The organism is Polaribacter sp. HaHaR_3_91 (genome assembly GCF_019278525.1).
GTDB lineage: Bacteria > Bacteroidota > Bacteroidia > Flavobacteriales > Flavobacteriaceae > Polaribacter.
In genome coordinates this window covers 3,266,374-3,324,044 of the sequence record NZ_CP058986.1, presented here as the reverse complement: position 1 = coordinate 3,324,044, position 57,671 = coordinate 3,266,374, and the positions used below count along the sequence as shown (strand labels likewise).

Here is a 57,671-nt window from a genome sequence, read left to right as displayed (position 1 = left end):
CAACATTAATTCCTGTTTTGTTATTGGCTAAATTAGATAATGTCTATGTGATCTTATTGATTATCACTACCGTTTGGATGGGGTTAATTGGTTTTTTAGACGATTATATAAAAGTTTTCAAAAAAGATAAAGGCGGTTTAAGCGGTAAGTTTAAGGTTTTAGGTCAGGTTGGTTTAGGTATTATTGTAGGTTCTATGTTGTATTTTAATGATGGAGTTACTATAAAAGAACAATTACCAAAAGAGCAGCAAATAATAAATAAAGATGGGAGAAAAATTGTTTTTGGAGAAGCGCATAAATCTACTAAAACTACGGTTCCATTTTTTAAAGATAATGAATTAGAGTATTCTAAAGCCTTCAGTTTTTTAGGTGATGGATACGAGAAGTATGGATGGATTGTTTTCATCTTTGTAACTGTTTTTATTGTAACAGGAATTTCAAATGGAGCAAATTTAACAGATGGAATTGATGGTTTAGCAACTGGCTCATCGGCAATAATAGTGTTAACCTTAGCGGTGTTTGCATGGGTTTCTGGTAATATCATTTTTGCAGATTACTTAGATGTTATGTACATACCAGATTCGGGTGAAATGACTGTTTTTATATTGGCGTTTGCAGGAGCATTAATTGGTTTTCTGTGGTACAATACTTATCCTGCTCAGGTTTTTATGGGTGATACGGGAAGTTTAACAATTGGTGGAATTATAGCGGTTATTGCAATTGCTATTCGTAAAGAGTTATTGTTGCCAATTTTAGCAGGAATATTTGTGATAGAAAACCTTTCGGTAATTATGCAGGTTTCTTGGTTTAAGTATACCAAAAAGAAATTTGGCGAAGGTAGAAGAATTTTTAAGATGGCGCCTTTACACCATCATTATCAAAAATCAAACTATCACGAAAGTAAAATTGTAGTCCGTTTTTGGATTATTGGAATCTTATTAGCAGTATTTACAATTGTTACTTTAAAATTAAGATAAATGAAAAGGCTTGTAATTCTTGGTGGAGGAGAAAGTGGTGTTGGTACAGCGCTTTTAGGAAAACAAAAAGGGTACGAAGTCTTTGTTTCGGATAAAAACGGAATATCAAAAAAGTATAAAGAAGTTCTTTTAAATAACAAGATCGATTTTGAGGAAAATCAACATACAGAAAGCAAAATTTTAAATGCTGATGTAGTGATGAAAAGTCCTGGAATTCCAGATACGGTTGCTTTAATTCTGCGGTTAAAAGAAAATTCAATTCCTGTTGTTTCAGAAATTGAATTTGCAGCGCAGTTTACAGCCGCAACTATTGTAGGAATTACAGGTTCTAATGGAAAAACAACCACAACGTTATTACTGCATCATATTTTAAAAAAAGCAGGATTTAATGTAGGTGTTGCAGGCAATATTGGTGACAGTTTTGCGCAACAAGTTGCGGAAGAATCTTATGAAAACTATGTGTTAGAGTTAAGTAGTTTTCAGTTAGATGGAATAGAGAGTTTTAATAGTCATATTGCAATTTTAACAAACATTACACCAGATCATTTAGATAGGTACGAATACGATTTTAATAAATATATAGATTCAAAGTTTAGAATCACAAAGAATCAGACAGCAGCCGATTATTTAATTTATGATGCAGATGATGAAGCCATCAATAATTGGTTAAAAGAACATAAAACAAGCGCAAAATTAGTTCCGTTTTCGCTTGTAAAAGAATTAGAGTATGGAGCGTATATCAAAGACAACAATATTATTATCAATATAAATAAAGACAAAATTAACATGCCGTTATCAACTTTATCAGTAAAAGGAAAACATAATACAAAAAATGCTATGGCAGCTACTATGGCGGCTCAATTATTAAAAGCTAGAAAGCAAGTTATAATAGAGAGTTTAGAAGATTTTGAAGGAGCAGAGCATCGCTTAGAAAATGTGGCAAAAGTTAGAGGTGTAGAATATATAAATGATTCTAAGGCTACTAACGTAAACGCAACGTATTATGCGTTAGAATGTATGGACAAAAGCACTATCTGGATAGTTGGTGGTGTAGATAAAGGGAATGATTATAATGATTTGTTGCCTTTGGTAAGAGAAAAAGTAAAAGCAATTGTTTGTTTAGGTGTTGATAACGATAAAATTAAAAATACTTTTGGAAACGTAGTAGATATTATAGTAGAAACTGCAGGAGCAGAAGAAGCTGTAAAAGTATCTCACAAATTAGCAGAAAGTGGAGAAGCTGTTTTATTGTCGCCATCATGTGCAAGTTTCGATTTGTTTGAAAACTATGAAGATAGAGGTCGTCAATTTAAGAAAGCAGTAAGAAGTTTGTAAAAATTGTTTAATCGTGTAATTGTTTATGCGTTTAATTATAAAATAAAGTTTAATATTTTAAAAATCTAAGTACTATTTAATGAAAACCATTTTTCAATATATAAAAGGAGATAAAACCATTTGGGCAATTGTTGCTATTTTGGCAATATTCTCATTTATGCCAGTTTATAGCGCAAGCACAAACTTGGAGTATGTTGTTGGTTCTGGTTCTTCTTTTGGGTACTTGATAAAGCATATTGTACTGTTAATAATGGGATTTGCCATTATTTATGGGGTTCATAAAGTGCCTTATAGGTTTTTCTCTGGTGGCTCAGTTATCATGCTTCCTGTAATTGTCTTTTTATTGATTTATACGCTATCTCAGGGTACAACAATAGGAGGGGCAAATGCAAGTAGATGGATTAGTATTGGAGGAATTGGTTTCCAGACCTCTACTTTGGCAGGTTTAGTGCTAATGGTTTATGTAGCAAGGTATTTGTCTAGAAATAAGGACAACACAATTGGTTTTAAAGAGAGCTTGTGGCAATTATGGTTGCCAGTTGCTGCTGTTTTACTCTTAATTTTACCGGCAAACTTTTCTACAACAGCAATTATTTTTACTATGATTTTAATTGTAACTTTTATTGGTGGATATCCGGTTAAGTACTTAGGATTTATAATAGGAGCAGGAATTGGCTTGTTGTTAATTTTTATTTTGGCTGCCAAAGCCTTTCCAGATTTAATGCCAAATAGAGTACAAACTTGGGAAAACAGAATCGCTAGTTTTTCTGATGATGAAGGGAAAGAACAGTATCAAGTAGAGAAAGCAAAAATAGCAATTGCAATGGGTGAAACTTTTGGTGTTGGTCCTGGTAAAAGTGTACAAAAAAACTTTTTACCTCAGTCTACATCAGATTTTATTTTTGCAATAATTGTAGAAGAATATGGTTTAGTTGGTGGATTTTTAATAGTCTCTATCTATTTTATTCTTTTGTTTAGAATTTTTGTAGTCATTAGAAAAACAACCACAATTTTTGGAACTTTGTTGGTGGTGGGAGTTGGACTTCCTATTATTTTTCAAGCATCCATAAATATGGCGGTTGCAACCAATTTATTCCCAGTAACGGGGCAAACTTTACCGCTAATTAGTAGTGGAGGTACTTCTATCTGGATGACCTGTTTTGCATTGGGAATGATTTTAAGTGTAAGTGCGTCGACAGATGAGACAGAAGAAGATATTTTAGATGATAACCCTTTAAACATACTTCATGAAACACTCGATTAATATATTAATCTCTGGAGGAGGTACAGGTGGACATATATATCCTGCAATAGCTATTGCAAATGAATTAAAGCTGCGTTATCCGAATGCAAAATTTTTGTTTGTAGGTGCAAAGGATAAAATGGAAATGGAAAAAGTTCCGCAAGCGGGATATGAAATAAAAGGATTGTGGATTTCTGGAATACAAAGAAGGTTAACTATAGACAATTTGTCTTTTCCTTTTAAGTTGATCAGTAGTTTATGGAATGCATCTAAAATTATTAGAAAATTTAAGCCAGATGTGGCAATTGGTACTGGTGGTTTTGCAAGTGGGCCAACTTTAATAATGGCCAATAGAAAAGGAATTCCTACGTTAATACAAGAGCAGAATTCGTTTCCTGGAATAACCAATAAATTATTAAGTAAAAAAGCGCATAAAATTTGTGTTGCTTATGACAACTTAGAACGTTTTTTTCCAGCAGATAAAATTGTAAAAACAGGAAACCCTGTTCGTCAAGATTTACTATCTATTCATTCTAAAACGGATGAAGGAAAAGTGTTTTTTAAATTAGAAAAAGATAAGAAAACTATTTTAGTTTTAGGAGGTAGTTTAGGAGCAAGAAAAATTAACCAATTGGTAGAAGCTAATCTAGAATTCTTTAAAAAACAGAGCGTTCAGGTTATTTGGCAATGTGGTAAATTATATTTTGAAGAATATAAAAAATACAACGAAATAGAATGTGTTCAGGTACATCAGTTTTTAAATAGAATGGATTTTGCTTATGCAGCATCTGATATTATTATTTCTAGAGCAGGAGCAAGTTCGGTTTCCGAATTGTGTATTGTAGGTAAACCGGTACTGTTTATACCTTCACCAAATGTGTCGGAAGATCATCAAACAAAAAACGCAAAGTCAATTGCAGATAAGCATGGTGCAATTTTGTTAAAGGAAAGTGAATTGGAAACATTTCCAATCGTTTTTGAAACGTTATTAAAAGATAAAGGGAAACAAAGTAATTTGTCAGAAAATATAAAGGAATTAGCACTTCCAGGAGCAACCACAGATATTGTTAATGAAGTAGAAAAATTATTAAAAAAGTGAATTTAAATACCATACATAACGTCTATTTTGTCGGAATTGGAGGCATAGGAATGAGTGCAATTGCTCGTTACTTTGCATCTAATGGGAAAAGTGTGGCTGGTTATGATAAAATTGCAACTCAAATTACTTTAGGTTTAGAAGATTTGGGTGCTGAAATTCACTTTAAAGATTCTGTAAAAAACATTCCTATTTCATTTTTAGATACCGAAAAAACGTTGGTAGTGTATACTCCTGCAATTTCTAAAAATCATGCTGAACTAAGTTACTTCTTAAAGAATGGTTTTACGGTTTTAAAAAGAGCTGAAATTTTAGGGAAAATAACAGAGACAACTTTCTGTTTAGCGGTTGCGGGGACACATGGTAAAACTACTACTTCTGCAATTTTAGGTCATATTATGAATGAAGTAAATGCAACTTCCTTTTTAGGAGGAATTGCAGAAAACTATAATTCTAACCTAATTTTAGGAGATGATAAAGTGAGTGTTGTAGAAGCAGATGAGTTTGATAGGTCTTTCTTAAAGTTGAGTCCTAATATTGCATGTATAACCTCTATGGATGCAGATCATTTAGATATTTATGGAGACTCAGAAGCTTTAAACGAATCGTTTATTGAGTTTGCAAACAAAGTAGAAAACACTTTAATTGTAGCAAAAGGTTTGCCTTTAGAGGGGTTAACATATGCTATTAATGAGGAAGCAGATTATGTAGCATTTAACTTAAAAATAGAAAGCGGTACATATATTTTTGATGTGAAAACACCATCATCAGAAATAAAAAATATTGAATTCCATTTACCAGGTCAGCATAATGTTATGAATACATTAGCAGCAATAGCGATGGCAGATGTTTATGGAGTTTCGTTAGAAGTAATTAAAGAACGTTTATCGAATTTTAAAGGAGTAAAAAGAAGATTTTCATATAAAATTAAAACAAATGATTTTGTTTTGATCGATGATTATGCACATCATCCAACGGCGATAAATGCAGTAGAAAGTTCTGTTAGAGAAATGTATCCTAACGAAAAAGTATTGGTTGTTTTTCAGCCACATTTATTTTCTAGAACAAAAGATTTTATTGAAGATTTTGCTGCTGCGCTATCAAAATTCGATGAGGTTTTATTGCTAGATGTTTATCCTGCAAGAGAAGAACCAATTGCCGGAGTAGATTCTGAATGGTTATTAAATAAAGTTGTCTGTAAGAATAAAAAATTAACTAAAAAAAATAATTTAGAAAAAGATATTAAAAATTCATCAGCAAAAGTGGTTGTAATGTTAGGTGCGGGTGATATTGGTATAATGGTTGATCAGGTAAGTAATGAACTTTTAAAAGCAATAGGAAATGAAGTTTAAGAAGTTTTTTAAATACATAGCATTCCTTTTGTTAATAGGAGGTTTGGCCTTTTTATCTAGTTTTTCTAAAAAAAGAAATTCGAATAAAAAAGTATCGGAAGTTATCATAGAATTTGAGGCTGGAGACAATCAATTTTTGACACATTCTATGGTTAATAAATTGTTAATACAAAATGATACAACTGTGAAAAACCAAGCGAAATCTGTGATAAATTTATACAGTTTGGAAAAAACGGTTTCAGAAAACCCTTATGTTGAAAATGCAGCAGTATTTTTAACCATATCGGGGACCCTAAAAACGATCATAAAACAACGTTCACCTGTTGCTAGAATTATAAATAAAAAAGATTCTTATTATGTTGATAAACAAGGTGTAAAAACACCTTTGTCTCATAATTTTTCAGCAAGAGTAATGCTCGTTTCTGGCGTTAAAAAAGATGAAGAAGTTAAAGAATTATTACCATTAATATCCTTTATTTTAGAGGATGATTTTTTGCATAAAGAAGTGGTGGGAATAGAGAAATTCGACGATGGTGAGTATCAATTTTCTGTTAGAAGTGGAAATTATAAAATTGATTTTGGAAAATTATCCGAAATCGATGTGAAATTTAAGAAGTTAAAAGCGTTTTATAATAAGACATTTGAAGATAAAACGATTGAAGAGTATAAAACGATTAATTTAAAATATCACAACCAAGTTGTGTGCGCAAAATAAATCAAAATGGAGAACAATAAAATAGCAATTGGTTTAGATATTGGTACAACCAAAATCGCAGCAATGATTGGTCGCAAGAATGAATATGGCAAGATTGAAGTTATAGGAATTGGTAAAGCCAAAAGTTTAGGTGTAAAACGTGGTGTTGTAAGTAATATTACGCAAACCATACAGTCTATTCAGCAAGCAGTAGAAGAGGCAGAAAGTGTTTCTGGTTTAAAGATTCACGAAGTTGTTGTGGGAATTGCTGGGCAACATATTCGTAGTTTACACCATAGTGATTATATTACAAGAAATAATGCTGATGAGGTAATAGATGACAACGATATTGAAGATTTAATAAATCAGGTTCATAAATTAGTAATGTTACCAGGAGAAGAGATTATTCATGTATTGCCACAAGAATATAAAGTAGATTCTCAAGCAGATATTAAAGAACCAATAGGTATGTATGGTGGTCGTTTAGAAGCGAATTTCCATGTAGTTGTAGGGCAAGTATCTTCTATTAGAAATATTGGGCGTTGTGTTAAAAGTGCAGGTTTAGGTTTAAGTGAAATTACCTTAGAACCTTTAGCATCTGCAAATGCAGTATTAAGTCAGGAAGAAAAAGAAGCAGGAGTTGCATTGATTGATATTGGTGGTGGAACAACTGATTTAGCTATTTTTAAAGACGGAATTATTAGACATACAGCAGTAATCCCTTTTGGAGGAAATGTAATTACAGAAGATATTAAAGAGGGCTGTTCTATTATAGAAAAGCAAGCAGAATTATTGAAAATAAAGTTTGGTTCTGCATGGCCTGGAGAAAATAAAGAAACAGAAATAGTTTCTATACCTGGTTTAAGAGGTAGAGAACCTAAAGAAATTACTTTAAAGAATTTATCAAGAATTATACATGCAAGAGTTCAGGAAATTATTGAGCATGTGTATTTAGAGATAAAAAATTACGGACATGAAACTGCAAAAGGGAAACTAATTGGAGGTATTGTGTTAACAGGTGGTGGTGCACAATTAAAGCACTTACGCCAGTTGGTAGAGTATATAACAGGCATGGATGCAAGAATTGGATATCCTAATGAACATTTGGCAGGAGAATCTGATGAACTTTTATCTAGTCCAGCTTTTGCTACAACCGTTGGTTTATTGATGGAAGGTTTAGAAAAACAAAAACCTGTTGTAGAAGAAGAGCAAGAAGTAATTGAGGAGGAGGTTATAGAACCAGTTGTTGATGAATATAAAGAACAACCTATAGAAGAAAGACCACCTGTAGTTGAAGTAGAAAAAGAACGAAAACCTAAAAAGAAATCGTTTTTTGAAAAGTTTACAGAAAGTTTAAAAGATTTTTTGGACAACGCAGAATAAAGATTGAGATTAAGAAAAGAGAACAAAAATCAAAAAAATAATAATAAACAATATATCGGTTATTATGAGCGCAGAATTCGATAACATTTCATTTGACATGCCTAAGACACAATCTAACACAATTAAGGTAATTGGAGTTGGTGGAGGCGGTAGCAACGCAGTAAACCACATGTTTACACAACAAATTAAAGGAGTAGACTTTGTAATCTGTAATACAGATGCACAGGCTTTAGAAAACAGTCCTGTTCCTAATAAAATTCAATTAGGAGTAAGTTTAACTTCTGGTTTAGGTGCAGGTGCAAATCCAGAAGTGGGAGCACAAGCAGCTAAAGAAAGTATGCAAGAAATTCAGCAAATGCTGAATACCCAAACCAAAATGGTATTTATTACGGCTGGTATGGGTGGTGGTACTGGTACAGGAGCAGCTCCTATTATTGCAAAAATTGCAAAAGATATGGATGTGCTTACTGTTGGTATTGTTACGATGCCTTTTGCCTTTGAAGGTAGAAGACGTGCTAAACAAGCTCAGTTAGGAATTGATCAATTGCGCCAAAATGTTGATTCTCTAATTGTCATAAATAATAATAAACTTCGTGAAGTTTATGGAAACCTTGGTTTTAAAGCTGGTTTCTCTAAAGCAGATGAGGTTTTATCTACAGCTTCTCGTGGAATTGCAGAGGTAATTACGCATCACTATAAACAAAATATAGATTTACATGATGCTAAAACTGTGCTTTCTAATAGTGGAACTGCAATTATGGGTTCTGCAAAAGAAGAAGGTCAAACTAGAGCTAAAACTGCTATTATTAAAGCATTAGATTCTCCTTTATTAAACGATAATAAAATTACAGGAGCAAAGAATGTATTGTTGTTAATTGTATCTGGTACTAATGAAGTTACCTTAGATGAAATTGGTGAAATAAACGATTACATACAAGATGAAGCGGGGTATGATGCCAATATTATTATGGGTATTGGTGAAGATGAAGAGTTGGGTGATGCTATTGCTGTAACTATTGTAGCTACAGGTTTTGCTGCAGATCAACAAAGTACAATCACAAATACGGAGGTAAAAAAAATTGTTCACACCTTAGAGGATGAACAAAAAGCGACGTATGATTTTAGCGAAAAAACAATCACTAAAGCGCCTTCTTTAAACGAGCCGTTAACGAATGCTGTAGAGGAAAAAGTTGTTCATACTTTAGAAGAGGAAGTAGTAACACCAAAATCTAACTTGGTTAAAACGACCAATGAGATTGTAAATATGGCAGTTGATTATGATGAGGTAGAAGTAGAAGTTGCCGCTGAGGATGATTTTGTTATTACAGATGTAACTCCAGTTCAGGAAGTACAAGCAATAGAAGAGCCAAAAGCAGTTCAGCCTCATTTATTGTTTGATTTACCTTTAAATCCGAAAGCAGAAGTAGAAACTCCTAAAGTAAACGAGATGGAAGCTACACAAGTAGAAGAGGTTGTATTTGAGAGAAAAGTGGTAGAAAAGCGTTATGTTTTAGAAGATTTTGATGCACAGCCAACGATTGGTAAAAGTTCTGGAATTGTTGAAAAAAAAAGTGTTGAAGAAGAAGTTAATTTCGAACTAAAAACAAGAGCACCTCAAGCAGAAGTTAACCAAATAGAAACACAAAGTGAAGAGGTTTCTCCTTTAGATTTGACAATTACCGAGTTGCAAAAAAGAGCTGAAGAGAGACGTAAAACAATGAAAGGTTTTAATTATAAGTTCAATGATCAAATGAGTAAAAACATTGATGAAATTGAGCGTCAGCCAGCTTATAAAAGACTAGGAATAAACTTAGATACAAATAGTTCTATTAGTAGTACAGAAACATCAATTAAAAAGAATACAGATGAAATTAGTTTTAAATCTAATAATTCTTTTTTACATGATAATGTAGATTAAATTTTAATAAGTTCCCCCAAAAATAACATGAAGCCATATCTTTTAGATATGGCTTCATGCTATAATAAAGTTTTGTTAAACCTTTATCTTTTCATATCTTAGTGTTGGTCTATACTTTAGCGCCATTAAACCCCCAAAGAGTATTGCTTTTGTAGAAATAAAATACCTTTGTTAAAAAAAACTTACAGATGAAATCAAAACTACCTAAACACTTTAAGCTAATAACCTTTTTGTGGGTTATTATCATTAATTTTTCTTTTAATGCACAAGAAGAACCATTCAATTGTGATTACAATGCGTATTTATTTCAAAGAAATGATATCTATGCTTTAGATTTAGCTTCTGGAAGTTCTTATATTGTAAAAGAAGACATTACCCCAGGATCTATTAATGCAGTAGGATACAATCCTGTGGATGGATATATTTGGGGATCATTAAGTACACCTGCAAAAACAATTGTAAGAATTGGAAAAAACTTTAATGTAGAAACTTTTTATATAGATGAGTTACCAACTTCTAGCAGGTATATTGGAGATGTTAGTTCGGAAGGGATTTACTTTTTAAAAGGTGGTGGAACTAGTTTTTTTAAAATAGACTTAAATCCTGAATCTGCTAATTACACAAAATATGTAAGTACAAATACCTTATCAAAAAATATTTCTGTGCATGATTGGGCTTTTAATGCTGTTGATGGTCATTTATATACGGTAGAAAAAAAGACAAATATATTGTATCGAATTAATGCTACTACAGGTGAGATAACTGATTTAGGAGAAGTTCCAATTTTAGCCGGATTAAATTATACCTATGGTGCCGTTTATTTTGATGCTTCAGGACGATTTTATGTATCAGCAAACCAAACAGGAACTGTATATGTTATTCAAAGTGTACAAACATTACAAGAAGGAAGCTCTTTAGACTCTAACCTTTTTGCGTACGGACCTTCAAGTAGTTCTAATGATGGAGCGAGATGTCCTACAGCTCCAGTTCCTCAAGAGGATTGTGCTAATGGATTAGATGATGATGGAGATGGGCTTGTAGATTGTGATGATCCAGCATGTTCTGGTGTAGCCGCATGTCCTGTATTAGCTCCACAAGTTTCTAGTGGTAATGATGGAGGTTTAGAAAGTAATGATCGTCTTTCCCAGCAAATTAATAAAAGAAACTATTTAAGAAAAAAGGGAAATTATAAGTTTGATAAATCAAAAGCTAAGAAAGTTATAAAAAGTAAAAATTATAAGAAATCTGCAGCTAAAAGTACAAACTTCGATTTAAAAGATTTAATTCCTTTAGATGTAATTGCTGGTACAACAACAGTAGAATCATCACCTTTAGATTTAATCGCAATTACAAATGCTACCGAACTCTACTCTGTAGATTATGTAAAAGATGGAGAAACGATTGCAGTTGTGTTGGCTACTAAAACAGAAAATGGAGTTTATGAACATACTAAATTTATTTGTGATAGATTGCTCGGTGCCGAATTATTGTCAGTTTCTACAATAGAACTTTTCCAACAAGAAAGTGAAGAAGGAGAAGAGGAACAAGAAGGTGAAGGTGTACATTTTATTAAGTCTATCATAAAAAACAGTAATGGAACTAAAGAGTTTGTTTTAAGTTTTTCTGGAAGATTGATTAATGATGCAGAAAGTTTTGAAATAGACAGTCATTGGAATATTGATAAATATGAGGCGGGAGCTACTTATTACAACTTTCAAATCTGGTCTAACAGTGTAGACGATTTATTAACCTTAGGAGAGGAGGCTTTGGCGTTGTTCGAAATTCAGAAACCTATTTTAGATTATGAAACGTCCTCTCCACCACCTGTGTTTGTAAAGAAAGGTAAATATGTTAACGGTACTTTAGAATTAGAGTTAATAAATGTTAGAAGAAGCAAAAGTGTGGTAATAGATGCCGGTTTTAAAAGAACAGAAACGTCAGATACAGAGTATTTTAATAATACAATAGATTTAACGGGTAATTACATAGAATCTTTAGTTATTGAAACAGGAAATATTTTTGATATTGGTTTTAGAATAGAAAATGAGTATAATTTAACACCAGACGATTTATTTATGTCTGATGGTGTTTGGGGAAGTGATGATTCACCTGAAGGAACTACAATTAATGAGTTTGAGATTACTCAGAATGATAATATTTATACTGGAAATGGTTATAGAGTAGAGAGAAATATAGCTTTAAGAGCTAGTACAAGCGAGTATGTTTCTGCTTTTAGATCTTTTACTCCAAGATTTACAACTGTAGACTTATCTATGTTTTCTACATTGGAATTAGATGCGAAAGGAACGGGAGATGTAGAAATTACAATTGTGAAAGAAAGCATAGGAGCTTGGGAAAACCAATTTAGAACTACCTTAAAGTTAAACGATACAGAAAGTCATTATGCAATTCCTTTTTCACATTTTGTTTCTGCTGCAGGTGGTAATATAGATTTATCTGATGCTGTAAATATTGTTTTTACAATGTCTTCGGATGGAGTAGTGGTTTTAGATAAAGAAATGAGTTTAAAAGACATAGAGTTTACATCTAATGTACTTGGAGTAGAAACAGAAGTTATTGCAGAAAATGAGGCTTTGTTAACGCCAAACCCAATGAAAGATCGTTCAGAATTAAGTTTTTATTCAGAAACGAATGCAATCACAAACTTTGAAGTTTACAACTTAACTGGTGCATTAATTAGAAAAACAAAAGAAAATACGACTATAGGAAATAACAGTGTTTCTATTTTAAGAGAAGGTTTAAAACCCGGTGTCTATTTTATAAAAATTAGAAATGATTTTAGAAATTATAAAACCCTAAAGTTGATAATAGAGTAAGTCATTTTTCTTATTCTTTAACTCTTAAGCCTCATAATTATTTTTAATTATGAGGCTTTTATTTTTAAGTGTACTCAAGGAAGTTTTAAGTTTCTTTATTGTTATTTCATTCATTTTTATATTTCTGCATAGGGTTTAAAAGTGATAGAGTTTATGATATTTAATGAATAAAAAGAGGTAATAATATGTTAGATGTTTGTAAGTAAGTGTGTTGAGTTGTAGATTAAGTGTTTTTATCTAAGGTTAAAATGATTTTTATTTTTTAAAATGTTTAATTAACGAATTAAAATTGTCGTTTATCTTTAGTTAATGTTTAATGGTCTGTAAGTGTATGTGTTAGGTTTTAATCGATTGTATATTTGCAGTAATAAAAGAAAAAAGTATAAGAAATATTGTTCAAATTGTCCCCCAATTTTATTCCCCCAATATTGTCCCCCTAATTTACCAAAACCATATTTATTTATAGATATGGTTTTTACTTTTTTTGATTCTTTACAAGGTTCAATTATTAAAAAAAATAAACTTGTCTTAATTTATATAAAGTCTTTTCTATAATTAATTGTACTAAATAAATTAAATCATTTTATATTTATTTGGTATTAATATAGATCAAACAAGCTTGCGTGAAGGATAGTAGCAATTGTTTGAGCTCTCACGCTTTTTAGCGTGAAGCGAGTGCGGATAGCCTGACCTTTAGGGCACGCCCAAACAAAAAAAATCCATCTAAAAAAGATGGATTTTATATTGATAAATAACTGCCTTGTCAGTCTGAACTTGTTTCAGATTCTGAAATAAATTTAGGATGACAGTTTAAGACTAGCTTAATGCTTCTTTAATTCTCTTGATTGCTTCTCTAATTTGTAATTCTGATGCTGCATAAGAAATTCTAATACAGTTTGGTGTACCAAAAGCTTCACCAGTTACAGTTGCAACATTTGCTCTCTCTAAAATGAATAAAGAGAAATCACTTGCAGTTTCAATTTTATATCCGTTGATAGTTTTACCGAAAAAAGCAGAAACATCTGGAAAAACGTAAAAAGCACCTTCAGGAACATTTACTTTAAATCCGTCTATTTCTCTTAATAATCCAATAATGATATCTCTACGAGTTTTAAACTCATCTACCATATATTGAATTTTAGAAACTGGCGCTAAAACAGCTGTAATTGCTGCTCTTTGAGCGATACAGTTTGTACCAGAAGTAATTTGCCCTTGCATTTTTGTACATGCTTTTGCAATCCATTCTGGAGCACCAATATAACCAATTCTCCAACCTGTCATAGCAAATGCTTTTGCTAAACCGTTTACGGTAATAGTTCTATCGTACATGCTTTCAATTGCAGCAAAACTAAATGGTTTTGTTTCGTAATTGATATGTTCATAGATTTCATCTGATAAGATAAAAATCTGTGGGTGTTTTTCTAAAACTGCTGCCAACGCTCTGTATTCTGCTTCACTATAAATAGTTCCACTTGGGTTGTTTGGCGAGTTAAAGAAAATCATTTTTGTTTTAGGTGTAATAGAAGCTTCTAACTGCTCTGGAGTAATTTTAAAATCATTCTCTATAGAAGAAGGAATTTCTACATACGTTGCTTCGCATAAAATAGCAATTGCAGAGTAGCTTACCCAATAAGGTGCTGGTAATAAAACTTCATCACCTGGGTTTAATAATACCTGTGCAATGTTTGCAATAGATTGTTTTGCTCCTGTAGAAACAACAACTTGACTTGGTTTGTAAACTAAGTCGTTATCGCGCTTAAACTTGGTACAAATAGCTTCTTTTAAATCTGCATATCCATCTACTGGAGAATACGAATTATAATTTTGATTGATAGCTTCAATTGCAGCGTCTTTAATAAAATCTGGTGTATTAAAATCTGGTTCTCCCAAACTTAAACCTATAATATCTTTTCCTTCTGCTCTTAGTTCTCTTGCTTTAGCAGCCATTGCTAAAGTTTGAGATACAGGTAAACTGTTAATTCTGTCCGATAATGGATTTTTCATCTTACTGTTAGTTGTTGTTGTTTTACTTATGCTATTTCAGGGTTTTTACCCAAAACTCCCAAATGTCTAAAATGTTCTATAATTGCTTTACGCATGGTGTCGTATTCGTTATAAGGCAAATTAAATTCCTTGGCGGTTTCTTTTACAATTTTAGCTAATTTATCATAATGTACATGAGAAATATGCGGAAAAATATGATGTTCAACTTGATGATTTAATCCTCCTGTATAGAAGTTTACCAACCAGTTACTAGGGGCAAAGTTAGATGTTGTGTATAATTGGTGGACTGCCCAAGTGTGCTCTAAATTACCATCTTTATCTGGTAAAGGCATTTCTGTATTTGGTACAATATGTGCTAATTGAAAAACCAAACTTAAAATCATACCCGCGGTATAATGCATTACAAAAAATCCGATTAAAATTTTCCACCAAGCAACGTCTAAAACTAATAGCGGTAAAACAATCCAAAGAGAATAATAAGCTATTTTAGAAATGACTAATTTTGTCCATTCTGTTGTAGGATTTGGAAATTTACCATAAGATAATTTACGTTTTAAATAACGATGCATTTGCTTAATATCTGTTGTAATAGCCCAGTTTATTGTTAATAATCCGTATAAAAAGATAGAATAATATTTCTGAATTTTATGAATTGGTAACCATGACGAATGTTGAGAAAAACGAATAATTCGTCCTGCATCGATATCTTCATCATGTCCTTCTACATTTGTAAAAGTGTGGTGCAACACATTGTGTTGTACTTTCCAGTTATACACGTTTCCAGCAAGAATATAAATACTGCTTCCCATTAATTTATTAACCCATTTTCTTTTAGAAAAAGAATCATGATTGGCATCGTGCATTACATTCATACCAACTCCAGCCATTCCTATTCCTGTAATCACCATTAAAAGTGCCATTACCCATTGTGGCATAGTAACCGTTAGAATTAAAATAAAAGGAACCAAGAATAGCGAAAACATGATAATTGCTTTTGTGTACAATTTCCAGTTTCCTGTTTTTTTGATTTCGTTTTCTTTAAAATATGTATTTACTCTTTTGTTTAGAGTTCTAAAGAATTTAGCTTTATCTACTCTTGAAAAGTTTATTGTTTTCATTTATATGTTTATAATCTGCAAAAATATACTTTTTGAAATGGAATTTTATGATAAACGTCAGTTTTTGTTTAGAATTGTTCCAATACAAATAACTATTTTTGCAATTCAAATTTATTTATTAATGGAAATTATACTCAAGTATTTTAAGGACTTAACCCCAACTCAAATAGAACAGTTTTCTAAACTTCAAGAATTATACCAAGATTGGAATTTAAAAATAAACGTTGTTTCTAGAAAAGACATAGACGAATTGTATTTACGCCATGTTTTACATTCTTTAGCAATAGCAAAAGTGGTGCAATTTAAACCAGGGTCTAAAGTAATGGATGTTGGTACTGGTGGAGGTTTTCCTGGAATTCCGTTAGCAATTTTGTTTCCAGAAACGCAGTTTCATTTGGTAGATTCTATTGGTAAAAAGATAAAAGTAGTAAATGAAGTTGTTGCTGGTTTAGGTTTAACAAACGTAAAAACCTCTAACTGTAGAGTAGAAGAGATAAAAGAAACTTATGATTTTATTGTAAGTAGAGCAGTAGCGCAAATGGAAACGTTTGTAGGGTGGACTAAAGGAAGAATTGCTAAAAAGCAAAATCACGATTTAAAAAATGGGATTTTATATTTAAAAGGAGGCGATTTGTCAGAAGAATTGAAACTATACACTTCTGCTACAATTTATGATTTACCTGACTTTTTTGATGAGGATTTCTATGAAACCAAGAAAGTAGTTCATTTAGGAATGAAGTATAAAGCGTAAATTTCTTTAAGAAATTAACTATAATTTAGAATTTAAAGGTTGCTATTTTTAGCAGCCTTTTTTGTTGCCACAACACTAATTATTAAAATTTGAGTTGCATGAAATAGCATTAATGGCAATAAAATAATACCAATAGACGCCATATTACCAAAGATTATTTTTGAAAAAACCGTACCATGCACTAAAGATTTTTTTGTACCACAAAACTGTGCTGTAATTTGATCTTCTGTATCTAGTTGTAGTTTTTTTGATAAAAAACCGGTGAGAAAAAAAGCAAGACTAAATAAGACAATAACACCAACTAGGATTAGCATTAAGTCTACAAAAGAAACAGCTCTAAATATGTTTCCTTCAAAAGATTCTGCAAAACTTTTATAAATAATTAAAAGGATAATAGATTTATCAAAAAGAGTAAGTTTACTGTTATGTTTTTGTACAAAAGCACCCAAAAACCGTTGTAAAAAAAGACCTATTACTACAGGTACAATTATTTGCAAAATCAATTTAAGGTAGATATCGGTAAAATCGAAGTCTGATTGTATTTCATTTACAAATAATCCCATCCATAAAGGAGTGATGGCAATACCAATAATGCCAGAAATGCTTGCATTAAAAATGGCTCCTGGTATGTTTCCCTTTGCCATAGAAACCATAACCACAGAAGAGGATACGGTAGACGGTAAAGCAGCTAAGAAGAAGAAAGCTAGCCAAATGGTTTCTTGTTCTTGGTTTTGAATAAATGGGTGTAACAATAAAACAAGTATTGGAAAAATTAAAAAAGTAGATAACTGTACCAAAACATGTAATTTCCAGTTTTTGAGTCCTGCTTTTAACTTACTCGGACTTAATTTTAGTCCATAGAAAAAGAAAATAAGTGAAATACCAATAGAACTAATAGTGTTGATTGGGAATTTATTTTCTTGTGTTCCCCATTGCGGAAATAGATACGCTAGTAGTATTACGATGATGATAGAAGCTACAAACTTATCAATCTTTATGTTCATATATTTTATTTTAAATTAACAAATAATCATTAAACGAGGTTCACCTGTTTTTTCCTTCGGTGCTCTATGTAAGCAAGGAAGTACTTTGCTTTCTGGATGATCTATTGCTAGTTTCCATAAATGACCAATACCTAAATTAATAGGTTGTGCTTCTGGCTTCGCTTGATAATGTAAATCAAAGAAATAGTCGCTTAAAAACGATTCAAAACCATCTTCCGGTCCGTTGTATAATTTTTTGAGTTTACTTCTTATTTCTGGAACTAATATTTTTTGTATTCCTTGATCGTTGGGTAGAATATCACTTGATGCTCCATGATACGTGCATAGAAAAGTATCTGCAGTTATTGGAGAGCGATCTACATGAAACGAATACACGTCAGTAGGGAAAAAAGGAAATGCATCATCTCTCTCGTAATACTTAATGATATTTAAAGTTGGAATTTTACCGTGTTCTTTTAATACTTTAAAGTCGTTTAAAAGAATTTCTCGCGCAAGTTGTCCTTGTTCAGTTAACTGAAGATCTAAAAGTTGCTGAGGGAAAATTTCACTCATATTTCCATCTAACATTATTTTATTGACAATTTCAGAGAAATCACCTTTTAAATTACGGTTCCAACAGATTGCGTTAATATCTCCTTTAAACTTAGCAGATAGTAAATCATTAAAGTTATCAACTTTATAAATTTGATTTTTGCTCATTATGATTTACATTTTTATTTTAAAGGTTCTAAAAATAACAGATTTTACTTCTTGCAAAGTTCTGTTTTTTTATGAAAGAATAAAGCCAAAATGAAACAAATATTTATTCTTTAAACAAAACCATCATAGAAATTGCAGGTACGTATACATCGTTTTTAACTTCTTGTTTTCCTTCAAAATCAAATGTATCTTTTAATACAGCAATTTTATAAGTTTGGTCTAATTGATAATTTATCGTTTTATTTTCTCTATTAAAAATTACTAATATCTTTGACCAAGAATCTTTATTGGCATTATTTTTAAGTTGATAAGAAACCAAACCATGATCTATTTTTTTAAACTCTAAGTTTTCTTGCACCTCTTTAGCAGTCGTCATTCTAAATGCAGGATGTTTTTTTCTTAATTGAATTAGATTTTTATAATACGCTAAAACGTCTCCATTTTTCACTTTTAAATTCCAATCTATTTCATTTATTTTATCTGGAGATTTATATGAGTTATGATCTCCTTTTTTGGTACTCATTATTTCTGAACCTTCATGTAAAAAAGGAGTTCCTTGAGAAGTCATTACAATAGCAGTTGCCAATTTATGCATTGCTTTTATATCTTCTAAAGAAGCGTCTGGTCTAGATATTTTTAATTTATCGAATAAAGTATAATTGTCGTGGCAAGAAACGTAATTAATAGCTTGCCATGGTTGCAGTGCCCAAGGAAAATCTGAATGATTTATATACATGTAATTTACTTGAGGATGTGATATAACACCTACAATTCCACATTTTAGAGATTCTTCTTTAAATTTAGCACCGCTAACAAAGCCAGTACTTCTATCATCAAATGTGCTTCCTTTTATGGCATCTCTAATTTCGTCAGAAAAAGCGGCAATCTTGGGCATTTGTGGAATGTGTTTTTTTAAAGCCCTTTTTTCTTCTGGTAACGGTGAATCTCCACCTGTCCAACCTTCTCCATAAATAAGTGCACTTGGATTTATTTTAGTGATTTCATCTGCAATAAGATTCATAGTCTCTACATCATGAATCGCCATTAAATCGAAACGAAAACCATCTAAATGATATTCTTCTGTCCAATATTTAACAGATTCAAGTATGAATTTTCGTGTCATTGTCCGTTCAGACGATGTTTCATTTCCACACCCAGAAGCATTAGAATAACTACCATCGTTGTTAAAACGATAGTAATATTTTGGGGTTTCTAAATTAAAATTTGAGTTTTCAATGATTCCAGTATGGTTATACACAACATCTAAAATAACACCAATTCCGGCACTATGAAATGCTTGTATCATTTTTTTAAATTCCGGAATTCTTACTTCTGCTTTAAACGGATTTGTAGAAAAAGAGCCTTCTGGAACATTGTAATTTTGAGGGTCGTATCCCCAGTTAAATTGTGGTACCTCTAAATGAGTTTCATCAATAGAATATTGATCGAATGTGGGCAATATATGAACGTGTGTAATTCCTAGCCTTTTAATGTGATCGATGGCTGTTGGAACATCAAGATTACTCTTTACTCCCTGTTCTATCAAACCTAAATATTTACCTGGATAAGAAGAATTAGCTTCTGTTTGAATGGTAATATTCCGAATATGTAGTTCGTAAATAATAGCCGAATTAGGAGCGTTTAATTGCACATATGTATCTTGCTCCCAATTTTTAGGATTTGTTTTATCAAAGTTTAAAACCATGGCTCTTTGACCATTTACACCAACTGCCTTAGCGTAAATTCCTGGAGTTTCTGTTAGCCAATTATCTTCAATACATATTTGATACGTATAATAAGTTCCGTTTAAATCTCCTTTTACCGTTTTTAGCCAAAGTCCATTTTCTTTAGCCTTTAACTCTAAAATTGTAAATGCTTCAGAATTATTTCCAGTTTTGTACAAATTTAGTTTTACGGCAGTTGCAGTTGGAGACCAAATTTTAAAAGTAGTTTTTTCTTTAGAATATTCTAACCAAAGGCTTTTATCTGTTGTAGGGTATTCTTCAAAAGAAGAAAAATTGTGTTTATTTTGTTCCATCTCATCCTTATTGAAAGGACAAGAAAGTTCCTCTTTTTTATTCACATATCCAATGTAATTATTGAATATATTTTGAGTTTTTATTGCGCTGTTATTTGTCTGTTTTCTAAAAAATAGAAGAAGTAGTTTTTGAAGTGAATTTTTCTAAAAACAACATTCCTTTATAAGAATTTCCTTTGATGTTTAACTTCGGACTCCAAACAGCAATGCAGTATTTATCTGGGTGAATAGCAACAATTCCGCCTCCAACACCACTTTTACCAGGTAATCCAACACGAAAAGCAAACTCACCAGATTCATCATAAAAACCACAAGTAAGCATAATGGCGTTAATTCTTTTTGTTTGACTTTCTGTAATTACTTTTTCTCCTTTTTGTGTTGTAAAATTATCAATCGTTAGATATAAAAATATTTTTGAAAGCTCTTTACAGGTCATTTCTAAAGAACACATGTGAAAGTAAAAGTCTAAGACTACATCTACGTCATTTTTAATGTTTCCAAAAGATTTTATAAAATTACAAAGCGCAACATTTCTATACCCAGAACTTTTTTCCGATTGTGCTACTTTCTCGTTATATTTTAAAGTAGGAATGTTAGAAATATCTTTACAGAAGTCTAAGAAGTCTTCTTTTGGGTTGTTAAGGTGACTGACCAATACATCGCAAACCACAATTGCTCCAGCATTTATGAAAGGGTTTCTAGGTTTTCCTAAATCTGCTTCTAATTGTAATAAGGAGTTAAACGGATTACCAGAAGGTTCTACGTCTACTCGGTCCCATAATTTTATGCCTTCAAATTTATAAGCTAAGGTTAATGAAAGAATTTTAGTAATACTTTGTACTGAAAATTTTTTGTCAAAATCGCCAACACCAAAAGATTCTTTATCAATAGTTGTAATAGCAACGCCAAAATTAGATGGATCTACAAATGCCAATTCAGGAATATAACTAGCTACTTTACCAATGTCAGCTACATTTTTTACATCAGCATAAACGCATTCAATTACTTCTTTATAATTTTCCATTGATAACTTATAGTATTAGTATAGGCAAACCTATTCTAAAATAATTTAAGAAACAACATAAAAAATGCATCATAAAAAAAAGGAACTACATTGCTGTAATTCCTTTTTCATTTTTTTATAAATAAGATTCTGAAACAAGTTCAGGATTAGAAATTGCTATGCAATTTCAACAAACAAACCTTCGTCTGTTTTAGTAACCTTTGCAACTTTATGTTTTGTTAAACCTTTAATGGTTTTATCCCATTTTTTGTTAGACAAACCAGATTTTACTTTTAAGTCGTTTAAATCTATTTTTTCGGCTTTGGTAACAATTGCCAAAACAGCTTTTTCATCAGCATTCAATTCTACTGCAGTCGCTTTTTTCTCTGGTCTCATTTGAGGGAAGAATAAAACTTCTTGTATAGATTGGTTGTTGGTTAAAAACATAATTAAACGGTCCATTCCAATTCCCATTCCAGATGTTGGAGGCATTCCGTATTCTAACGCTCTTAAGAAATCTTCATCAATAAACTCAGTTGCTTCATCATCTCCTTTTTGAGCTAATTTTAATTGGTGCTCAAAACGCTCACGTTGGTCAATTGGGTCATTTAATTCAGAATATGCGTTGGCAATTTCTTTACCACAAACCATTAACTCAAAACGCTCTGTTAATTCTGGGTTGTCTCTGTGTTCTTTACAAAGTGGAGACATCTCTTTAGGATAATCGGTAATAAAAGTTGGCTGAATGTAGTTTCCTTCACATTTTTCACCAAAAATTTCATCAATTAACTTTCCTTTCCCCATTGTTTCATCCACAGGAATATTCATGCCTTTTGCAGCAGCTCTAATTTCATCTTCTGTTTTACCAGTAATATCAAAACCAGTAAAATGCTTAATAGAATCTGCCATGGTAACTCTGGCATAAGGCGCTTTAAAGTCTATTTTGTGTTCACCAAAAGTAGCTTCAGAAGTTCCGTTTACAGCTATAGCACAATGCTCTAAAAGTTGCTCTGCAAAATCCATCATCCAATTGTAATCTTTGTAAGATACATAGATTTCCATGGCTGTAAATTCTGGGTTATGAGTTCTGTCCATTCCTTCATTTCTAAAGTTTTTAGAGAATTCATACACACCATCAAAACCACCAACAATTAATCTTTTTAAATACAATTCATTAGCAATTCTCATATATAACGGAATATCTAGCGAGTTGTGATGCGTTATAAAAGGTCTTGCTGCTGCACCTCCAGGAATTGGTTGTAAAACCGGAGTTTCAACTTCAAAATAACCAGCATCATTAAAGAAAGAACGCATTGCGTTAAACAATTTTGTTCTTTTTATAAACACCTCTTTTACGTGTGGGTTTACCACTAAATCTGCATAACGTTGTCTGTAACGTAATTCAGGATCTGTAAAAGCATCATAAGTAACACCGTCTTTTACTTTTGGTAAAGGCAATGGTTTTAAAGACTTACTTAATAATGTAAAGTTCTTAACTCGTACTGTTTTTTCTCCCACTTTAGTGGTAAATAATTCTCCTTCAATCCCTACAAAATCACCTAAATCTAGTAATTTTTTAAAAACATCATTGTACAAGGTTTTATCCTCACCAGTACAAATTTCATCACGGTTAAAATACACTTGTATTCTACCTTCTCCGTCTTGTAATTGTGCAAAAGAAGCTTTTCCTTGTATGTTAATAGACATTAGTCTACCAGCAATAATTACCTTTTTTCCTTCAGCATAATCTTGCTTTATCTTTGCTGAATTTGAATCTATTGGATATAAATCTGCAGGATAAGGATTGATGCCTAAAGCACGTAATTTTACGAGCTTTTCTCTACGTACAACTTCTTGTTCTGATAATTGCATTTGCTGTTTAGTTTTCTAATGTTTATTTAAGAATGCAAAGATACAATCAAATGAATTAATAGACAATTGAGAATAAAATAAAAAACAACTTCTTTATTTGAGAATATTAAAAAACATCGTATATTTGTCGGCTGCTTTTTGTTAGGGCAGCATTAGTTGTGTTGTTTTGGCGCTTTAGTAAAAGCGTCGTGGTTTTGTTAACCAATGGAAAGCTTCCCTGAAACGGGACGCTTTTTTTTATGACTTTTCGTAAATAGAAAACACGGTTATTTTTAGGTAATGTGTTAATTTGTCTCTTAAATTTTCTTTTTTTTTAGTAGCTATATCTTTTATGCTGTCATTGCGAAGTTTGCTTTTTTGTAAACTATGGTAATCTCTTTTTGATTAGCAGATTGCTTCGTGCCTCGCAATGACAATTTTAAAAAAGGTATAAAAAGGATGCCACTTCAAATGCGAAGCATTCAACGACTCAAAAAAATATTAAATTGGAGTTAATTTGGGTTAGACTTGTTTGCAGACTTATATCATTCTTTAAATTATATGTAATCATCGTTAAGGAATTTTCTCGTCATTGCGAAGAATGAAGCAATCTCTAAATATAGAATACGTAAATTTTAATAAACAGATTATATCGTCGTTCATCCTCGTAATGACGCTTCTCATGATTTGTTGAGAATAAAAGATGGTATTTAAAAAAAGCTTCCTTTAAATTTCCAAAACTGAATTATAAATAGCACAAAATAGATAGCGGCTATAGAAAACTTAATAGTTGCAGAAGCTAAAAAACCAAGAAACGCTCCAAAAGAAGCCTTTAAAGCTCGGTTTGTGTCTTTGCTATCATAAAGTAATTCCCCTATAAAAGCACCTAAAAAAGCACCAATTAACATTCCAAACGGAATAGGAGAGAACAAGCCGATAAATAAGCCAATTGTAGTACCGTAAACTCCATATTTTGTGCCGCCAAAACGTTTTGTGCCCACTCCTGGTATAAAATAATCGAGAATCCAAATTAAAATGGCCACGGCTAATGTAATTCCTAAAAAAGTCCAATCCATCGGAATTATTTTAGTGGAATGTAATAAAAGTAAACCTACCCAACTTGTTAAAGGTCCGGGTAAAATGGGTAAAAAAGCGCCAATAATGCCTAAGCATACAAAAAGGAATCCTAATAGGAATAAAAATATATCCATAAATATTTTAATAATTATACGGGTTTAAAGTCAATAAACATCACAGTTTTCTAATTATAAGACGATTATAGTTAAGTTATGTTACAAATATTTTAACTAAAAAATTAGTTCAAACTAAATAAATAGTTATATTTGTATTGTTGAACTAAAAAATTAGTTAAAAAATGAGCAAACAATTAACAAAAGCAGAAGAGCAGATAATGCAAGTTTTATGGACGTTAGAAGAAGCCTCTGTAAAAGAAGTTATCGAAAAATTACCAGAACCCAAACCTGCATATAATACCGTTTCTACAATTATTAGAATTTTAGAAACTAAAGAATTTGTTGGTCATAAACCTGTCGGTAGAGGTTTCTTATATTTTCCAATAATAGAAAAAGAAACCTACAGCAACCAAAGTTTACACAAATTAATGAATGGTTATTTCGATGGTTCATTTAAAAGTATGGTTTCCTTTTTTGTAAAAGAAAATAAAATGGATGTTTCTGAATTAGAATCTATTTTAAAGGAAGTGAATAAGAAAGAGTAGGCAGTAGTTCAGTATTCATTTGGCAGTCTCAATTGTTTTTAAAAATAAAGTATTGAAACGAATTGTCATTCCGAATGCTACTGAAATTAAAATACTTTTTTAATTGAAAGTATCTAGCGCAGCTAAAGAAGAGGAATCTCTTTCCTATATAGAAGTAGTTTTTTCAATATGAGATTTCTCAATCGTCTAAAAAGACTCATTTCGAAATGACAGTGTGATAATAAAAAAATAAAAAAAAAACTATGATCAATTATATTCTACAAGTCATATTATTTCAAGTATTGTTTTTGGCTATTTATGATTTCTTTCTAAGCAGAGAAACCTTTTTTACTAAAAACAGATGGTATTTAATTAGTACACCAATTGTATCTTTCATTTTACCTTTTATTAAAATTCCTACGTTTCAAAAAGCGGTTCCAGAAGAGTTTATTATTTATTTACCAGAAATCGTTTTATCACCAGAAAAAGTAATTCAAGATGTTATTCAAGAAACGAGTTTGTATCAATCTATAAATTATGTAAACCTTTTATTTTGGTTTGGATTCAGTCTTTTTTTGATACTTTTTTTAATAAAACTGTTTAAAATAACAAACCTAATTAGAAAATACGAAGTTGTAAAAAAAGCGAATTACACTTTAGTTATAATACCAAATCAAACCAAGGCATTTTCTTTTTTCAACTTTATTTTTTTAGGAAAAGAAATTCCAATTTCTCAACAAGCACAAATTATAGCACACGAACTAGTGCATAGTAATCAAAAGCACTCTTTAGATTTATTATTCTTCGAATTTTTAAAAATAATGATGTGGTTTAATCCAATGATTTTTATTTATCAAAAGAGAATAACACTCATTCACGAATATATTTCTGACGAAGTAGCGGCAAAGTCAGAAACAAAAGAAATTTATATTAATAACTTATTATCCAACTTTTTTCAAGTTGAAAACATTGCCTTTGTGAACCAATTTTATAAAAAAACCTTAATCAAAAAAAGAATTATTATGATGAAAAAGAAACAATCAAAAAAAATGAATCAACTAAAGTATTTGGTATTAATTCCGGTATTGGCGAGTATGTTATTTTACACTTCTTGTGTAGAAAATGAAGTAAAAGAAGATGTTGTTGCAAAAAAGGAATTGCAAACTAGATATTTTGAACTTAAAGAAGGAGTAAAAGCTACCAAAGGTGAAAAGGAAACGTACTTAGATTCTTATTTTGGATCTGGAATTCCAGAAGGAATTGAAGTTAGTTCGAGTGATCTAACTGTTGAGGAAAGAGAGGAATACGATAAAATTATGAACAGATTTAATTCTGTAAAGTTTGAAAAATATTCTTCTATGCATGAACTTAAAATTTATAAAAAGAAAAATGGAAGGAAAACATTAGCAACAATTGTTGATTTTTCTAAAATAAAAAAAGATAGTAATGCTGAATTTGTAGAAACAGAAGATGTTTCATTTATGGTTATCGATAAAGTACCAACTTTCCCTGGGTGTGAATCTGGTGATAAAGCTTGTTTTTCTAAAGAAGTTCAAAAACATTTTTCTAGAAACTTTAATGCAGATTTACCAAATCAATTGGGTTTAGAAGCAGGCAGGAAAAGGATTTTTATAGGTTTTAAAATTGACAAAGAAGGAAATGTAGTAGATGTAAATGCAAGAGCACCGCATAAAGATCTTAAGGAAGAAGTTATTTCGGTAATGAATTCGTTGCCTAAAATGATTCCTGGTGAACATGAAGGTAAAAAAGTAGGTGTAAAATATTCAATTCCGGTTTCAATAATAGTAAATTAATACATCTATGAAAAGGAAAAATTAAGTGTATAATTATTTGAAATAGTTAAAGTCGAGGTGTAAATCTCGGCTTTTTTATTTTTAAATATAAGTTGTTTTTATAACTAAAATTGGCTTTTTTTTAGGGCTTAAAAAGTTTAAAGTACAAGTCAACAAAATTTAGTAAATTCACACTCTAAATAAAAGTATGTTTTTAAGGGTTTTATCTTTTTTAATAATGTTGGTTTTTATCACTTCGTGTGATTTATTTTGCCCTCCAAAGGATAAAAATACATCAGATTTAGACACTATTGTAGATTTTTCTTCGGTAGATACTTTTCCTTCTTTTAAAACTTGTGATGCGATTATTGATAAACAAGAAAAAATGGATTGCTTTAGAACAACCATCCATCAGAAAATAGGAGCGGAGTTGCAACAACATTCATTTGCTGTTAAAGATTCTATTAATGAAATTGTCTATGTAGATGTAATTATTAATTCTGAAGGAATTTTTAGATTAGACACTATTCAGGCTTCTGAAAACCTTAAAAAGGAATTGCCCGAATTAGATAGTTTATTAAAAGCGAGTGTAGAGAAACTTCCAAAAATATACCCTGCAAACAAGCGAGGAATACCTGTTACTACAAAATACAGATTGCCAATTAGAATTCAATTAAAAGAATAAAAAAACATTTAATTTACTGCCTATTATTTAACTTTTTTAATTTTTTGTTAAAGAGTCTAGTCGCTATGTTTTTAAGCTAATATTATTTTGTCGATATGCCTTTTTTTCTGCATATAATTTATTCTTTAACTTATTCTGATATAGAAAATGTAACGGTTTCGTAATAATTACCTTGAAAAATGAGAATTATAGTAACATTAAATTAATTTATATTTAATGTTTTATATTTACCGCTAACAAAAATACGTTTAATCTTTTTTGTCCTTTATAATAAGAATACATACTTATTTTATAGGGCAAAAGTATTTTTAGAAAAAAGCTAATTATTATATTTTTTTATGAATAACCATCTTTTAATAGCGCAAATAAAAAAGAAAGATACCGTTGCTTTTAAAAAATGTTATGATTTATTTTTTCAAGATTTAGTGGTTTCTGCAAATAGATATGTATCAGATTTTTCAGTTAGTGAAGATATTGTTCAAGAAGTATTTGTTTATATCTGGGAACACTCAGAAAAGATAGAAATTAAAACATCACTAAAAGCTTACTTACTTGTGATGGTTAAAAATAGGTGTTTGAATCATTTAAAATCTATAAAAATAACCGATAACCAAGATTATATAGAGTATAGTAGGTCTTTAATTGATCGTGTAGAAATACTTAATTTTACAGAAGAAAATAATACTCTTTATTTAAAGGTTTTAGCAATTGTAGATGAAATGCCTTTAAAAATGCAAAAAATTTTTAAATTAAAATTTATAGAGGATTATAAGTATAATGAAATTGCCGAAGAGCTAAATATTTCTCTAAATACGGTGAAAACACAGTTAAAAAGAGCTCGAGTTAAGATTAATAATTCTTTAATGATTATGTTGTTTTGCTTAATAATTATCAACGATTTTCTCTTATTGTTGATTTAATTTGAGTTTTTTTTAAAAATATTACTTTTTTTGTCACCCGTTTTTTGTTTCACCTTGTCTTTAGTGTATAGTATTTAATTACAAAATATAATTACACTTAAAAAAGACATTCTTAAAATGGAATTTTTCTTAATAATAAAAAAGATAAATAATACGCTTTCTGAAGAGGAAAAGATAGCGTTTGATAAATGGTATTCAGAATCAGAAAAACATAGAGCGTATTTTAAAAGTGTACAAGAAAACAAGAATTCTAAAAAATACCTTTTTGACAAAGAAAAGAATTGGAAAGCAATAAAAGGGAAAGCTAACATCAAAAAGAAAACAACTTGGAAATATTATGCAGCAGCAGCTTCCATTGCATTATTGTTTTCAATATCTTATTTATTTAATCCTATTAATGAAAAAGTAAATACTACGGAAATAACTACTGATGTAGGTTATAATAATAAAGCAATATTAACTTTAGATGATGGTAAAGAAATTCTTCTTTCTAAAGATCATAAAATAGAAAACGCTCTTTTTAAAAGTGAAGATAAAAGTATTGCGTATAAGAAGGCTAATACAAAGCAATCTGAAGAAATTGCAACACAACCCGAAATTATCTATAACTACCTAACAACTAAAAAAGGGGGAGAATTCTCTTTAACCTTAGCAGATGGAACTAAAGTGTGGTTAAATTCAGAATCTAAACTTAAATATCCGGTAAGCTTTATAAAAGGACAGCCAAGAACTGTAGAACTAATTTATGGAGAAGCTTATTTTGAAGTTTCATCTAGTAAAAAGAATTCAGGAGATGGTTTTAATGTTTTAAATTCTTTACAAAGGGTATCTGTTTTAGGAACACATTTTAATGTAAAGGCATATCCAGAAGATCATTTAATAACAACAAGCTTAATAGAAGGTAAAGTTTTGGTTGAAAATAACGAAAAAATAAAAATGTATTTAGAACCTAATGAAGAGATAACTTTAAATGTTTTAACATTAGAAATGCAAAAGAAAGAGGTAAATGCAAAAGAAAAAATTTCTTGGGTAAAGGGGTATTTTAGTTTTGATAACACTTCTTTGTTAGAAATTACAAAAACACTTTCTAGATGTTATGATGTTGACATCTCTTTTGAAGATGAAAAAATAAAAGATTTAAGATTTAATGGAGTTTTGAGTAAAAAACAAGACATAAAATTTGTCTTAGATGCAATTATAAATACAACAGATATAACTTATGAAATAGAAAATAGAAAAATTAAATTTAGAAAATAAAAAGGAATGTGGTTTGTCCATCTCTCACAATATTAAAACCACAATTCCTTAGGTTCATGCTTATTAATAATTAAACACTTAACAAATTTATGGAAATTAAATTTACTGGAGACTTTTTTCTGTTGCGAAAAAAGCTATTAACAACTATTATGAAAACGTTCATATACTTATTCTGTGCCATCTCGTTTGCATTTGTACCAAGCGAAGGAATGTCACAAAACTCAAAAATTAAAATAGATACAGATAAAACCATATCTGTAGAGCAAGTTTTTGATTTAATTAAAATGCAAACAGATTATACATTTGTTTACGAAAATAGTATTTTCAAAAAACTTCCAAAAGTTAACCTACATAAGGGTATTATCATTGTAAAAGATCTTTTAGATAAAAGCTTACAAGCAAGTAATGTTATTTATCAATTTAATAAAGATGGTTCAATTTTGCTAAAGAAAAAATCTGTTCAACAAAAGGTTTCAGGTGTTTTAGTTGATGATAAAGGCATGCCGATTATGGGGGCTTCTGTACGTGTAAAGGCTACAGGTATTGGTACTGCTACAGATTTTAATGGAGAATTTTCAGTGCCAGCTTCTAAAGGAGATGTATTGGTTTTTCAATCATTAGGTTTCGAATCTAAAGAAGTTGTGGTTGGTAGTTTGTTTGTTATAAAGGTAGTCTTGCAAGAATCATCAGAAAACTTAGCAGGAATTGTTATTACAACAGGTTACGATAAAATTAACAAGAAAAGTTTTACTGGAGCAGCAACAACCATTAAAGCAGCAGATTTAAAAATTGATGGTATTAATGATGTAAGTAGAATGTTAGAAGGTAAAGTAGCCGGAGTTATTGTACAAAACATTACCGGAACTTTTGGTGCTGCACCTCAAATTACTATTAGAGGTTCTTCTTCTGTATTTGGTAACAATAATCCATTATATGTTATAGATGGTGTGGTACAAGAAGATATTGTAGAGCAAGATTTAGATGCATTAACTTCTGGAGATGCTTCTACTTTAATTAGTTCTTCTATAGCAGGTGTTAATGCTACAGATATAGAAAAAATAGATATTTTAAAAGATGCTTCTGCAACTTCTATTTATGGTGCAAGAGCAAGAAACGGAGTTGTGGTTATAACGACTAAAAGTGGTAAAAGAGAGAGCCCTTTAAAAGTAAGTTATACGTTAGAGCAAACGGTAAGAGATATTCCATCTTATTCTCAATATGATATTTTAGATTCTAAAGAAACCATTGGTATTTTAGAAGGTTTAAGAAGTCAAGGTTATTTAAGACTACCAGATGTTGGTAATTCTAGATTTTCTGGAGTATATGGTATTTTAGAAAAGAAAATTAATAGCTATTCTAATGGTGGTTTTGGGGTGCCAAATACAGTAGAAGGTAGAAGTGCTTTTTTAAAGGATTACGAGTTGGCAAATACCAATTGGTTTAAAAAATTGTTTAGACAATCTTTAATGCAAAATCACACGATTAACTTTACAGGAGGTGGAGAGAATAATTCTTTCTACGCATCTGTTGGTTTTTTACACGATCCGGGTTGGTCTGTTGCAGATAAAGTATCTAGAATTACAACTAACTTAAAGAATACATTTTACTTTTCAGATAAGTTTAATATTTCAATTGCTACAGTAGCATCTGTTAGAAAACAAAAAGCACCAGGTTCTTTTAATAGAGAAGCCAATGTTGTAGATGGTCAGTTTAGTAGAGATTTTGATATCAATCCGTTTAGTTACGCATTAAATACTTCTAGAGCGTTAAGACCAAGAGATAATGATGGCAATTTAGAATACTACACCAATAATTGGGCTGACTTTAATATCTTAGAAGAATTAGAAAACAATACCTTAGATTTAGATGTAAAAGATATTCGCTTTCAACTAGATGCTTCTTATAAAATTTCAGACAATATTACATATGATTTAAATGCTTCTGCGAGATATGTAAATAGTGTTAGAGAACACCAAATTAGAGAAAACTCTAATGTTGTTAGAGCTTATAATGCAGACGAAACCACTGTAATAGCAAATGCAAATATCTTTTTATATACAGACCCAAACAATCCAGATGCTATTCCTATTTCTGTTTTTCCAGAAGGTGGTTTGTACCGTAAATTTGATAACAGTTTAACTTCATATTACGTAAGAAACAGTTTTCAATTAAAGAAAGATTTTAATCAAAAACATAATTTTAATGCTTTATTAGGTCAAGAATTAAGATATGTAGATAGAAATAACGAAAATTTTACGGGTTATGGCTTACAATATGAAAACGGTTATGTACCATTTACAGATGCTAGATTATTAGAAAAAGTAATTGCAGAAGGCGGAAACTATTTTGGGTTAGGTAGAGAAAGAGAAAGAACGGTTGCTTTTTTTGGTAGAACTACTTATACATATAATGATAAGTATGTTTTTTCTTTAACAGGAAGATATGATGGTTCTAATAGACAAGGTAGAAGTTCTAAATCTAGATGGTTACCTACAGGAACTGTAAGTGCTAAATGGAATGCAAGTGAAGAAGATTTTATACAAAAATCAAAAACCATTAACAACCTACAATTTAGAGCCTCTTATGGTTTAAGTGCTTCACCAGGTCCTGCTACCAACTCTTTGGCAATTTTTAGAAGTGAAATTACAGATAGATTAACACCTTCTGAAAGAGAAACATATTTAGATATTCAAGATTTAGAAAACTCTGAATTAACTTGGGAAAAACAACACGAATTAAATATAGGTGTAGACTTAGGGTTATTTAATAATAGAATTCAATTTACAGCAGACGTATATCAAAGAGATATTTTTGATAATATCGATTTTGTGAGAACTTCGGGTATTGGAGGAGAATTTTTTAAAACAGGAAATAATTCTGATACCACTCAAAAAGGAATCGAGTTTGCTTTAACATCAACCAACGTAAAAACAGATAATTTTAGTTGGACGTCTTCTTTAAACTTCTCTTTTTTCGATCAAGAAATAACAAAACTTCAAAATAAACCAAGAGTAATCGATGTTGTTGGACTTCAAGGAGGAAAATTAGAAGGATATCCAAATAACTCTTTGTTTTCTTTTCAGTTCGATGGATTAAATTCAGACGGTATACCAACATTTATTTTACCAGAAGGAGATAACCCTGTTACAGATGTAGATTTTCAAGACAGTTCTAATATTACAGATTATTTAGTGTACAACGGTTCTGTGTTGCCAAATATAGCGGGTGGTTTTTCAAATTCATTTAAATATAAAAATTGGGATTTAAATATGTTAATCACAGGTTCTGGTGGTAATGTAGTTAGGTTAAACCCAGCTTTAGATAACTTTTATTCTGGTACAAATGTATTTACAAAAAGTAGTATTAATAGATGGGTTTTACCTGGTGATGAAAATATTACCAATATTCCTAAAGTTATAGATGTTAGAGATAACAATATTTATGATACTAGCGATTTATCTAGAGCTTATAACGCTTATAATTTTTCTGATGCAAGAGTTGCCAATGGAGATTTTTTAAGAATGAAAAGCATTTCTTTAGGATACAGTTTTAGTAAAGATGTATTAGCTAAATTAAGTCTTTCTCATTTAAAACTTAAACTACAAGGAACCAACTTGTTTTTATTGTATTCAGATGATAGATTAAACGGACAAGATCCAGAATTTTATGGCACAGGTGGTGTTGCTTTACCTATAACTAGACAATTTACAATGTCTTTAAATATTGGACTATAAAATATATTACAATGAAAAAAATACAGAAAAATATTTTAAAAATAACCACAATTATATCTTTATTCTTATTAATTAGTTGTGATGATTATTTATCTGAATTACCAGATAATAGAGCAGAAATAGATTCTCCAGAAAAAATAAGTGCATTAGTTACTGGGGCGTATTCAATAGGAAACTATCAGTTAATGGCAGAAATAATGTCAGATAATGCTACCTCTAGATCTAATATTAGAAGTTACATAAATGTTTTAATAGGTGAGCAAATGTTTACTTGGGATACCAGTTTAGCAGAAGATCAAGATTCACCTACATTTTTTTGGTCTAATTCTTATGGAGCAATTGCACAAGCTAATCAAGCGTTGGTTTCTATAGAAGAATTAGAAGGTCAATTTAATTTAGATGCACAAAAAGGAGAAGCATTAATAGCAAGAGCATATGCTCATTTTATGTTAGTTAATTTTTGGGGTAAACATTATAATCCTACTACTTCAGCATCAGATTTAGGGGTGCCTTATGTAATTACACCAGAAACAACTTTAATACAAAGTTATACTAGAAATACGGTTGCAGAAGTGTATGATTTTATAGAAAAAGACCTATTAGAAGGTATCGATTTAATACAAGACAGAGAAAAAAACGCCAAATTCCATTTTTCTAAAGCAGCGGCAAATGCTTTTGCTGCTAGGTTTTATCAATATAAAGGAGAATGGGATGAGGTAATTTCTTACACCAATAAAATTATCACCAATCCGCAAGCACAGATAAGAGATTTGCTAGCGTATCAAGAATTATCGTATGCGCAAAGAGCGCTTCAATACAGTAGCTCTTTAGAAGATTCCAACATTCTTATTAGTTCTACATCATCTTGGTGGGGTAGAAATTTTTGGAGAACGAACTATGGTTTATCAAATATTAATTCTGATGCAATTTTTCAGGCAGACAATCCTTTTGGTAAAGGTTGGGCTTATGATATTTTTGGTTCTAGTGAAGGTTTTAACAACCCTAAGTTTGATGAGTATTTTAAGGTAACAAATCAATCTGCAGGAACCGGTAGAGGATATACTAGTTTGGTGTTATTTGGTAATGATGAAGCGCTTTTAAATAGGGCAGAAGCATATGCTATGAAAGAAGATTATGCAAACTGTTTAAAAGATTTAAATGATTTTTTATCAAAGAAAACAGAAGGATATAATAGCAGTACAGATATTTTAACTGAAGAAATGGTTGTTAACTTATTTCCTGTAACTCCAGATGAATTAACGCCTTTTTACGGTTTTAAAGATGATAAACAAACCTCTTTTATCAATGCTATTTTAAAATTCAGACAAAAAGAATTTTATCACGAAGGGGTAAGATGGTTTGATGTAAGAAGATTTAACATTGCTATTAAAAGATATTATAGAAAAGATGATATCGATGTAGAATTAACTAAAGAAGATTTAAGAAAACAATTACAAGTCCCAGAATCTGCAATAAACTTTGGGCTAACACCTAATCCTAGATAATTATGAAAAAGATATATATATATGTAGCAGTTATAATTTTCGGAATTATTTCTGCCTGTACTAAAGATGATGATAAATTAACAGACAGTAACTTAAATACAGAAACGCCAAGTTTAAATACTACAGATCTGTGGTTAAGAGAAAACATTACCTATCCATATAATATTGATGTAAATTATTTATGGGACGAAGGGAGTGTAGATTTAGATAGATATTTATTTCCACCAACTTTAGATAAAGTAGTGCCTATTATGCAAGTTGTTAAAAAAGTTTGGATTGATACTTACTCGGAGTTAGGAGGAGAAGATTTTGTAAAAATAATAGCACCAAGAGAAATGGTGTTGGTTGGTGGTACAAATTTAAACCCAAGCGGAACAAGAACATTAGGTTTTGCAGAAGGTGGAAAGAACATTGTGTTATTTGAAACGGATTTAGTAGATGTAAAGAATAAAAGCCAAGTAACAAGGTTTATTCAAACAATTCAGCATGAATATACACACATTTTAAATCAACAAGTTCGTTATGATGAAGAAGCCTTTAAACAAATAACACCTAGTGGTTATACGGCACAATGGTTTAATCCTGCAGATGAAGAAGAGCGATTTGATATTGCCAATAGCCTTGGTTATATAACGGATTATGCGAGGCTTAATGAAAATGAAGATTTTGCAGAAATGGTAGAAACTATTCTTACCAACAATGCAGAAGATTACCAGGAAATTTTAGATAATATTAAGGCTAAGATAATAAGTAATGCTGTTTCTAATGCTTTATCTAATCTAGGTTCTGGAGCTACGCAAGCAGAAATAGATGCAGCTACTCAAGGTGCTACTATTACAGCAACGCCACAAGCAGAAAATGCTGTAGCACTGATAAAAGCAAAAGAAGCAATTGTAGCAGAATATTTTAAGAAATCTTTTAATATAGATTTATATGAATTACAACAATTAGCTACAGATAATATTTTAGAAGCAATTAAATAATACTAAGAATATGAAAATTTTTAAAATAAATAGATATCAATTAATTTTAGCTTTTTGTCTTGTAGTGTTTAACAGCTGTCAAGATAATAGCGACCCAGAACTGTTGTTTGATGATGTACCAACAGTTAGAATAGAAAAGAGTATTTCAGAATTAAAAACAGCTTTACAAGACTCAGAAAATGGATGGAAAACAACTTATTTTACTGATGATTCAGAACTAGGAGGTTTTACTTTTCTTTTCGACTTTATTAGTGATTCCGAAGTAATTATGGATTCTGATTTTGGAACCCCAGACGTTACTGTTACGAGTTTGTATGATATTACATTGGGTTCTACCATTAAGCTTACGTTTACATCAAAAAATGTAATTCATGAGCTATCTGACTCCAATAATTACCCTGATGATGATCTTAGAGGGCAGGGTTATAAAGGTAGTTTTGAGTTTTTATACTTTAAAACAGTGGGAGAAGAGATTTTTTTTAAATCGAACAGAGATCGAGATATCATTATTAGTTTCTCTAAAGCATCTAAAGAAGATTGGACTAGTTTAACAACTCAAAATAGGTCAATGTTAGAAACAAATATTCCAATAGACCCATTAAAATCTGTTTTTAGAAATTTAACTTTAGAAAGTGGAGGTAATACTACTTTATATAGCTTTTCTTTTAATGAGGCTAGAAGATATGCTACGGTTACAGCAATCAGTAAAGACGTTGCACAAACAGACCTAAGCTTTGGTCTTGCGCCTACACCTACCGGCTTTGTTGTTAGTCCAGCAATAGAAATAGATAATGTAACTTTAGATGAGTTTATTTATAGTGTAGATAATGACGAGTTTGTTGCTGAGGTTGATGGAGTTAAAATGACTTTAAATTATGCTGATGAATTAAGTTTTTTATTGCCATTTTATGATTTTGGAAATGAATCAAGAGGAAATAATAACATGAGGTTATATAGAACTAACTTACCTAACTCGGATTTATCTAGTGAAAATTTTATAAACTTTTATAAAGAATGGGAAGCACATTTTACGGCTACTCAAAGTGGTAGAACGGTTACAAGAGTATACTTATATAATTTAGATACTAGTGATAATTCTTTTGTTCAAGTAAGATATTTATCTAGTGGGCGTTCATTTAGTTTAAATTTTAAATTTACATATACAGTTACAGAAGATGCTACTGGTAATAAAATTTATAAATTAACAGAAACGATACCAGTTAATACAACTAGAAGAGCAGGTATATTGCCGCTATTAGATTTTTTATTTAGAGATAGTGGTTTCTATGTACAAAAAATGGTAGATTTTAATGCAAATCAAAACACCTTAGGTTTAATTCCTGTTGATGATACTACTATGCTTGCTCAGTGGTATGACTTTTAATAATTTTGTTCCCCAATTTTAATTATTATCTAGAAATGAACCTTTTTTTGATTAAAAAGGTTCATTTTGTTTTTTAGAAGTAACAATTAAACCATGCTATTTTATAGTTTTATGATATAAAAAAAGGTTATCATTATTGCTTTCGCATTAATGATAACCTTTAATATATTATACATTTAGAATCTTTTTTTTAAATAGTAAACCTCTAATTCAACATTTTCCAAAGTTTGTCTTTCAATTCTTGCAAGCCTTTTTGAGCAACGGAAGAAATAAATATAGCTTCTACACCTTTTGGTAAATCTGCTTTTATTTCTGCTTCTAGCTCTTCATCTAACATATCTGTTTTAGAAATAGCTAATAAACGATCTTTGTCTAACAATTCTGGATTGTGTTTTTTAAGCTCATTTAAAAGAATTTCATATTCTTTGTTAATATCATCACTATCTGCAGGAACTAAGAATAACAGCGCCGAATTACGTTCTATATGACGTAAAAAACGATGTCCTAATCCTTTTCCTTCAGCAGCACCTTCTATAATTCCAGGAATATCTGCAATTACAAATGTTTGATGATTTCTATGTTCTACAATTCCTAAATTTGGTTTTAAAGTAGTAAAAGCATAATCTGCAATTTTTGGTTTTGCAGAGGTTAATACAGATAATAAAGTAGATTTTCCTGCATTAGGGAAACCAACCAAACCAACATCTGCCAATAGTTTTAATTCCATTCTAAACCAACCATCAAAACCATCCATTCCTGGTTGTGCGTATCTTGGTGTTTGATTTGTAGAAGATTTAAAGTTCCAGTTTCCTAAACCTCCTTTTCCTCCACGTAATAAAACTACTTCTTTTTGATGTTCTGTAATTTCTATAATTACTTCGTCAGTATCAGCATCTTTAATAATGGTACCCAAAGGCACATCAATATAAATATCATCTGCATCTGCACCAGAACTTCTACTAGCACTTCCGCCGCCACCACTTTCGGCTCTAAAATGACGTTTAAATTTTAGATGAAACAACGTCCACATATTTTTATCACCACGTAAAATAATGTGTCCTCCACGTCCACCATCTCCACCGTCAGGTCCACCTTTGGTAATATACTTTTCTCTATGTAAGTGCATAGAACCTTGTCCGCCTTTACCAGAAGAAGCGTATATTTTTATGTAATCGACAAAATTTCCTTCAGTCATAATTCTTGTTTAATCGTGTAAATGTTTAAGTGTTTAATTGCCCTATGTAATATACGTTTAAAGGTTACACAGTTAAACAATTACACAGTTACACATTTTATAAAGTATCAAATACTTTTGCAATTCTTTGTGTAATTTCTTCAATAGAACCCAAACCATTAACGCCATAGTATTTATTTTGAGCCTCAAAATAATCTTTTAAAACAGCGGTTTTGGTATTGTATTCATTAAAACGGTTTCTAATTTTACTTTCGTCAGTATCATCTGTTCTTCCGCTTGTTTTTCCTCTTTCTAATAAACGAGTTACTAAAGCATCTTCAGGAACTTCTAAAGCTACCATTCCGTTTATTTGTTCACCTTTTTCAGCTAAAAAAGCATCTAATGCTTCTGCTTGAGATTCTGTTCTAGGGAAACCATCAAAAATAAAGCCATTAGCATCAGCTTTTTTTTCAACTTCTGCTTTTAGCATATTTATAGTTACTTCATCCGGAACTAAATCTCCTTCATCCATATATTTTTTAGCTAACAAACCTAATTCAGTTTTATTTTTAATGTTAAAACGGAATACATCTCCTGTAGAGATATGCACCAAGTTGTACATGTCCTTTAAAAAATCTGCTTGTGTTCCTTTCCCTGCACCTGGAGGGCCAAATAATACGATGTTTTTCATTTTAGGTTGTGTTGATAATTGATAAATTGCGGGGTAGTTTCTTCCCAAACCATTATAATCTAATCCGTAACCAACAATAAATTTATCTTCAATTCCTTTTCCGATATAATCGATTGGTAGTTCTTTTCTAAATACGTCTGGTTTAAAAAATAACGTTGCAACTTTTAATTGTTTTAAATTTTTATCTCTAAAGATATTATAAATTTCTTGAAGAGTGTTCCCTGTATCTATAATATCTTCTAATATAATTACAGTTCTTCCTGTTAAATCTTCATTAATACCTACTAATTGTTTTACGTTTTCTGTAGAAGTAGTACCGCTATAAGAAGCTAATTTTACAAAAGAAACCTCACAATCTCCATTAAATTCTCTAACAAAGTCTGCTGCAAATAAAAAGCATCCATTTAAAATTCCTACAAAAATAGGAACTTCTCCTTTAGGTAAGTCTTCTTTTACTTGTACTGCTAATTGCTTTACGATTACTGCAATTTCTTCCTTAGTAATAAAAGGTTTAAAATATAGATCTTGAAGTTTTATAATACTCATTAGATTGTTGTTTTTAATAGCTATTTGTTGAATGAAAAAACCGTTTTTAATCTGATTCACAAATTAAAAACGGTTTTAATATATCTATAAATAAATTTAATTATTTTTTTCTTCTTTTTTAGAAGTATCAAACATAATTGGTGTTGCCACAAATAATGATGAATAAGTACCTACTACTACACCAATAATTAAGGCAAACATAAATCCTTTAATAGAATCTCCTCCAAATAAGAAGATTGCTAACATTACTAATAATGTTGTTAAAGATGTATTTATAGTTCTACCTAAAGTAGAGCTTAATGCTTTGTCTACAACTTCGCTGTATTTCCAATTAGGATGTGTTCCTGTAAATTCTCTAATTCTATCGAAAATAACCACAGTATCATTCAGAGAGTATCCAACTACGGTTAGAATTGCCGCGATAAATGATTGACCTATTTCCATATCAAAAGGCATAAAGCTGTATGTAATAGAGAATACACTTAATACAATTAAAACATCATGGAAAACGGCAGTTACAGCCCCAATAGAGAAAGATACCTTTCTAAAACGTAATAAGATGTATAAGAAAACAACTAATAATGATCCAAATACCGCATATAATGCTGATGTTTTAATATCATCTGCAATAGTTGGCTCTACCTTCATATAACTCATTACACCAGAACCTTCTTTTTCGAAACCTGGTTTAAAGTCTTCATAAGTAGTTGTTCCTAAATAAGATTTTAAACCTGTAAATAATGCACTTTGAACTTGGTCATCTACATCTTGTCCATCTTCATCAATTTTATAAACAGTTGTTATTTTTAATTGACGATCAGAACCGTATGTTTTTACTTCTGGAGCTGTACCAAAAGCATCTTTTAAAGTTGAAGCAACTTCTGTAGCATTCATGCTTTGATCGAAACGAACAACGTAAGAACGTCCTCCTTTAAAATCTACACCTTGCTTTAATCCGATAGAGAAAATAGAAACAATACCTGCAATAATTATAGCACCAGAAACGATGTACGCAATTTTACGTTTTCTTAAGAATTCTATATTTATGTTTTGGAACCATCCTTTAGATATAGAAGTGTTAAATGTTAATTTACCACCTTTATCAATAGATCTGTCAATTAATAAACGAGTAATAAATACCGCTGTAAATAATGACGTTGCAATACCAATCATTAATGTTAAAGCAAAACCTTTAATTGGTCCTGTACCAAAAACATATAAAATAACACCTGTTAAAAGCGTTGTAATATTTGCATCTATAATTGCAGATAAAGCTCCTTTAATAGAGAACCCTTCTTCTACAGATTGTTTTAATCCTTTCTTAATACCTAAACTTTCCTTAATCCTTTCAAAGATAATTACGTTTGCATCTACAGACATACCAATGGTTAAGATAATACCTGCAATACCAGGCAATGTTAACACGGCGTTGAAAGAAGCTAATATTCCGAAGATAAATAAGATGTTTACTGCTAAAGCGATGTCTGCATATAAACCAGCTTTACCGTAGTATAAAATCATCCAAACTAAAACTAATAAAATAGCTAATCCAAAAGATTGAATACTATGATCTATAGATTCTTGCCCTAAAGATGGTCCAACAACTTCTGCTTGAATAATTCTTGCAGCTGCAGGTAATTTACCAGCTTTTAAAACGGTAGCAATATCTTCTGCTTCCGTAATAGTCATACTTCCACCAGAAATAGATGTTCTACCACCAACAATTGCTCCAGGTACAGATGGCGCAGTATATACATAATCATCTAAAACAACAGCAACAAATTTACCAGTATTATCACCAGTTAATTTTTCCCATTGTTTAGATCCAGAACTATTCATAGTCATAGAAACTTCTGGCTTGTTTAATTGGTCAAATACTTGAGAAGCATCTAAAATAACATCACCCTCAATATTCGCTTTACCACTACGGCTTCCTTTAATAGCATATAATCCAATTAGCTCAGTTCCGTCTGTACCTTTGTTTGATTTGTAATCCCATAAGAATTTAACATACTTTAATTCGTTAGGCAATAAAGCTTTTACGTCTTTTCTGCTTAATAAATCATTTACCATAGCAGTATCTAACACTCTAGCTTGTCCTACTAAAGAACTCATTTGTTGTTGAGATTGTGCTACGTTAGGAAATAAATAAGTGAAAAGGTTTTTTTGATTTACATCTGTAGAATCGATTGATTCACCTAATAAATCATCAATATCGTCTGTTTTAGTTGAATCGATTACTTTTTCTGCAGCACTGTTGTCTTTTAAGATTTCAGCAATTTTAGCATTTGCAGTAAAAAAGTAATTCTGAACTTCTGCATTGGTATAAACTTCCCAAAACTGTAATTCTGCTTTACTTGTAATTAAACGAGTAACACGCTCAATATCTTTTGCTCCTGGTAATTCAATTTGAATTCTACCAGAATTTCCAATTCTTTGAATGTTAGGTTGTGTAACACCAAATTTGTCAATTCTACTTCTTAATACTTCAAAAGCAGTACCAATAGAACTGTTAATTTCTTCTTGTAAAGTTTCTTTAACGGTAGCATTTGCTTCGTTAAAAGTAATTTTTTCGCTTAAAGCTTTTGTTCCAAAAATAGAAGGATCACTTAATTTAGTGTCTCCAGCAACTTTTTCAAACTCTTCAAAAAATAAGTCTAAATAAGTAGCATTACTACTTTTTTGAGCTTCATCTGCAGCGTCTAATGCTTGGTTAAAAGCAACGTTTTTAGAGTCGTTAGCTAAGCTTTTTAAAACTTCTTTTACAGATACTTGTAAAATAGCGTTAATACCACCTTTTAAATCTAGACCAAGATTCATTTCTTTGTCTTTTACATCATTGTAGCTGTAAGAGGCAATACCTAAGTTAATAATCTCTTGGTTTGCAACACTGTCTAAGTACTTTCTCTCAAAAGTAGCTTTTTGTCTTGCATCAATATTATCACCTTTGCTCTCAGCGTAAGCTACAGCGTCATCTTCAACCTTAGTGGCTAAAAATGTAAATGATAATTGGTATAAACTTACTATTCCAAAAAGGATAGCAAATAACTTTATAAGTCCTTTGTTTTGCATTTTATAATTATTTTACTGTCTAGGTTTTTAAAAAACGAGCAAATATATAGTTTCTCGTAAAATCTGACAATTATTTTTGTTGATTGTTTTTTGTAATTATGAGTTTGGTACTCATGATTTTAAAGAGGTTATAAAAAAGTGTAAATGATTACATTTTTTATATAAGGAAGCTTCTGGGACCTGCTCTAACTTCTGGTTCGTTGTAAGATGTTTTATCCTTTATAAAAGGATTTGTTTTATGAACTTTATAAGTAGTTTTAAAAAGTTGATTTTCTTTGTTTTGGTCTGCTTTTTTTAGGAAAGCAAATGAATTGTAATTGGTTATTTTGTCTAAATTATATTTAAGTTCTATAACAAAATGAAAATCAGAATTAGAAATGTCAGATTTGTTTGTAATTTCATGAATATCAATATTGTATTTGTAAGAGTTTTCATCTCTTTCTTTTTGATCATGATCTCCATTTAAAACTAACGTATGTTTCTTAGTAAGTTTTTTCTTGATTTTATCAATATGAAAATTACTGTAATAAGAAATTTTTAAAGTTCCGCTGTCTGTTTCATTAATTTTAATATTTGAAACACCAATTTTTAGTAGCTTTTCTTTTACGTCAGCAATGGTACTTTCAATATCTTTTTTGTCAATTTTAACATCAACAAACTCAAGCACTATTTCTTGATTGGGTAAAGTAACCTCTTCATGAAATGCTCCGAAACAAATAAATAGTAAGAATAAAGTACAGATGTACCATTTTGTTCTCATGTGTCAAATATATAAAAAAGATTGCTTTATCGTTCTGTAATAAAGAATCTAATTTAATTTTATTGATAGGAACTTCAACTGATTATAATGTAAATTTCAATACAAGGTAATTGTCATATTTTTATGTGTTTTGTTTACTTGTTTATTACTTTGTTTTCTAGTTTTTTAAAATGTATTAGACCTAATGCTGTGCTTTTGTTTTATTTCTTAGAATAGCATCATTATATTGTTCTGTTCTTATAATGTTTTGAGTTTATTAATTGTGTTTTATTTATGATAACTGGGTTTTGTTTGTGGATTTCTTAATAATTTTAAGATAATTGTGATTATTTGATTGTGTTAATAATTTAAAAGGTTTTATTTATTGATTTGATTGTTGTATAATTTAAGTATGTTTGTTATTATATAGTAACCCCCAAAAATATTATATCAATTGAGTGCTCTTTCCCCTTTAAAGCCTTACTTATTTTCTCGTTTTCTTAAAAAAAATAAGTATAAAGACGCAAGTTATTTTTATAGGTCTTTTTTTAGTATTAAAAATATTAACTACTATTTATTGTTGTTTGAAGAGCTTAAACGAAAGAAGGTAGTTACTACTGAAAATGAAATTTTTTTTACTTCTAAGTTTAAATTCGGTAGTACAATTAGAAGTGTTAAAAGTGGCCTTAAAGATGATTTTCATACTGTTAAAACGCTTTGTGGTACAGTAATTTTATATTCTAAAACTATAATTGGAAGTGACAAAGTTATCTTGGAACTTCATTTTTATAAAAAAAAGTTAGTTCTTTTTAGGTATACTTTTTCTAATATGAATAATAAAAGAAAAATTGAAAGTATCTTAAGGGAAAAATATTTGAATATTGATTCTAATATTTGTTTTTCAGAGTCTGCTATTAATGATTCTCATGGTAATTCTATCTTTGTAGATGATAAGGTTAATTTTTCTGTATTATACTTTTCTTTCAATTTTGAGTTTCATGATTATATTATGAATCTTAAAAAAATAAATGAAGAAAAGATTCTTGCTGAAAAATTAAATTGGAAGGCAGAAATTATGAAAAGGCTTTAATGCTATTCTGTTTTATTGAATAGAAAAACTGGGTGTCTATTTATAGTTTATGGTTGTTATTCATTTTTTAAAATGAGTGTAATACTCAACCTTATTTCCCCATAAGAAACCTCTTCGTTTAGTTTTTCGAAAATGGGTTTCAATGCTACTTTACAGTCTAATTCATTAAAAGCAATTCGTACTTTATCTACAACTTTTGTATCAACAAGTTTTTCTAATTCCACCTCTTTTCCCTCTATATACAATTGAGAAAGATGTGAAAAAATAGTAGTGATAGATAAGTTTCTTTTTTCTGCAATTTCTGAAACATTTAAACCTTCTTGGTATAAATTAAAGGTGTGTTGTATTGTACTAACTTTTCTAGCTTTTGCCACGCTTTTGAATTTACGAATTACGCTCATAAATTCTTCTCCATATTTTTCCATTTTGTTCATCCCAACTCCAGAAATAGCTAAAAATTCATTTTCGGTTGTTGGTAGTTCACTTGCCATTAATTTTAATGTTTTGTCATTAAAAATGATGTATGCAGGCATGTTTTCTTCTTTAGCAATGGTGTATCTTATCTTTTTAAGTTCTGTAAGTAAGTCTTTATTTGCTTCACTTCCAATAGTTGCTTTTACAGTTTTTGTTTTCTTCTTTTTATCATCTGAAGTTAGAGGTGTTGTTAGTCGTATTGTTTTTTCTCCTTTTAAAACTTTCCACCCGATGGGTGATATTTTTAAAGCAGAATTTTCGCTATACATGATTTCTATCAAACCTTGGTTTGCCATTTGAATTACATAATCTCGCCAATCAAAAAAACTAACATCTTTTCCTATTCCGTATGTTTTTAGATTATAATACTGTTTGGAATGGATATCTGCATTGTTACTTCCTCTTAAGACATTAATTAACATGGTTATTCCGTCTTTTTCTTTCATTCTTGCAATTCCAGAAAGTGCTTTTTGAGTTATAACAGTGCCTTCAAAATCTTTAGGAGGATTTTCGCAAACATCACAATTGCCACAATTTTCTGTGAGATGCTCTCCAAAATAAGATAATAATATTTTTCTTCTACATGATTTAGCTTCTGCAAATTGAAGCATTCTGTTTAATTTTTCTTTTTGCATATCGCTATTTGCACCACCATCTGCAAATTGGCTGTATAATACAAAATCTCTCATGTTGTAGTAGAGGATAGTTTCTGATGGCAATCCGTCTCTTCCTGCTCTTCCTATTTCTTGATAATAACCTTCTAAGTTTTTTGGTAAATTATAATGAATTACAAAACGAACATTCGATTTGTCAATCCCCATTCCAAAGGCAATCGTAGCTACAATTATTTTAGTATCGTCATTTATAAAATCAGTTTGTGTTTTTTCTCTTTCTTCATTATTCATTCCCGCATGATAAAATGCTACAGAATGACCTCTTTGCTTAAGATGACTCGCTACTTCTTCGGTGTTTTTTCTACTTAAACAGTAAATAATACCACTTTGTTCTTTTCGTCGTTCTATAAAACTGCCGATTTCTTGTAGCTTTCTCTGTTTTGGAACCTGACCTCTAACTTCTATACTTAAGTTTTTTCGATCAAAAGAAGAGATAAATAATTTAGAGTTTGTTAAGCCCAATTGTTCTTCAATGTCTTTTCTTGCAGATTTATCCGCAGTAGCGGTTAAAGCCATAAAAGGTACTTGCGGTAAAGAGCTTCTAAAGACTTTTAGTTGTGTATACTCAGGTCTAAAATCGTGTCCCCACATACTAACACAATGTGCTTCATCAATAGCAACTAATTTTATGTTTAATTCTTTTAGCCAAGTATTGCTTACGGATATTAATTTTTCTGGAGATAAATACAATAATTGTAACTCTCCATTTATTGCTCTACCAATTACATCGTTTTCTTCTTGCGGAGAAATGGAACTATTAAAAAAATCTGCTTTTATTCCGTTAGCTTTTAAAGCTTGTACCTGGTCTTTCATTAATGAAATAAGCGGAGAAACTACAATTGTAATTCCATCAAAAAGTAATGCTGGAATTTGGAAACAGATAGATTTTCCACCTCCTGTTGGCATTAATACAAAACTATCTTTTCCTTCTATGGTTCTGTCTATGATTTCTTCTTGTAAAGGACGAAAATTCTCGTAACCGTATATGTTTTTTAAAAGAGTATGTGTTTGCTTTTTCACTTTTTCAATAATTAGAATGCAAAGATACGTGTTATCTGTAAATCTATAAGAAGATTGATTATTGATGTTTTAAGTACGGTATAAATCTTTGAAATTATTATGGTTTTAGAAAAAGTATACAGACTAAGTTTAATGCAATAGGAGTGGAGTTTTTTATTTTGATAAACGCTGTGTCTAACAAATAGTGAAGTATAAAAAAAGCCTCAAAGAAAATGTCTTTGAGGCTTTAAATATTAAATGCGGTGTTAGATAAAATCTATTAATAGATTTATAATTCTAATAAACCGTTAGTTGCTTTAACACCTTTTGCAGATTCTGCTAATTTTGCTTTTTCAGCATCTGTTAAGCTAATTTCAACAATTTTTTCAATTCCGTTAGCACCTAATACGCAAGGTACACCAATTGATAAATCGCTTAAACCAAATTCACCTTCTAATAAAGCAGAACAAGGGAATATTTTTTTAGTATCACAGGCAATTGCTTGTACCATTGCAGAAACTGCTGCACCAGGAGCATACCAAGCAGAAGTACCTAATAAACCAGTTAAGGTTGCGCCACCAACTTTAGTGTCTTGTACAATTTTATCCATACGTTCTTCAGATAAAAATTCTGAAACAACAACACTATTTCTTGCTGCTTTTCCTATTAATGGCACCATACCAGTATCTGAGTGACCACCAATTACCATACCGTCAACATCAGAGATAGGAGCACCTAGAGCTTCTGCTAATCTGTATTTAAAACGAGCAGAATCTAAAGCACCACCCATTCCAATAATTTTATTCTTTGGTAACCCAGTAGTTTTGTGAACTAAATAGGTCATAGTATCCATAGGATTAGAAACTACAATAATAATTGTGTTTGGAGAGTGTTCAATTAAATTAGCTGAAACTGTTTTTACAATTCCTGCATTGATACCAATTAATTCTTCACGAGTCATTCCTGGTTTACGTGGAATACCTGAGGTAATTACACAAACATCAGAATTAGCTGTTTTAGAATAGTCGTTTGTACTTCCTGTAATTTTTGTATCAAAACTGTTTAAAGAAGCCGTTTGCATTAAATCCATTGCTTTACCTTCTGCAAAACCTTCTTTAATGTCTAAAATAACAACTTCGGATGCAAAATCCTTAATTGCGATGTATTCTGCACAACTTGCGCCTACTGCACCTGCTCCTACTACTGAAACTTTCATATATATAATTTTTAAGATTTATAATGTATTTGATCTCTAACAAAAGTACGAAAATTACTTAAGGTTTTAGTTCTAAAAAAGTAAAAAGACACCCTATAAAAGTGTCTTTTTACGAAAAGGATTTCGACTCTTTTTATCTAAAACTAAATGCAATACCTGCATTTACTGTGTTGTATTCTTGTAGTGTGTAACTTCCAAAAATCTTAAAGAATCCTAAGCTTAATCTTGCTCCAATTGTAGATGTTAATCCGCTAACTTTGTAGTTTAAGTTTAAAGGGTCAATAAGTGTTTTTCTGTATGTTTGACCAAGCCCTCCTGAATATTCTAATTCGTAAGTTCCGTTTATGTTTAAAGAAGAAGAACCGCTAACGTATCCAATACCACCATAAACATTTATAAAAGGAAAATTTAATGAAGCTAAAGCTTGCACTGTGTAAGAGTCTAATTTTAATTCGCCTAAACCGTCGGTTATAGTAACTCCGTTTTCGCTTGGGTCGTCTATGACACTTGTAACGGTCATGTTTGTAAAAGCACCCATTATTGAAACATGAAGAGGTAATTTATCTAAAGGGCCAAACCAGTCTGTAATTTCTTTTTTAATACCTAAACCAAATAATTTTCCTTTTGCATCATCGCTACCTACTTCAGGTACAACACGTACAGTTGCTTCAAATTGATAAGGTAGACCTAAACTTATTTGTACAGAGGGAGTTGGTGCTGCGTTTAAAGGTAAATCGTCTCCAAAACCATCTGGCATTGTAAAGTTTCTCACTAATTCTGGGTGGATACCATTGTTTATAGTGGGGTCTGAGTTTGCGGGTATCGTTACCTCAAAACCATTTTGTAAAGCACTATCATTACTCCCTAAAACGGTAGGAGAAGTAATTGGGTTTTTTGTGATTTTGTCGGATAAGTTTAATGAATTTACATTAAAAATTTCTTTATCAGATGGAATAAGGGAAAGATTAGCGCCTATGGTGATATCAAAACCTAGTGTTTTGTGAACTTTTGCAGTATGAAACCAGCCACTGCTCATTCCGTAGATAAAGCCTTCTGCTGCCGGTTTTAAATAAGCCTCTGTAAGTAGGTTTGCGTCTGAAATATCGGCAAAAAGAATGTTTTCTAAACCATCTTGTGCTTTTGCGTTAAATGTAAATGTAAATACGCAGGTAAAAATTAAAATGCTTTTTTTCATTGGTTGTGGCTTTGTTTATAAATGGTTAAAGTTCTGTTAAAGTCATTGCTAAAATAAATAAAATTATCAATAAACAAAGGTTACTGATATTTTAATACTTCAAAAAGGGGAAAAATACTTATAGATGAGTATGTGTAAAACATATGAAATATGAGTGTTTTGCAGTCAAAAAAAAATACACATTCCTAATTGTTAGAAATGTGTATTTTATAAACTTATTTAGATGGAAGCTTTATACGTCTATGTTTGCGTATTTAGCATTTCTTTCTATAAAATCTCTACGTGGTGGTACTTCGTCTCCCATTAACATAGAGAAAACTCTGTCTGCCTCAGTTGCGTTATCTATAACAACTTTACGTAACGTTCTAAATTCAGGATTCATTGTAGTGTCCCAAAGTTGGTCTGCGTTCATCTCCCCAAGACCTTTATAACGTTGTATACTTACAGAACCGCCCATGTTTTGTGCAATGATATCACGTTGATTGTCATCCCAAGCATATTCTCTTTTCTGACCTTTTTTAACTAAATATAAAGGAGGAGTAGCAATGTAAATATAACCTTGCTCTACCATTGCTCTCATGTATCTAAAAAAGAACGTTAATATTAAGGTAGCAATATGCGAACCATCTACATCGGCATCACACATAATAACTACTTTATGGTAACGAACTTTAGATAAGTTTAAAGCTCTTGGGTCTTCTTCTGTACCAATAGAAACACCTAAAGCGGTAAACATGTTTTTGATTTCTTCGTTTTCAAAAACTTTATGTTGCATTGCTTTTTCCACGTTCAAAATCTTTCCACGTAGTGGTAAAATTGCTTGAAAGTTTCTATCTCTACCTTGTTTTGCTGTTCCACCCGCCGAATCTCCCTCAACTAAGAAAATTTCACATTGTGCTGGGTCGGTTTCTGAACAGTCAGATAATTTACCAGGTAAACCACCAATAGACATTACCGTTTTACGTTGTACCATTTCTCTGGCTTTACGTGCTGCGTGTCTAGCGGTTGCTGCTAAAATTACTTTTTGAACAATTGTTTTTGCGTCGTTAGGATTTTCCTCTAAATAATCAGTTAACATTTCTGAAACTGCTTGAGATACAGCAGAAGTAACTTCTCTGTTTCCTAATTTTGTTTTTGTTTGTCCTTCAAATTGTGGTTCTGCAACTTTTACAGAAACGATTGCTGTTAGTCCTTCACGGAAATCATCTCCAGCAATTTCGAATTTTACATTTTTAAGTAGTCCAGATTCATCTGCATACTTTTTTAACGTACTTGTTAAACCACGTCTAAAACCAGATAAATGTGTTCCTCCTTCGTGCGTATTAATGTTATTTACATAAGAGTGTAAATTTTCTGCATAAGAGGTGTTGTAAACCATGGCAACTTCAACAGGGATTCCGTTTTTTTCACCCTCCATTGCAATAACATTGGCAGTTAATTGCTCTCTGGTAGAATCTAAATATCTAATAAATTCTGGTAAACCTTCATCAGAATGAAAAACTTCAGAAATAAAGTTTCCTTCATCATCTGTACTACGTTTATCTGTTAGGGTAATTGTAATTCCTTTATTCAAGAAAGCCAATTCACGCATACGAGTTGCTAACGTATCGTAATTATATTCTGTAGTTTGTTTAAAGATAGATTTGTCTGGTAAAAAGGTAACAATTGTACCTGTAAAATCTGTTTCTCCAATCGTTTTAACTGGATATAATGCTTTACCTTGAGAATATTCTTGTCTCCAAACTTTTCCTTCTTTATGAACCGTGGCTACTAAAAGGTCAGAAAGTGCGTTCACACAAGAAACACCAACACCGTGTAAACCACCAGAAACTTTATAAGAATCTTTGTCGAATTTACCACCAGCACCAATCTTTGTCATTACTACTTGTAGTGCAGAAACGCCTTCTTTTTGGTGAATTCCAACAGGAATTCCACGTCCATTATCTTTAGTAGTAATAGAATTGTCTTCATTTATTGTAACATCAATTGTATCACAATAACCACCCATTGCTTCATCAATAGAATTATCTACAACTTCATATACTAAATGGTGTAAACCACGTATACCTACGTCTCCAATATACATGGAAGGACGCATTCTAACATGCTCCATTCCTTCCAGTGCCTGAATACTGGAAGCATCATATTCTTTTTTAATTTCTTCGCTCATTATATAAAAGTAAATTAATGTTTTTTAGATTGATGAAATTCAGCTTCGAAAAGTGAAATTCATAATCTCAAATTTACAATTTATAAAGTATTTTTAAAAGCTTTTTAGTGATTTTAGCTTAAAATTATCAACATTTATTAATTTCATAAAAGTGCTTTAAATCGCTTAAAAATGATGTTAAATTAAAATTTGATGTTTTTTGTTTTAACATCAAATTTAGAAAATTTTAAAATCGCTTAAAACTTTTGTTTTAAAAACACAAAATAGCAGACATTCTTCGTTTGAAGGAATATTAGTGTGATATTAAGGTGTTATGGATGTGTGTAAGTTAAGTTTATGATTCTTGGTTTAAAGTAGCTTATTCTACTGTTAAATTGATTAATAATTTATAAATCAGTAATTAATCTAAAAGTTTTTTTTCTGATAAAGGCAAACAATATTAATATTCTGAAACCTTGGTGTTATTGTTTTGTAAATTATCTGTATAGAATAGGTTCTAATGATTAAAAAAGTAACGTTTGTATGATTTTAAGTTAATAAGAGTCTCGGTTTACGATGATAAATTTGTGATTCAAATTAATTATAAACTCATAAAACAATGTTTTCAAAAATTGTACTTACATTTTTAACACTTTTTAGTTTAATTAGTATAAATGCCCAAGATATAGGTGTCCTAAAAGGAACTATTACTACAGAACAAGGAGAGCCTATAATGGGAGCAAATGTGCATATTAAAAAAATAGCTAAAGGAACAACTTCAGATGAAAATGGAGAATTTATATTAGAAAAAATTGCAAATGCCTCTTACGTTGTTGAGGTTTCATATTTAGGGTACAATACAATTATTAAAAATGTAGTTATTAATAAGGTAGAAACTATTCAAAACTTTGTTTTAAAAGAAAGTGCTTATCAGTTAGAAGGTGTTGTGGTAACATCTCAAAAAAGAGAACAAAAAAATAAAGATGTGCCTATTGCAATTACCTCTTACGGAACAGATTTTTTAGAAAATCAAGGAACGTTTGAATATGATGCTTTATCGGAATATGTACCAGGTTTTCAAGTGCAAATCCAGAGTGTTAATAATCCAGGGATTGTGGTTAGAGGAATTACAAGTGATAGTGGAGATTCTAGAGTAGAACCAAGGGTTTCTATTTTTCAAGATGGAGTTTCAATTAGTAAATCTAGAGGTTCTGTGGTTGAATTATACGATATAGAACGTGTAGAAGTTTTAAAAGGACCTCAAGGAACATTGTTTGGTAGAGGTGCTCAAATTGGTGCAATGCATATCATTCAAAATAAAGCAAAAAATGAAACGTCTGGTGCTGTAAAATTAGGGTATGGCAACTTTAATCAGTTTTTGGCAACAGGACATTATAATGCTCCTTTAGTAGACGATAAATTATTTTTTAGAGCTGCTGCAATTTATAATAAAAGAGATGGTTATATCGAAAACCTTTCTGGTGGAGATTTAAACGGAAAAGAAACTGTTGCTTTTAGAACCTCATTTAGATATTTATTAAATGATGATACTACTTTAGATGTAATTGCAAACTGGCAACAAGATACACCTCCGGGAACTTCTTTTAAAAGTGGGACTTATGCACCATTAGGTGGAGATACAAACCCAAATACTTTTGCAGATTTAGAAAGAGGAGAAGAGTTAGGTTTGGATAGAACTGTTTGGGGTGTTACTGCAATTTTAAAACATGATTTAAATGATGTTTGGGATGTTACTGCTACTTCTGCGTATAGAAAATTTAATTCTGATGAAGCTTTTGATGCAGACGGAACTGCAGCTCCTGCTTTATTTTTTCATGAGATATCAGAAGGGAAGCAATTTAGTCAAGAGGTTAGGTTTAACTTTGATACTGATGATAAATTTAGAGGGTTTTTTGGAGGAAATTTCTTTTACGAAAAAGGATCACAAAGAGTGCCTTGGGAATATAATGAGCAAAGTGTAGCAATGTTATTTTTAAATCCGGAAGCTTTATTAATTAGTGGTGTACCAACATTATTACCAAATATACCAAACGATCCAGCTACTTTTGGACCACTTGCAGGTGCTCCGTTAAATTCTTTTAATACTGAATCAAATACTAATTTTGGAGAAAATTATTCTGGAGATGTTTTTGCTGATGCTTCTTATGATTTCACTGATAAATTATCTGTTACTTTAGGATTAAGAGCTACTTGGGAAAACATTAATGCAGGGTATCAAGTAACAGATTCAGAAACCCCTTCTGTTTTAGGACACTTATTAGGTAGTTATCCAAATGTGTTGTTTGCATCAACAAACGGAGAAAAAATAGAAGCTAGTGAAAACTTTTTGTCAGCTGTTGGGCGTTTTGCCTTAAATTATGATGTAAATGATAATATTACATTATTTGGTACGGCAGCTCGAGGGAGAAGGCCAAATGTTATTAATGTAACGGCAACAGAAACAAATGTATTATCAGATGAGACAGTTTGGTCTTATGAGGTAGGTGCAAAATCATTGTTTTTAAATAATAAATTACAATTTGATGTAAATGCGTATGTGTATGAGTATTCAAATTTTCAAACAACTATTTCTAAATTTGAAGATGGAGTCCTAACAGCAACGCCAGAAGATAGTGGAAGTGCAAGTTCTTTTGGTTTTGAAACGGCTATGCAATATGCGTTTTCAAAGACATCAAGCTTTTTTGCAAATTATAGTTATATAGATGCTTCTTTTGATGACGAAGACTCTAATGGAAATGCTCAAGCTTTAGCAGGAAATACATTTAGATTAACACCTAAGAATTCCTTTTCTGCAGGATTTAATATCAACATAGATGCAACTAAAAACTTAAGCTACTTTTTTAGACCTACTTATACATATAAGTCTAAAGTATTTTTTGAAGAAACAAATTTACCAGATATTTCTCAAGATGGGTACGGGATCTTAAATTTTAAAACAGGTCTTGTAATTAACAAAGATTACGAGCTTACTTTTTTTATGAACAATGCTTTAGATAAAGAGTTTATTGTTGATGCAGGTAATACAGGTGGTGCTTTTGGTATACCAACTTTTATTGCTGGGGCACCAAGATTTTTTGGAGTACAAGTAAAAGCGAACTTTTAAGAACGCTTATAATTCATTAGAAAAGCTATCTAAATGTATTTTAACAAACATTTTAGATAGCTTTTTTTTAAACACAATTTATTATGCAAAAAACATTTTTAACTTCGCTTTTATTAATAGCCTTTAATTTTACAGTTTTAGGTCAAGAAGTAAAAACGATTATGACAATTGAAAGTATTGTAAAAAAGAAAGAGGATAGTAATAAAAACATCAAACCCAATAATGATGCTAGAATTATTTGGGCTGATAATTATAAAAATAAACAATCTGATATTGCATTTGTCTATTTGCATGGTTTTGGAGCAAGTGGTAGGGAAGGAGAGCCTATATTAAGTATGCTTTCTAAAAAATACAACGCAAATGTTTATGTGTCTCGTTTAAAAGAACATGGTATACAAAGAGATGATAGTTTTAAGAAGTTAACTCCAGAAAACTATATAGAAACAGCAAAAGAAGCTTTGTCCATCGGTAAAATAATTGGTAAGAAAGTAGTTTTGGTAAGTACATCTACTGGTGGAACTTTAAGTTTAAAACTAGCTTCGGAAGATACTTCTATTTTAGGTTTGGTAATGTATTCTCCGTTTATCGGACTTAAAAATCCTGCATTTGCAGCCATTACAACTCCAGAAGGAAAAGCCGGATTTATAAAAATGAACGGTAGTGAAATTACAAAGCAGAAAAGACCTGAAGAAGAAGCTAAATATTGGTCTACTACGTATCATGTTAACGGTTACGAGGCTTTAATAAAAATGTTATTAGATAATATGAAGCCAGCAACTTTTGCTAAAGTTAAAGTTCCTGTATTTGTTGGTTATTATTATAAGAATGAAGAAGAACAAGATCAAGTGGTTTCTGTTGGGGCAATTTTAAAAATGTATGATGGTTTAGGGACTCCTGCGGATAAAAAAACAAAAGTTGCTTTTCCAGAAGCAGGAAACCATGTAATTGCATGCGATTTAAGATCTAACGATTGGCAAGGTGTTTATAACGAAACAGTAACTTTTATTGATGAGGTAATTTTAGAGAAAGAACAAAAGTTTGAGTTTGATTTACAGGGTCATCGTGGAGCGAGAGGTTTGTCACCAGAAAACACAATTCAGGCTTTTGAAAAAGCATTAGAATTAGGTGTAAATACGTTGGAATTAGATGTTGTAATTAGTAAAGATAACAAAGTGGTTGTTTCTCATGAGCCTTGGTTAAATGAAGAAGTTACTTTAGATGCTAAAGGAAATAAGATTTCTAAAGAAAGCGCATTGGTTTTTAATATGTATAAAAATAAATACAAGAAAATTAAAAGTTATGATGTTGGTTCTATTGGAAATCCTAAGTTTTTAGAGCAGAAAAAAGAGAAAGCTTACAAACCATTGTTGTCTGAGGTAATTGATTTTGCCCAAGCTAAAAATGAGGAGATTCGTTATAATATTGAAATAAAAAGTACGCCTGATGACGAAAAAAGAGAATTTCAACCTGCTGTTGCTAAATTTTCTGACCTTGTTATAGCGGAATTGATAAAAGCCAAAATTCCTAAAAATAAAATAACGGTTCAAAGTTTTGATCCTCGTATTTTAGAATACATTCATAAGAAATACCCTGAGTTTATATTGGCGTTTTTAACGTATCAAAATGATTTTGAAACGAATATGAAGATGTTAAGTTTTGTGCCAGAAATTTACAGTCCGTATTTTGCTTTATTGAATAAAGATGAGGTAAAAACGATTCAAAATAAAAATATGAAAGTAATTCCTTGGACGGTCAATAAAAAAGAGGACATGGTAAACCTACTAAAAATGGGTGTAGATGGAATTATTACCGATTATCCAAATATTGCAATTCCTTTAAGAAAGTAAGTTTTTTTATTAAAAATAGTAAAATCCCCCAATTTTTCCGCTGAATTTATAAGGAACCTGCTATTTAATTAGTAGGTTTCTTGTAAATAAACTTTGATATTTTGTTATATCAATAAATAAACAACGATATTTTATAAATTCTGCAACAGCTATATAAAATCTTAAAAAAGAAGATTATAAACGACATTTTCTCTATATATTTGACATCAATAACGTTACAATGATAAATAATAATAACAATCGTAATTTCAATAATCCTAATTGTTAGGGTAGGGAGGTTGTTGTTTATAGATATATACATAAAGCCTTCCTAATCGGAAGGCTTTTTTCATGTTCTGAACTGGTTTCAGAATCTTAATTAAAAAATAAAGAAATGAGCAAAATAATGACGGTAGACATTTTGTCTAGTATTAAAGGAGCAGAGCCATCGGAATCGGTGAATCAATTATTTGAGGTAATTAAAAATGCAAATACATCAGATACTAACGTTAATACCAATCATAACAATGCTGTAACTTTAGATGATTTAAGAGAAGATGTTGTTATTGATAGTCCGCAAGCGGAAAAACAAATCATCATCGAAAACTTCCCGAAAGAGAAAAACGGATTTTTAGTAGTTTCTAAAGTGATAGAAGAATAATTATGGAATCGCAAATACGTAAAATTCATCAGCAATTGGTGAACAAAGAAATTTCGTGTACAAAATTAGTGCAAGAAAGATTAGATTTATTAAAATCGAACACCCACAATACCGTCAATTCACTTTTAGATACTTTAGCGTTAGAATTGGCTGCAAAAGTAGATGCTAAAATTGCAGACGGACAAGAAATTGGTTTGTTAGAGGGAATTCCATTCGGAATTAAAGATGTGTACATGGTACAAGGAACTTTAACAACGGCAAGTTCAGATTTATTAAAAAAATACAAATCACCATATACAGCAACTGCTATTCAGAAATTATTTGATGCAGGTGCCATTCCTTTAGTAAAAGAAAATTGTGATTCTTTTGGTCATGGTTCTTCTTCTGAAAATACCATTTTCGGAGCTGTTAAAAATGCGATTAATACAGGGTTGGTTTCTGGAGGTTCAAGTGGAGGTTCTGCAGTAAATGTAGCCAAAGACTTTACGGTATTTTCAATTGGTGGAGACACAGGAGGTTCTGTTCGTCAACCGGCAGGTTACAATAAAATATACGGATTAAAACCAACCTACGGAAGAATTTCTAGATTCGGATTAATGGCATACGCGTCGTCTACAGATTGTGTTGGGCCCATTGCAAAATCTATCGAAGATATTAGAATTGTTTTAAACGTGATGAGTGGTAAAGATATTAAAGATCTAACTACGTACCCATCAGAAGCAATATCCGAAGAAACTATTTTAAATGCTGATGGAATTAA

At 30.8% G+C, this 57,671-nt stretch carries 40 protein-coding genes (2 of these 40 only partly in view); 24 read left to right on the top strand and 16 right to left on the bottom strand.

Annotated elements, in window-relative coordinates; all coding sequences use genetic code 11:
- The 9 genes from mraY to H0I27_RS13960 all read left to right on the top strand — a co-directional run.
- A protein-coding gene (gene mraY / locus H0I27_RS14000) for a phospho-N-acetylmuramoyl-pentapeptide-transferase (protein WP_218731245.1) crosses the window boundary here: on the top strand, positions 1 to 977 show its 3' portion. The gene continues 250 nt to the left of window position 1, outside the view; the window shows 977 of its 1,227 coding nt (coding positions 251-1,227); its start codon lies beyond the left edge, outside the window; the stop codon is at positions 975 to 977.
- A complete protein-coding gene (murD, locus tag H0I27_RS13995; RefSeq protein WP_218731244.1) occupies positions 978 to 2,312 on the top strand; it encodes a UDP-N-acetylmuramoyl-L-alanine--D-glutamate ligase in 1,335 nt (444 codons plus the stop codon).
- A 79-nt stretch (positions 2,313 to 2,391) separates the two neighbouring features.
- Positions 2,392 to 3,576: an FtsW/RodA/SpoVE family cell cycle protein gene (locus H0I27_RS13990; protein ID WP_218731243.1), complete on the top strand. Its 1,185-nt coding sequence runs from the start codon at positions 2,392 to 2,394 to the stop codon at positions 3,574 to 3,576.
- Positions 3,560 to 4,654 carry an undecaprenyldiphospho-muramoylpentapeptide beta-N-acetylglucosaminyltransferase gene (gene murG / locus H0I27_RS13985; RefSeq protein ID WP_218731242.1) on the top strand — a complete coding sequence of 365 codons (1,095 nt, stop codon included), beginning with the start codon at positions 3,560 to 3,562 and terminating at the stop codon, positions 4,652 to 4,654. The genes H0I27_RS13990 and murG overlap by 17 nt, the downstream gene beginning before the upstream one ends.
- On the top strand, positions 4,651 to 6,003 hold the full coding sequence (gene murC, locus H0I27_RS13980; protein ID WP_218731241.1) for a UDP-N-acetylmuramate--L-alanine ligase: 1,353 nt from the start codon (positions 4,651 to 4,653) through the stop codon (positions 6,001 to 6,003). Before murG ends, murC begins: the two co-directional genes overlap by 4 nt.
- Positions 5,993 to 6,718 carry a cell division protein FtsQ/DivIB gene (locus tag H0I27_RS13975; protein WP_218731240.1) on the top strand — a complete coding sequence of 242 codons (726 nt, stop codon included), beginning with the start codon at positions 5,993 to 5,995 and terminating at the stop codon, positions 6,716 to 6,718. Before murC ends, H0I27_RS13975 begins: the two co-directional genes overlap by 11 nt.
- A gap of 6 nt (positions 6,719 to 6,724) precedes the next feature.
- Positions 6,725 to 8,080, top strand: a complete 1,356-nt coding sequence (gene ftsA / locus H0I27_RS13970) for a cell division protein FtsA (RefSeq protein WP_218731239.1) — start codon at positions 6,725 to 6,727, stop codon at positions 8,078 to 8,080.
- 64 nt (positions 8,081 to 8,144) lie between these two features.
- Complete coding sequence (gene ftsZ, locus H0I27_RS13965; RefSeq protein ID WP_218731238.1) at positions 8,145 to 9,998, top strand: cell division protein FtsZ; 1,854 nt, start codon at positions 8,145 to 8,147, stop codon at positions 9,996 to 9,998.
- A gap of 188 nt (positions 9,999 to 10,186) precedes the next feature.
- Complete coding sequence (locus H0I27_RS13960) at positions 10,187 to 12,835, top strand: T9SS type A sorting domain-containing protein (protein WP_218731237.1); 2,649 nt, start codon at positions 10,187 to 10,189, stop codon at positions 12,833 to 12,835.
- An 816-nt stretch (positions 12,836 to 13,651) separates the two neighbouring features.
- On the opposite strand, the gene H0I27_RS13955 is transcribed toward H0I27_RS13960, so the two are convergent.
- Positions 13,652 to 14,839 (bottom strand): pyridoxal phosphate-dependent aminotransferase, encoded by a 1,188-nt coding sequence (locus tag H0I27_RS13955; protein WP_218731236.1) that lies wholly within the window; start codon positions 14,837 to 14,839, stop codon positions 13,652 to 13,654.
- A 26-nt stretch (positions 14,840 to 14,865) separates the two neighbouring features.
- On the bottom strand, positions 14,866 to 15,957 hold the full coding sequence (locus tag H0I27_RS13950) for an acyl-CoA desaturase (RefSeq protein WP_218731235.1): 1,092 nt from the start codon (positions 15,955 to 15,957) through the stop codon (positions 14,866 to 14,868).
- A gap of 121 nt (positions 15,958 to 16,078) precedes the next feature.
- On the opposite strand from H0I27_RS13950, the gene rsmG reads away from it, so the two are divergent.
- On the top strand, positions 16,079 to 16,708 hold the full coding sequence (rsmG, locus tag H0I27_RS13945) for a 16S rRNA (guanine(527)-N(7))-methyltransferase RsmG (protein ID WP_218731234.1): 630 nt from the start codon (positions 16,079 to 16,081) through the stop codon (positions 16,706 to 16,708).
- A gap of 32 nt (positions 16,709 to 16,740) precedes the next feature.
- On the opposite strand, the gene H0I27_RS13940 is transcribed toward rsmG, so the two are convergent.
- From H0I27_RS13940 to H0I27_RS13915, 6 genes are all read right to left on the bottom strand, one after another.
- Positions 16,741 to 17,712 carry a bile acid:sodium symporter family protein gene (locus tag H0I27_RS13940; protein ID WP_218731233.1) on the bottom strand — a complete coding sequence of 324 codons (972 nt, stop codon included), beginning with the start codon at positions 17,710 to 17,712 and terminating at the stop codon, positions 16,741 to 16,743.
- A 15-nt stretch (positions 17,713 to 17,727) separates the two neighbouring features.
- Positions 17,728 to 18,411 (bottom strand): hypothetical protein, encoded by a 684-nt coding sequence (locus tag H0I27_RS13935; protein ID WP_218731232.1) that lies wholly within the window; start codon positions 18,409 to 18,411, stop codon positions 17,728 to 17,730.
- Positions 18,412 to 18,514: 103 nt separating this feature from the next.
- On the bottom strand, positions 18,515 to 20,449 hold the full coding sequence (pulA, locus tag H0I27_RS13930) for a type I pullulanase (protein ID WP_218731231.1): 1,935 nt from the start codon (positions 20,447 to 20,449) through the stop codon (positions 18,515 to 18,517).
- A 106-nt stretch (positions 20,450 to 20,555) separates the two neighbouring features.
- The gene (locus H0I27_RS13925) at positions 20,556 to 21,473 is read right to left on the bottom strand and encodes a glutaminase (protein ID WP_218731230.1); all 918 of its coding nucleotides are present in this window, start codon (positions 21,471 to 21,473) and stop codon (positions 20,556 to 20,558) included.
- A 156-nt stretch (positions 21,474 to 21,629) separates the two neighbouring features.
- Positions 21,630 to 23,324, bottom strand: coding sequence for a lysine--tRNA ligase (lysS, locus tag H0I27_RS13920; protein ID WP_218731229.1), 1,695 nt, complete (start codon positions 23,322 to 23,324; stop codon positions 21,630 to 21,632).
- 689 nt (positions 23,325 to 24,013) lie between these two features.
- Positions 24,014 to 24,514, bottom strand: a complete 501-nt coding sequence (locus H0I27_RS13915; RefSeq protein WP_218731228.1) for a DUF456 domain-containing protein — start codon at positions 24,512 to 24,514, stop codon at positions 24,014 to 24,016.
- A gap of 164 nt (positions 24,515 to 24,678) precedes the next feature.
- On the opposite strand from H0I27_RS13915, the gene H0I27_RS13910 reads away from it, so the two are divergent.
- The 9 genes from H0I27_RS13910 (at position 24,679) to H0I27_RS13870 (ending at position 37,281) form a co-directional block, all read left to right on the top strand.
- A complete protein-coding gene (locus tag H0I27_RS13910) occupies positions 24,679 to 25,041 on the top strand; it encodes a BlaI/MecI/CopY family transcriptional regulator (protein ID WP_218731227.1) in 363 nt (120 codons plus the stop codon).
- A gap of 242 nt (positions 25,042 to 25,283) precedes the next feature.
- The gene (locus H0I27_RS13905; protein ID WP_218731226.1) at positions 25,284 to 26,834 is read left to right on the top strand and encodes a M56 family metallopeptidase; all 1,551 of its coding nucleotides are present in this window, start codon (positions 25,284 to 25,286) and stop codon (positions 26,832 to 26,834) included.
- A 217-nt stretch (positions 26,835 to 27,051) separates the two neighbouring features.
- Positions 27,052 to 27,498, top strand: coding sequence for a hypothetical protein (locus H0I27_RS13900; RefSeq protein WP_254713097.1), 447 nt, complete (start codon positions 27,052 to 27,054; stop codon positions 27,496 to 27,498).
- Positions 27,499 to 27,836: 338 nt separating this feature from the next.
- Positions 27,837 to 28,418: an RNA polymerase sigma-70 factor gene (locus H0I27_RS13895; protein WP_218731224.1), complete on the top strand. Its 582-nt coding sequence runs from the start codon at positions 27,837 to 27,839 to the stop codon at positions 28,416 to 28,418.
- Between the two features lie 117 nt (positions 28,419 to 28,535).
- Positions 28,536 to 29,675, top strand: coding sequence for a FecR family protein (locus tag H0I27_RS13890; RefSeq protein ID WP_218731223.1), 1,140 nt, complete (start codon positions 28,536 to 28,538; stop codon positions 29,673 to 29,675).
- A 149-nt stretch (positions 29,676 to 29,824) separates the two neighbouring features.
- Positions 29,825 to 33,409: a SusC/RagA family TonB-linked outer membrane protein gene (locus tag H0I27_RS13885; RefSeq protein ID WP_254712760.1), complete on the top strand. Its 3,585-nt coding sequence runs from the start codon at positions 29,825 to 29,827 to the stop codon at positions 33,407 to 33,409.
- 11 nt (positions 33,410 to 33,420) lie between these two features.
- Positions 33,421 to 34,914 carry a RagB/SusD family nutrient uptake outer membrane protein gene (locus H0I27_RS13880; RefSeq protein WP_218731222.1) on the top strand — a complete coding sequence of 498 codons (1,494 nt, stop codon included), beginning with the start codon at positions 33,421 to 33,423 and terminating at the stop codon, positions 34,912 to 34,914.
- A gap of 2 nt (positions 34,915 to 34,916) precedes the next feature.
- A complete protein-coding gene (locus tag H0I27_RS13875) occupies positions 34,917 to 35,897 on the top strand; it encodes a substrate import-associated zinc metallohydrolase lipoprotein (protein ID WP_218731221.1) in 981 nt (326 codons plus the stop codon).
- Positions 35,898 to 35,907: 10 nt separating this feature from the next.
- Entirely contained in the window at positions 35,908 to 37,281 is a 1,374-nt protein-coding gene (locus H0I27_RS13870) for a DUF4302 domain-containing protein (RefSeq protein ID WP_218731220.1), read from the top strand.
- 205 nt (positions 37,282 to 37,486) lie between these two features.
- Here H0I27_RS13870 and obgE read toward each other — a convergent pair whose 3' ends face one another.
- The 4 genes from obgE to H0I27_RS13850 all read right to left on the bottom strand — a co-directional run bounded on the left by obgE (position 37,487) and on the right by H0I27_RS13850 (position 43,524).
- Positions 37,487 to 38,476 carry a GTPase ObgE gene (obgE, locus tag H0I27_RS13865; RefSeq protein ID WP_165732521.1) on the bottom strand — a complete coding sequence of 330 codons (990 nt, stop codon included), beginning with the start codon at positions 38,474 to 38,476 and terminating at the stop codon, positions 37,487 to 37,489.
- Between the two features lie 97 nt (positions 38,477 to 38,573).
- Positions 38,574 to 39,692 carry an adenylate kinase gene (locus tag H0I27_RS13860; protein ID WP_218731219.1) on the bottom strand — a complete coding sequence of 373 codons (1,119 nt, stop codon included), beginning with the start codon at positions 39,690 to 39,692 and terminating at the stop codon, positions 38,574 to 38,576.
- Between the two features lie 96 nt (positions 39,693 to 39,788).
- On the bottom strand, positions 39,789 to 42,764 hold the full coding sequence (gene secDF, locus H0I27_RS13855; protein ID WP_218731218.1) for a protein translocase subunit SecDF: 2,976 nt from the start codon (positions 42,762 to 42,764) through the stop codon (positions 39,789 to 39,791).
- Between the two features lie 157 nt (positions 42,765 to 42,921).
- Positions 42,922 to 43,524 (bottom strand): hypothetical protein, encoded by a 603-nt coding sequence (locus tag H0I27_RS13850; RefSeq protein ID WP_218731217.1) that lies wholly within the window; start codon positions 43,522 to 43,524, stop codon positions 42,922 to 42,924.
- 556 nt (positions 43,525 to 44,080) lie between these two features.
- Here H0I27_RS13850 and H0I27_RS13845 point away from each other — a divergent pair.
- Positions 44,081 to 44,593, top strand: coding sequence for a hypothetical protein (locus H0I27_RS13845; protein WP_218731216.1), 513 nt, complete (start codon positions 44,081 to 44,083; stop codon positions 44,591 to 44,593).
- 56 nt (positions 44,594 to 44,649) lie between these two features.
- On the opposite strand, the gene recQ is transcribed toward H0I27_RS13845, so the two are convergent.
- From recQ to gyrB, 4 genes are all read right to left on the bottom strand, one after another.
- Positions 44,650 to 46,761, bottom strand: coding sequence for a DNA helicase RecQ (recQ, locus tag H0I27_RS13840; RefSeq protein WP_218731215.1), 2,112 nt, complete (start codon positions 46,759 to 46,761; stop codon positions 44,650 to 44,652).
- Positions 46,762 to 47,029: 268 nt separating this feature from the next.
- Entirely contained in the window at positions 47,030 to 47,956 is a 927-nt protein-coding gene (locus H0I27_RS13835) for a malate dehydrogenase (RefSeq protein WP_218731214.1), read from the bottom strand.
- Positions 47,957 to 48,089: 133 nt separating this feature from the next.
- Positions 48,090 to 49,151, bottom strand: coding sequence for a DUF6588 family protein (locus tag H0I27_RS13830; protein WP_218731213.1), 1,062 nt, complete (start codon positions 49,149 to 49,151; stop codon positions 48,090 to 48,092).
- Between the two features lie 232 nt (positions 49,152 to 49,383).
- Positions 49,384 to 51,321, bottom strand: a complete 1,938-nt coding sequence (gene gyrB / locus H0I27_RS13825; RefSeq protein ID WP_218731212.1) for a DNA topoisomerase (ATP-hydrolyzing) subunit B — start codon at positions 51,319 to 51,321, stop codon at positions 49,384 to 49,386.
- Between the two features lie 598 nt (positions 51,322 to 51,919).
- Here gyrB and H0I27_RS13820 point away from each other — a divergent pair.
- The 4 genes from H0I27_RS13820 to H0I27_RS13805 form a co-directional block, all read left to right on the top strand.
- The gene (locus tag H0I27_RS13820; RefSeq protein WP_218731211.1) at positions 51,920 to 54,424 is read left to right on the top strand and encodes a TonB-dependent receptor; all 2,505 of its coding nucleotides are present in this window, start codon (positions 51,920 to 51,922) and stop codon (positions 54,422 to 54,424) included.
- A gap of 83 nt (positions 54,425 to 54,507) precedes the next feature.
- Positions 54,508 to 56,271: a glycerophosphodiester phosphodiesterase family protein gene (locus H0I27_RS13815; RefSeq protein ID WP_218731210.1), complete on the top strand. Its 1,764-nt coding sequence runs from the start codon at positions 54,508 to 54,510 to the stop codon at positions 56,269 to 56,271.
- A gap of 373 nt (positions 56,272 to 56,644) precedes the next feature.
- Entirely contained in the window at positions 56,645 to 56,911 is a 267-nt protein-coding gene (locus H0I27_RS13810) for a hypothetical protein (protein WP_199269151.1), read from the top strand.
- Between the two features lie 2 nt (positions 56,912 to 56,913).
- Positions 56,914 to 57,671, top strand: the 5' portion of a protein-coding gene (locus tag H0I27_RS13805) for an amidase family protein (protein WP_218731209.1). The gene runs 643 nt beyond the window's last position; 758 of the gene's 1,401 nt are visible here — the first part of the coding sequence; it begins with the start codon at positions 56,914 to 56,916; its stop codon lies off the right edge, out of view.

Coding starts and splice junctions, on each gene's coding strand:
- murD (WP_218731244.1), top strand. CDS start 978: ATGAAAAGGCTTGTAATTCTTGGTGGAGGAGAAAGTGGTGTTGGTACA.
- H0I27_RS13990 (WP_218731243.1), top strand. CDS start 2,392: ATGAAAACCATTTTTCAATATATAAAAGGAGATAAAACCATTTGGGCA.
- murG (WP_218731242.1), top strand. CDS start 3,560: ATGAAACACTCGATTAATATATTAATCTCTGGAGGAGGTACAGGTGGA.
- H0I27_RS13975 (WP_218731240.1), top strand. CDS start 5,993: ATGAAGTTTAAGAAGTTTTTTAAATACATAGCATTCCTTTTGTTAATA.
- ftsA (WP_218731239.1), top strand. CDS start 6,725: ATGGAGAACAATAAAATAGCAATTGGTTTAGATATTGGTACAACCAAA.
- ftsZ (WP_218731238.1), top strand. CDS start 8,145: ATGAGCGCAGAATTCGATAACATTTCATTTGACATGCCTAAGACACAA.
- H0I27_RS13960 (WP_218731237.1), top strand. CDS start 10,187: ATGAAATCAAAACTACCTAAACACTTTAAGCTAATAACCTTTTTGTGG.
- H0I27_RS13955 (WP_218731236.1), bottom strand. CDS start 14,839: ATGAAAAATCCATTATCGGACAGAATTAACAGTTTACCTGTATCTCAA.
- H0I27_RS13950 (WP_218731235.1), bottom strand. CDS start 15,957: ATGAAAACAATAAACTTTTCAAGAGTAGATAAAGCTAAATTCTTTAGA.
- rsmG (WP_218731234.1), top strand. CDS start 16,079: ATGGAAATTATACTCAAGTATTTTAAGGACTTAACCCCAACTCAAATA.
- H0I27_RS13940 (WP_218731233.1), bottom strand. CDS start 17,712: ATGAACATAAAGATTGATAAGTTTGTAGCTTCTATCATCATCGTAATA.
- H0I27_RS13935 (WP_218731232.1), bottom strand. CDS start 18,411: ATGAGCAAAAATCAAATTTATAAAGTTGATAACTTTAATGATTTACTA.
- pulA (WP_218731231.1), bottom strand. CDS start 20,449: ATGGAACAAAATAAACACAATTTTTCTTCTTTTGAAGAATACCCTACA.
- H0I27_RS13925 (WP_218731230.1), bottom strand. CDS start 21,473: ATGGAAAATTATAAAGAAGTAATTGAATGCGTTTATGCTGATGTAAAA.
- lysS (WP_218731229.1), bottom strand. CDS start 23,324: ATGCAATTATCAGAACAAGAAGTTGTACGTAGAGAAAAGCTCGTAAAA.
- H0I27_RS13915 (WP_218731228.1), bottom strand. CDS start 24,514: ATGGATATATTTTTATTCCTATTAGGATTCCTTTTTGTATGCTTAGGC.
- H0I27_RS13910 (WP_218731227.1), top strand. CDS start 24,679: ATGAGCAAACAATTAACAAAAGCAGAAGAGCAGATAATGCAAGTTTTA.
- H0I27_RS13905 (WP_218731226.1), top strand. CDS start 25,284: ATGATCAATTATATTCTACAAGTCATATTATTTCAAGTATTGTTTTTG.
- H0I27_RS13900 (WP_254713097.1), top strand. CDS start 27,052: ATGTTGGTTTTTATCACTTCGTGTGATTTATTTTGCCCTCCAAAGGAT.
- H0I27_RS13895 (WP_218731224.1), top strand. CDS start 27,837: ATGAATAACCATCTTTTAATAGCGCAAATAAAAAAGAAAGATACCGTT.
- H0I27_RS13890 (WP_218731223.1), top strand. CDS start 28,536: ATGGAATTTTTCTTAATAATAAAAAAGATAAATAATACGCTTTCTGAA.
- H0I27_RS13885 (WP_254712760.1), top strand. CDS start 29,825: ATGAAAACGTTCATATACTTATTCTGTGCCATCTCGTTTGCATTTGTA.
- H0I27_RS13880 (WP_218731222.1), top strand. CDS start 33,421: ATGAAAAAAATACAGAAAAATATTTTAAAAATAACCACAATTATATCT.
- H0I27_RS13875 (WP_218731221.1), top strand. CDS start 34,917: ATGAAAAAGATATATATATATGTAGCAGTTATAATTTTCGGAATTATT.
- H0I27_RS13870 (WP_218731220.1), top strand. CDS start 35,908: ATGAAAATTTTTAAAATAAATAGATATCAATTAATTTTAGCTTTTTGT.
- obgE (WP_165732521.1), bottom strand. CDS start 38,476: ATGACTGAAGGAAATTTTGTCGATTACATAAAAATATACGCTTCTTCT.
- H0I27_RS13860 (WP_218731219.1), bottom strand. CDS start 39,692: ATGAGTATTATAAAACTTCAAGATCTATATTTTAAACCTTTTATTACT.
- secDF (WP_218731218.1), bottom strand. CDS start 42,764: ATGCAAAACAAAGGACTTATAAAGTTATTTGCTATCCTTTTTGGAATA.
- H0I27_RS13850 (WP_218731217.1), bottom strand. CDS start 43,524: ATGAGAACAAAATGGTACATCTGTACTTTATTCTTACTATTTATTTGT.
- H0I27_RS13835 (WP_218731214.1), bottom strand. CDS start 47,956: ATGAAAGTTTCAGTAGTAGGAGCAGGTGCAGTAGGCGCAAGTTGTGCA.
- H0I27_RS13830 (WP_218731213.1), bottom strand. CDS start 49,151: ATGAAAAAAAGCATTTTAATTTTTACCTGCGTATTTACATTTACATTT.
- gyrB (WP_218731212.1), bottom strand. CDS start 51,321: ATGAGCGAAGAAATTAAAAAAGAATATGATGCTTCCAGTATTCAGGCA.
- H0I27_RS13820 (WP_218731211.1), top strand. CDS start 51,920: ATGTTTTCAAAAATTGTACTTACATTTTTAACACTTTTTAGTTTAATT.
- H0I27_RS13815 (WP_218731210.1), top strand. CDS start 54,508: ATGCAAAAAACATTTTTAACTTCGCTTTTATTAATAGCCTTTAATTTT.
- H0I27_RS13810 (WP_199269151.1), top strand. CDS start 56,645: ATGAGCAAAATAATGACGGTAGACATTTTGTCTAGTATTAAAGGAGCA.